The sequence below is a fragment of the Deinococcus carri genome (assembly GCF_039545055.1).
Classification (GTDB): Bacteria; Deinococcota; Deinococci; order Deinococcales; family Deinococcaceae; genus Deinococcus; species Deinococcus carri.
In genome coordinates, this window is sequence record NZ_BAABRP010000007.1 from 1 (window position 1) to 56,133 (window position 56,133).

46 protein-coding genes and 2 riboswitches (1 of these 48 only partly in view) are annotated in these 56,133 nt (G+C 71.0%); of the genes, 24 read left to right on the forward strand and 22 right to left on the reverse strand.

All coding sequences use genetic code 11. The features are described 5' to 3' along the window. The first annotated feature begins 174 nt into the window (after window positions 1-174). Window positions 175-786 (forward strand): hypothetical protein, encoded by a 612-nt coding sequence (locus ABEA67_RS10295; protein WP_345464804.1) that lies wholly within the window; start codon window positions 175-177, stop codon window positions 784-786. Between the two features lie 59 nt (window positions 787-845). On the opposite strand, the gene ABEA67_RS10300 is transcribed toward ABEA67_RS10295, so the two are convergent. Then, window positions 846-1,550 carry an aminotransferase class IV gene (locus ABEA67_RS10300; RefSeq protein ID WP_345464806.1) on the reverse strand — a complete coding sequence of 235 codons (705 nt, stop codon included), beginning with the start codon at window positions 1,548-1,550 and terminating at the stop codon, window positions 846-848. After that, window positions 1,547-3,511 carry a chorismate-binding protein gene (locus ABEA67_RS10305; RefSeq protein WP_345464808.1) on the reverse strand — a complete coding sequence of 655 codons (1,965 nt, stop codon included), beginning with the start codon at window positions 3,509-3,511 and terminating at the stop codon, window positions 1,547-1,549. The genes ABEA67_RS10300 and ABEA67_RS10305 overlap by 4 nt, the downstream gene beginning before the upstream one ends. Before the next feature lie 156 nt (window positions 3,512-3,667). Here ABEA67_RS10305 and ABEA67_RS10310 point away from each other — a divergent pair, with 156 nt between their 5' ends. The 3 genes from ABEA67_RS10310 (at window position 3,668) to ABEA67_RS10320 (ending at window position 5,528) form a co-directional block, all read left to right on the forward strand. Beyond that, on the forward strand, window positions 3,668-4,129 hold the full coding sequence (locus ABEA67_RS10310) for an RrF2 family transcriptional regulator (protein WP_345464810.1): 462 nt from the start codon (window positions 3,668-3,670) through the stop codon (window positions 4,127-4,129). Window positions 4,130-4,180: 51 nt separating this feature from the next. Further along, window positions 4,181-5,263: a quinone-dependent dihydroorotate dehydrogenase gene (locus ABEA67_RS10315; protein ID WP_345464812.1), complete on the forward strand. Its 1,083-nt coding sequence runs from the start codon at window positions 4,181-4,183 to the stop codon at window positions 5,261-5,263. A 91-nt stretch (window positions 5,264-5,354) separates the two neighbouring features. Then, a complete protein-coding gene (locus ABEA67_RS10320; RefSeq protein ID WP_345464814.1) occupies window positions 5,355-5,528 on the forward strand; it encodes a hypothetical protein in 174 nt (57 codons plus the stop codon). Window positions 5,529-5,610: 82 nt separating this feature from the next. On the opposite strand, the gene ABEA67_RS10325 is transcribed toward ABEA67_RS10320, so the two are convergent. Genes ABEA67_RS10325 through pyrR form a run of 4 tightly spaced genes read right to left on the reverse strand, consistent with a single transcriptional unit; the run spans window position 5,611 to window position 8,910 of the window. Continuing rightward, a complete protein-coding gene (locus ABEA67_RS10325) occupies window positions 5,611-6,867 on the reverse strand; it encodes a dihydroorotase (protein ID WP_345464816.1) in 1,257 nt (418 codons plus the stop codon). 16 nt (window positions 6,868-6,883) lie between these two features. Continuing rightward, window positions 6,884-7,381 (reverse strand): DUF3995 domain-containing protein, encoded by a 498-nt coding sequence (locus tag ABEA67_RS10330; protein WP_345464818.1) that lies wholly within the window; start codon window positions 7,379-7,381, stop codon window positions 6,884-6,886. A gap of 42 nt (window positions 7,382-7,423) precedes the next feature. After that, window positions 7,424-8,362, reverse strand: coding sequence for an aspartate carbamoyltransferase catalytic subunit (locus tag ABEA67_RS10335; RefSeq protein WP_345464820.1), 939 nt, complete (start codon window positions 8,360-8,362; stop codon window positions 7,424-7,426). Beyond that, window positions 8,359-8,910: a bifunctional pyr operon transcriptional regulator/uracil phosphoribosyltransferase PyrR gene (pyrR, locus tag ABEA67_RS10340; RefSeq protein WP_345464821.1), complete on the reverse strand. Its 552-nt coding sequence runs from the start codon at window positions 8,908-8,910 to the stop codon at window positions 8,359-8,361. The genes ABEA67_RS10335 and pyrR overlap by 4 nt, the downstream gene beginning before the upstream one ends. Before the next feature lie 349 nt (window positions 8,911-9,259). Here pyrR and ABEA67_RS10345 point away from each other — a divergent pair, with 349 nt between their 5' ends. Then, window positions 9,260-9,766 (forward strand): Hsp20/alpha crystallin family protein, encoded by a 507-nt coding sequence (locus tag ABEA67_RS10345; RefSeq protein ID WP_345464822.1) that lies wholly within the window; start codon window positions 9,260-9,262, stop codon window positions 9,764-9,766. A 102-nt stretch (window positions 9,767-9,868) separates the two neighbouring features. On the opposite strand, the gene trhO is transcribed toward ABEA67_RS10345, so the two are convergent. Then, entirely contained in the window at window positions 9,869-10,768 is a 900-nt protein-coding gene (gene trhO, locus ABEA67_RS10350) for an oxygen-dependent tRNA uridine(34) hydroxylase TrhO (protein ID WP_345464823.1), read from the reverse strand. Between the two features lie 87 nt (window positions 10,769-10,855). Here trhO and ABEA67_RS10355 point away from each other — a divergent pair, with 87 nt between their 5' ends. Further along, the gene (locus ABEA67_RS10355; RefSeq protein ID WP_345464824.1) at window positions 10,856-12,946 is read left to right on the forward strand and encodes an ABC-F family ATP-binding cassette domain-containing protein; all 2,091 of its coding nucleotides are present in this window, start codon (window positions 10,856-10,858) and stop codon (window positions 12,944-12,946) included. A gap of 120 nt (window positions 12,947-13,066) precedes the next feature. Then, window positions 13,067-13,519, forward strand: a complete 453-nt coding sequence (locus ABEA67_RS10360; protein ID WP_345464826.1) for a hypothetical protein — start codon at window positions 13,067-13,069, stop codon at window positions 13,517-13,519. Between the two features lie 100 nt (window positions 13,520-13,619). Here ABEA67_RS10360 and ABEA67_RS10365 read toward each other — a convergent pair whose 3' ends face one another. Beyond that, on the reverse strand, window positions 13,620-24,290 hold the full coding sequence (locus ABEA67_RS10365) for a translocation/assembly module TamB domain-containing protein (RefSeq protein ID WP_425557186.1): 10,671 nt from the start codon (window positions 24,288-24,290) through the stop codon (window positions 13,620-13,622). Between the two features lie 158 nt (window positions 24,291-24,448). Here ABEA67_RS10365 and ABEA67_RS10370 point away from each other — a divergent pair, with 158 nt between their 5' ends. Next, window positions 24,449-24,712, forward strand: a complete 264-nt coding sequence (locus tag ABEA67_RS10370) for an acylphosphatase (RefSeq protein WP_345464830.1) — start codon at window positions 24,449-24,451, stop codon at window positions 24,710-24,712. A gap of 66 nt (window positions 24,713-24,778) precedes the next feature. Here the strand turns inward: ABEA67_RS10370 and ABEA67_RS10375 are convergent, their stop codons facing one another. Beyond that, window positions 24,779-25,672, reverse strand: coding sequence for an FRG domain-containing protein (locus ABEA67_RS10375; protein WP_345464832.1), 894 nt, complete (start codon window positions 25,670-25,672; stop codon window positions 24,779-24,781). Between the two features lie 196 nt (window positions 25,673-25,868). Here ABEA67_RS10375 and ABEA67_RS10380 point away from each other — a divergent pair, with 196 nt between their 5' ends. The 5 genes from ABEA67_RS10380 (at window position 25,869) to ABEA67_RS10400 (ending at window position 30,417) form a co-directional block, all read left to right on the forward strand. Next, a complete protein-coding gene (locus ABEA67_RS10380) occupies window positions 25,869-26,678 on the forward strand; it encodes an HAD family hydrolase (RefSeq protein WP_345464834.1) in 810 nt (269 codons plus the stop codon). 4 nt (window positions 26,679-26,682) lie between these two features. Then, window positions 26,683-27,246, forward strand: a complete 564-nt coding sequence (locus ABEA67_RS10385; protein WP_345464836.1) for a hypothetical protein — start codon at window positions 26,683-26,685, stop codon at window positions 27,244-27,246. A gap of 30 nt (window positions 27,247-27,276) precedes the next feature. Then, window positions 27,277-27,684, forward strand: coding sequence for a RidA family protein (locus tag ABEA67_RS10390; protein WP_345464838.1), 408 nt, complete (start codon window positions 27,277-27,279; stop codon window positions 27,682-27,684). Window positions 27,685-27,701: 17 nt separating this feature from the next. Beyond that, window positions 27,702-27,787: riboswitch (ZMP/ZTP riboswitch) on the forward strand. 45 nt (window positions 27,788-27,832) lie between these two features. Beyond that, window positions 27,833-29,395, forward strand: a complete 1,563-nt coding sequence (gene purH / locus ABEA67_RS10395; protein ID WP_345464840.1) for a bifunctional phosphoribosylaminoimidazolecarboxamide formyltransferase/IMP cyclohydrolase — start codon at window positions 27,833-27,835, stop codon at window positions 29,393-29,395. A gap of 146 nt (window positions 29,396-29,541) precedes the next feature. After that, the gene (locus ABEA67_RS10400; RefSeq protein ID WP_345464842.1) at window positions 29,542-30,417 is read left to right on the forward strand and encodes a bifunctional 5,10-methylenetetrahydrofolate dehydrogenase/5,10-methenyltetrahydrofolate cyclohydrolase; all 876 of its coding nucleotides are present in this window, start codon (window positions 29,542-29,544) and stop codon (window positions 30,415-30,417) included. Between the two features lie 65 nt (window positions 30,418-30,482). Here ABEA67_RS10400 and ABEA67_RS10405 read toward each other — a convergent pair whose 3' ends face one another. From ABEA67_RS10405 to ABEA67_RS10420, 4 genes are all read right to left on the reverse strand, one after another. After that, window positions 30,483-31,802 (reverse strand): glycosyltransferase, encoded by a 1,320-nt coding sequence (locus ABEA67_RS10405; RefSeq protein ID WP_345464844.1) that lies wholly within the window; start codon window positions 31,800-31,802, stop codon window positions 30,483-30,485. A gap of 120 nt (window positions 31,803-31,922) precedes the next feature. Next, the gene (locus ABEA67_RS10410; RefSeq protein WP_345464846.1) at window positions 31,923-33,206 is read right to left on the reverse strand and encodes a glycosyltransferase family 2 protein; all 1,284 of its coding nucleotides are present in this window, start codon (window positions 33,204-33,206) and stop codon (window positions 31,923-31,925) included. Between the two features lie 229 nt (window positions 33,207-33,435). Beyond that, window positions 33,436-34,446, reverse strand: a complete 1,011-nt coding sequence (locus ABEA67_RS10415) for a homoserine O-acetyltransferase family protein (protein ID WP_345464848.1) — start codon at window positions 34,444-34,446, stop codon at window positions 33,436-33,438. Further along, a complete protein-coding gene (locus ABEA67_RS10420) occupies window positions 34,443-35,780 on the reverse strand; it encodes an O-acetylhomoserine aminocarboxypropyltransferase/cysteine synthase family protein (RefSeq protein ID WP_345464850.1) in 1,338 nt (445 codons plus the stop codon). The genes ABEA67_RS10415 and ABEA67_RS10420 overlap by 4 nt, the downstream gene beginning before the upstream one ends. Window positions 35,781-35,919: 139 nt before the next feature. Continuing rightward, window positions 35,920-36,022: riboswitch (SAM riboswitch) on the reverse strand. Window positions 36,023-36,388: 366 nt separating this feature from the next. Here ABEA67_RS10420 and ABEA67_RS10425 point away from each other — a divergent pair. Further along, window positions 36,389-38,473, forward strand: a complete 2,085-nt coding sequence (locus ABEA67_RS10425) for a zinc metalloprotease (protein ID WP_345464852.1) — start codon at window positions 36,389-36,391, stop codon at window positions 38,471-38,473. A gap of 246 nt (window positions 38,474-38,719) precedes the next feature. Beyond that, window positions 38,720-39,283, forward strand: a complete 564-nt coding sequence (locus ABEA67_RS10430) for a hypothetical protein (protein ID WP_345464854.1) — start codon at window positions 38,720-38,722, stop codon at window positions 39,281-39,283. On the opposite strand, the gene ABEA67_RS10435 is transcribed toward ABEA67_RS10430, so the two are convergent. The 3 genes from ABEA67_RS10435 to ABEA67_RS10445 form a co-directional block, all read right to left on the reverse strand. Continuing rightward, window positions 39,237-39,668, reverse strand: coding sequence for a Fur family transcriptional regulator (locus tag ABEA67_RS10435; RefSeq protein ID WP_345464856.1), 432 nt, complete (start codon window positions 39,666-39,668; stop codon window positions 39,237-39,239). The two genes, ABEA67_RS10430 and ABEA67_RS10435, sit on opposite strands and share 47 nt — an antisense overlap. Window positions 39,669-39,807: 139 nt before the next feature. Next, entirely contained in the window at window positions 39,808-40,728 is a 921-nt protein-coding gene (locus tag ABEA67_RS10440; protein ID WP_345464858.1) for a hypothetical protein, read from the reverse strand. Continuing rightward, complete coding sequence (locus ABEA67_RS10445; RefSeq protein WP_345464860.1) at window positions 40,728-41,609, reverse strand: phage holin family protein; 882 nt, start codon at window positions 41,607-41,609, stop codon at window positions 40,728-40,730. Before ABEA67_RS10445 ends, ABEA67_RS10440 begins: the two co-directional genes overlap by 1 nt. A gap of 70 nt (window positions 41,610-41,679) precedes the next feature. Here ABEA67_RS10445 and ABEA67_RS10450 point away from each other — a divergent pair, with 70 nt between their 5' ends. The 3 genes from ABEA67_RS10450 (at window position 41,680) to crtI (ending at window position 45,191) form a co-directional block, all read left to right on the forward strand. Next, complete coding sequence (locus ABEA67_RS10450) at window positions 41,680-42,357, forward strand: class I SAM-dependent methyltransferase (protein ID WP_345464862.1); 678 nt, start codon at window positions 41,680-41,682, stop codon at window positions 42,355-42,357. A 130-nt stretch (window positions 42,358-42,487) separates the two neighbouring features. Beyond that, on the forward strand, window positions 42,488-43,405 hold the full coding sequence (locus ABEA67_RS10455) for a phytoene/squalene synthase family protein (RefSeq protein ID WP_425557183.1): 918 nt from the start codon (window positions 42,488-42,490) through the stop codon (window positions 43,403-43,405). A 100-nt stretch (window positions 43,406-43,505) separates the two neighbouring features. After that, window positions 43,506-45,191, forward strand: a complete 1,686-nt coding sequence (gene crtI / locus ABEA67_RS10460; protein ID WP_345464864.1) for a phytoene desaturase family protein — start codon at window positions 43,506-43,508, stop codon at window positions 45,189-45,191. Here the strand turns inward: crtI and ABEA67_RS10465 are convergent. Further along, window positions 45,188-46,111 (reverse strand): alpha/beta hydrolase, encoded by a 924-nt coding sequence (locus tag ABEA67_RS10465; protein ID WP_345464866.1) that lies wholly within the window; start codon window positions 46,109-46,111, stop codon window positions 45,188-45,190. The genes crtI and ABEA67_RS10465 overlap by 4 nt on opposite strands. Before the next feature lie 76 nt (window positions 46,112-46,187). Here ABEA67_RS10465 and ABEA67_RS10470 point away from each other — a divergent pair, with 76 nt between their 5' ends. Together ABEA67_RS10470 and ABEA67_RS10475 are read left to right on the forward strand one after the other, a co-directional pair. Continuing rightward, window positions 46,188-46,625, forward strand: coding sequence for an OsmC family protein (locus ABEA67_RS10470; RefSeq protein ID WP_345464868.1), 438 nt, complete (start codon window positions 46,188-46,190; stop codon window positions 46,623-46,625). A gap of 120 nt (window positions 46,626-46,745) precedes the next feature. After that, on the forward strand, window positions 46,746-47,303 hold the full coding sequence (locus ABEA67_RS10475) for a P-loop nucleotide/nucleoside kinase family protein (RefSeq protein ID WP_345464870.1): 558 nt from the start codon (window positions 46,746-46,748) through the stop codon (window positions 47,301-47,303). Window positions 47,304-47,363: 60 nt separating this feature from the next. Here ABEA67_RS10475 and ABEA67_RS10480 read toward each other — a convergent pair whose 3' ends face one another. Further along, entirely contained in the window at window positions 47,364-47,714 is a 351-nt protein-coding gene (locus ABEA67_RS10480; RefSeq protein ID WP_345464872.1) for a winged helix-turn-helix transcriptional regulator, read from the reverse strand. A gap of 87 nt (window positions 47,715-47,801) precedes the next feature. On the opposite strand from ABEA67_RS10480, the gene ABEA67_RS10485 reads away from it, so the two are divergent. From ABEA67_RS10485 to ABEA67_RS10495, 3 genes are all read left to right on the forward strand, one after another. After that, the gene (locus tag ABEA67_RS10485) at window positions 47,802-48,422 is read left to right on the forward strand and encodes a nitroreductase family protein (RefSeq protein ID WP_345464874.1); all 621 of its coding nucleotides are present in this window, start codon (window positions 47,802-47,804) and stop codon (window positions 48,420-48,422) included. A gap of 72 nt (window positions 48,423-48,494) precedes the next feature. Further along, window positions 48,495-49,472 (forward strand): quinone oxidoreductase family protein, encoded by a 978-nt coding sequence (locus tag ABEA67_RS10490; RefSeq protein WP_345464876.1) that lies wholly within the window; start codon window positions 48,495-48,497, stop codon window positions 49,470-49,472. A gap of 50 nt (window positions 49,473-49,522) precedes the next feature. Further along, window positions 49,523-50,770 (forward strand): TCR/Tet family MFS transporter, encoded by a 1,248-nt coding sequence (locus ABEA67_RS10495; RefSeq protein ID WP_345464878.1) that lies wholly within the window; start codon window positions 49,523-49,525, stop codon window positions 50,768-50,770. 123 nt (window positions 50,771-50,893) lie between these two features. On the opposite strand, the gene ABEA67_RS10500 is transcribed toward ABEA67_RS10495, so the two are convergent. The 4 genes from ABEA67_RS10500 to mntC form a co-directional block, all read right to left on the reverse strand. Further along, window positions 50,894-52,495 carry an ABC-F family ATP-binding cassette domain-containing protein gene (locus ABEA67_RS10500; RefSeq protein WP_345464879.1) on the reverse strand — a complete coding sequence of 534 codons (1,602 nt, stop codon included), beginning with the start codon at window positions 52,493-52,495 and terminating at the stop codon, window positions 50,894-50,896. A gap of 240 nt (window positions 52,496-52,735) precedes the next feature. Beyond that, the gene (mntB, locus tag ABEA67_RS10505) at window positions 52,736-53,545 is read right to left on the reverse strand and encodes a manganese ABC transporter permease MntB (protein ID WP_345464880.1); all 810 of its coding nucleotides are present in this window, start codon (window positions 53,543-53,545) and stop codon (window positions 52,736-52,738) included. 106 nt (window positions 53,546-53,651) lie between these two features. Then, a complete protein-coding gene (gene mntA / locus ABEA67_RS10510) occupies window positions 53,652-54,374 on the reverse strand; it encodes a manganese ABC transporter ATP-binding protein MntA (protein WP_345464881.1) in 723 nt (240 codons plus the stop codon). Between the two features lie 120 nt (window positions 54,375-54,494). Continuing rightward, window positions 54,495-55,430, reverse strand: a complete 936-nt coding sequence (gene mntC / locus ABEA67_RS10515; protein WP_345464883.1) for a manganese ABC transporter substrate-binding protein MntC — start codon at window positions 55,428-55,430, stop codon at window positions 54,495-54,497. A gap of 118 nt (window positions 55,431-55,548) precedes the next feature. On the opposite strand from mntC, the gene treS reads away from it, so the two are divergent. Then, a protein-coding gene (gene treS, locus ABEA67_RS10520) for a maltose alpha-D-glucosyltransferase (protein ID WP_345464885.1) crosses the window boundary here: on the forward strand, window positions 55,549-56,133 show its start. The gene runs 1,089 nt beyond the window's last position; the window shows 585 of its 1,674 coding nt (coding positions 1-585); it begins with the start codon at window positions 55,549-55,551; its stop codon lies off the right edge, out of view.

Sequence of the window (56,133 nt, forward strand, 5' to 3'; positions counted from 1 at the left end):
CTGGTCAAACTCCATCGGCGTTAGCCCCACCAGCCGCTCAAAGGAACGCGCTCGGGACTTCAGCTTCTCCAGCCGTAACACCCCTGAACCTACCTGCTCCTACCTCTACTGCGCAACGGGTCTTGAGAACAAGGCCTGGCACCCGCTTTGTCCCTCGCCGGGAGCCTGCCGGGCATGGTAAAACCGGAGGCAATGGAAAGCGTGGTTGCCCTCTTTCGTGAAGCCCAGCAGGCCCGGGGTGCCCTGGACGCCCTCCAGGCCCGCGGCTTTGACCGTGAACACCTCGGCTTTGCCCTGACCGACGTGGTGGCCGAGGACGATCTCGCGCAGCAGACCGGCGTCAGTCCCGAGGCGGGCGCGCCCGGTGGCTCCAGCAACGTGATTCGCGGCGCGCTGGTCGGGGCGCTGGCGGGCATCGCGCTGACCTTCCCCGTCTGGGTGCTGCTCCTGCTGTTCGTGCCCGTCTATCAGGAAGGCGGGCTGCTCGCCATGCTGTTCGGTGTGCTGGGGGGTGGCGGTCTGGGCGGTCTGTTCGGCGCACTGACTGGAGGCGACCACGGCGACTACGTGAAGCTGCTGCGCCAGATGGGCGTGCCCGCCGCGCAGGCCGAGCGCTTCTATGACGGCATCAAGGCCGGCAATATCCTGGTGATCGCCCGCGACCCCGAAGGTAGCCGGACGGACGAGGCCCTGGGCCTGATGCGCCGTCACGGTGCCCTGCGGCTCGACGACGTGTCGGGTGGTGGCCGCCTCCAGAGCGAGCGCCAGGGCCAGGGCGGTCACTGAAGCGCGGCTCCTGAGCAGCTCAGAACCGGGGCGGTGGGGGAAACCTCGCCGCCCCGCCGCTATTCCGGCCACACCAGCGCCGGGTCCGTCACGTCCGGCCACGCGGCGGGCAGAGATAACCTCCAGCCCTCGCCCACGAGTTCGCTGACCGGCACCACGCCCACGCCGCTGCCGCAGATCCAGGCACGGGTGACGTGGGGCAGCTCGGCCACCGGGACGGGCCGCTCCTCGAATGCTCTTCCGGTTAGGAAGGCTGCGCGGGTGAGGCCGGGCAGCCCGCCTGCCGGGACGACCAGCCGCCCCCCCAACTCCAGCAGCGGCGAGGTGCGCCCCCCGTCCACGACCTGCCCGGCGGCGTCCGTCAGCCAGCCTTCAAAGGCCCCGGCAGCAGCCGCTGCCTGCCCGGCCAGGAGGGACGGCAGATAGTTCCCGGTCTTGTGGGCCGCGAGTTGCGGGTGAACCTGCATGCCCGTAACGCACACGCTCACGCCCCCGGACGGGCGCGGGCCGGGCTGGATGGGTCGGTGCGACCAGAACACGCCCCCGGCGGTGGCGGTCAGGCGCAGCAGGCCCCAGGGCAGGGGGTCCAGGGCGAGTGGCCCGCCCTCAGGCGTGGGCAGCCCCAGGAAGGTGCAGGTCCGGGCCAACCGTGCCAAGTGCGCTTCCCACAGCAGCGGCACGCCCCAGCGGGTGCGAACGGTCGTGAAGGCGGTGGCACCGTGCAGCCAGGCGGAGGCGTCCACCCCGGTCGGCAGCGGCCTCACCGCTTCTCCTGACGGCTCAGCCTCAGCCAGTTGCCCAGCAGCACCCGCCCCGCCGGACTCAGCACGCTCTCGGGGTGGAACTGCACGCCCCAGGCGGGCCGCCCCGGCACCTGGAGGGCCATCACCTCGCCGTCCGCGCTGCGGGCCGTGACCAGTTCGTCGGGCAGGCCGCGCACGACCAGCGAGTGGTAGCGCCCGAACGGTGCCGCGTCCGCGATGCCCGCGAACAGGCCCTCCCCGCCGTGCCGCACCCCTTCCGGCCGGCCGTGGACGGGTTCGGCCCGCTCCACCCGCCCGCCCAGCACCTCGCCCAGCGCCTGATGCCCCAGGCAGACGCCCAGCAGCGGCACCCCCCGCTCCAGGCACAGGCGCGTGAGGGCGAGCGTGGAGCCGCTGGTTCCCGGTGTCCCCGGCCCCGGCCCCACCAGCACGGCATCCGGGCGGGAGGCCAGCAGCGTCTGCGCCTCCTCGTCCTGCGTCCGCACGTCCACCACCGCGCCCAGGGCGAGGAGGTCATGCGCGAGGTTCATGGTGAACGAGTCCCGGTTGTCCAGCAGCAGCACCCGCAGTCCCGTTTGCGAGGAGGCGGGCGGCGGTGCCCAGGCCCGGCCCGGCACGGGGAGCGCCGGCTCCTGCGCGGGCCGCCCCGGTCTGCCCGACAGCACCGCCAGCAGCGCCTGCGCCTTGTGGACTGTCTCCTGCGCCTCGCGCGCCGGGTCGGCGTCGATGACGGTGCCGCCCCCGGCACGGACCTGCACGGTCCAACGGCCAGCTTCCAGCGGCCAGCCGCCAGCATTGGGAGGCGTGAGCTGGTCGCTGGTGACTGGCGACTGGCGGCGGAATCCCGCCGTGCGAATCAGGATATTCACGTCCACCCGCGCGCCGCTCACGATGCCGACGCCGCCCGTGTACCAGCCGCGCGGTGCCGGTTCCAGGTCGCGGATGGCGGTCATCACGCGGGCCTTGGGTGCCCCGGTGATGGTGCCGCCCGGAAAGGTGGCGGCCAGCAGCTCGCGCACGGTCAGGCCGGGCCGGGCCGCCGCCGTCACCTCCGAGACGAGGTGCATCACGTGGCTGTAGCGCTCCACCAGGCCCAGGTCGGGGACCGTGACCGTGCCTGCCGCCGCCACCCGCCCCAGGTCGTGCCGCACGAGGTCCACCAGCATGGTGTGTTCGCTGACCTCCTTGGGGCTGGCGCGCAGCTCCCGTTCCAGCGCCGCGTCCTCCTCCGGCGTGTCGCCGCGCCGCCGCGTGCCCGCGATGGGGCGGGCCGAGATGTGTTCGCCTTCCCACAGCACCAGCCGTTCGGGGCTGCACGACACCACCACCTCCTCCCCCAGGTCCAGAAAGGCCATGAAGGGACTGGGGTTGACCTCCCGCAGCCGCAGGTAGGCCGCCAGGGGGTCACCCGTTGCCTGCGCCCGCACCCCGCGCGAGAGGTTCACCTGATAGACCTCGCCCGCCCGGATCAGGTCCTGCACGGCCCGCACGCCCGCCGGGTAATCCACGTCGTCCGCGCCGAACTCGCCCACCGTCAGGACAGGGGTGGGAGCCGGGTGGCCTGCCAGCACCGCCGCCCAGTCCACATGTCCGGCCTCACCGACGGCCTCCAGCGTGCCCGCCGCACGGTCCCAGACCAGGCCGCTGGGGTAGAGGCCCCACCAGGCCGCCGCGCCCTCCGGCGGGTGGGTTTCCAGGCCGAATGCCTGCGCCGCCTCGTACTTCAGGCCGCCCAGCCAGGCGGGGAAGAAGGCCTCCCCGGCGGGCCGCTCGGGCACGGCTTCCTGCACCTGCATCGGCCAGGCGCTCAGGAAGCTGTACTGCCCGTGGTCCACCACCGGTCCCAGCGATTCGAGCAGCACGACGCCCGGTGCGCCCGCCGCCCGCAGCCGCAGCAGCACGTCCGCCGGGGAGAGGGTGTTCAGGAAGGGGGGCAGGGGAGGGGCAGGCCGCGCAGTCACGGGCCGGATTCTAGGGCTGGCGTTCGGGGGCAGGGGTGGTGTTGCTCCATTGTCCTGCTATTGAGACCGGAGGCGAACCAGGGGTGGAAATCACCTCCTGATTTATCGTCTCCAAATCCCTACTCCCCGCCCGGATTTGGGGGGTAGACTGGGGGCATGTGGGTGTCGACCAAAGCTCAGTACGGCCTGCGCGCCCTGATTGAGATCGGGCGGCGGGGTGGGGATGCCGTGCCGCTCAAGGACGTGTCGGAGCGCCAGGGCATCAGCCAGCATTATCTAGAGCAGATCGCCAGCAACCTGCGCCGGGCGGGCTTCATCAAGAGCGTGCGGGGCGCGCGCGGCGGCTACCGCCTGGCCCGGCCCGCTCAGGCCATCAACGCCTACGAGGTGGTCACGGCGATGGAGGGCAGCATCGCGCCGGTGTCGTGCGTGGAAGACGACCATGTGTGCGACAAGGGCAACGTCTGCGGCACCCTGGACCTGTGGCACCGGGTGGATACGGCGCTGCGCGACGTGCTGGGTGGGACCACCCTGGCCGACCTGATTCTGGAGAGCGAGCGCCAGGAACACAGCCGCCTGGTGCAACTGGAACCCGTGTTCCCGTCTCCCACGGCCTGAACGCGCGGCCCCGCCGCCCGGCATCCTGGGGGCCGGGTATCCTGGGGGCCGATGTACCGCCGCATAAAGCCTGCCCTGTTCCGCCTGGATGCGGAGGACGCCCACCACCTCACCCTGCGCGCGCTGGGGGTGGCCTCGCGCCTGCCCGCCTGGCCTGCCCTCGCCCGGACGCTGACCGCCCCGGCTGACCCGCGCCTCACGCAGACGCTGTGGGGGCGCACCTTCACGTCCCCGGTGGGCCTCGCGGCGGGGCTGGACAAGAACGCGGAGGCGGTCCCGGCCTTCGGCGCGCTGGGCTTCGGCTTCCTGGAGGTCGGCACGGTGACGCCGTTGGCGCAGGCTGGCAACGAGCGGCCCCGCCTCTTCCGCCTCCCGCCCGACGAGGCGCTGATCAACCGCATGGGCTTCAACAACGCGGGGGCGGAGGCGCTGCACGCCCGCCTCGCCGCGCTCCCCGCCCGGCCTGCGCCCGTGTGGGTCAACATCGGGAAGAACAAGGCCACGCCGAACGAGGAGGCGGTGCAGGATTACCTGGGGTGCGTCCGCGCCCTGCAAGACGTGGCCGACGCCTTCGTGGTCAATGTCAGCAGCCCCAACACGCCCGGCCTGCGCGCCCTGCAAGCGGCAGCGGACCTCGCGGCCCTGGTGCGCGCGGTGCTGGGCGAGGTGGAGGTGGGCCGCGTCCGCACCCTGAGCCGCCCGCCCGTCCTCGTCAAACTCGCCCCCGACCTGCACCCCGAAGACTTCGAGGCGAGCGTGAACGCGGTGCTGGCGGCAGGTGCGGACGGCCTCATCATCAGCAACACCACCCTGAGCCGCGAGGGGCTGACCCATCCCCGGCGGGAGGAAGCGGGCGGCCTCAGCGGGCGGCCCCTCACCCGGCGCAGCACCGACCTCGTCCGCGACGCTTACCGCCTCACGCGGGGGCGCGTGCCCATCGTGGGTGTCGGGGGCATCTTCACTGCCGGGGACGCCTACGCCAAGATTCGTGCCGGGGCCGCGCTGACCGAGGTCTACACGGCGCTGATCTATGAAGGCCCCGGCCTGCCCGCCCGCCTGAACCGGGGCCTGGCCGGGTTACTCGCGCGCGACGGCTTCCGTAACGTGGCGGAGGCGGTGGGGGTGGACGCTTGATCGGCTGTGTAGGGGATGAGACGTTCTGGGCCGCGGCCCCCTGGCAGCATGGCGGCGCAGGGCCGTTTCTTACCCCCACAGGAGGCGCAGCATGACCGACCCCGGCGATATGGCGAACACCGACGTTCACGAGCGGGACGATTTTCCCGACACCAAGCGGGTCAACCCCGGCGTGGGGGATGAAAAGCTCGAAGAGGCCCTTCAGCGCAACGACAAGGATGAGGGCAAGGCCGCCTCGCAGAATCCCGACCCGCTCGACCTGTAGCCCGGAACATATGAAAACCCCGGCCGGCCCATTCCTGGGTGGCCGGGTTCAGCTCAGGTCGCTGAAGCGGCCCGCGCCGGGATCATTCTGCCGCCCGCTGGAACGCGACCTTCCCGCCCACCACCGTGAGTAGCGGCCAGCCCCTGAGGGTCTCGCCCGCCCAGGGGCTGAATTTCGCCTTGCTCCGGAAGTCGGCTGGGTTCACCTCGCGCCCGGTGTCCAGGTCCAGCACCACCAGGTCGGCGGGGGCACCGGCCTCCAGCGTCGGCTCGGGCCAGCCCATCACGCGGGCGGGGGCCGCCGTCATCAGGTCCAGCAGCCGCTCCAGCCCCAGCCGCTCGCCAAAGCGCGTCCACATCAGCGGAAAGGCCAGCTCGATGTACGCGATGCCAAAAGGGGCGTCCAGCAGGTCGCGTTCCTTCTCGGCGCGGGTGTGCGGCGCGTGGTCGGTGGCGAGGCAGTCCACCGTGCCGTCGAGCAGACCTTCCAGCAGATGGTCGGCGTCCGCCTGCGTCCGCAGGGGCGGCGCGACCTTGTAGAGGGCGTCAAAGGACCGCAGCGCCTCGTCGGTCAGGGTGAGGTGGTGGGGGCAGACCTCGCAGGTGACGGGCAGGCCGCGCCGTTTGGCCTCGCGCACCAGGTCGAGGGCGCGCGCCGTGGAGAGGTGCTGCACGTGCAGCCGCGCCCCGGTCAGCGCAACGATGTCCATGTCACGGGCCACGCGGGCCGCCTCCGCTGCCCAGGGGTTGCCGGGCAGGCCCAGTTCCTCGGACACCGGCCCCTCGTTCATCACGCCGTCCGCGCGCAGGGAAGCGTCCTCGGCGTGAACGCTCACGACCATCCCCAGGCTCTGGGCGTATTCCAGCCCCAGCCGCAGCACGCGGGCATTCTCGTTGGTGCGCCCGTCGTCGGTGAACATGGCCGCGCCGGCGTCCTTCAGAAAGGCGAGTTCGGCGAGCTGCTCGCCCTTCTGCCCCTGCGTGAGGGCGGCGGCGGGTTTCAGCCGGGCAAAGCCTAAGCCCTCCGCCTTCTCGAGCAGCGCGCGCACGGTGGCCGGGTCGTCCACCACCGGCGTCGTGTTGGGCATCGAGACGACCGTGCCGTAGCCGCCCGCCGCCGCCGCCGCCAGACCCGAGGCCAGGTCTTCCTTTTCCGTCTGCCCCGGCTCGCGCAGGTGCGCGTGGAGTTCGATAAGCGCAGGAGCGACGGTGCCGCCCTTGCCGTCCAGCACTTCCCCGAGGTCCCCGAGGTTCCAGCCCTGGATGACGCCGTTCTCGACGGTGACGGATTCCAGCCGGTTGCTGCCGGGGCGTTTGATGTTGGTGATGGTCAGGGTCATAGCCAGCTCCTTGAGGTCAATTCTGGTCGAACAGCGAACGGGATGAAGCGTTGCCCCGCCGTGTCTGGAATAAATGCAGGGTCAGGAAGAGTCCCCAGAGGAAAAAAAGCGGGTCCCAGAGCGCGGCGTGTCCTGCCAAACTGGCCCGGTCGAAGCTCTCCGTGCGGATCACTCCGGCCAACACGGCCCACGCGGTAAGGGTATTCGCGCCTCCATAGAGGATTAAAAATATGCCCCCTACCCAGCTGATGCCGCGCCAGAGCCGGGGCCAGGGCAGGCGGCCCCGGGTGTTGAGGAGCGGAATGATGGCCGCCGCCGCCTTGAACAGGGCGATGAGCAGAAGCAGCCAGAAAGCCTGCCGGGGGGCCTGCTGGCCCAACTCGACGGCCCATTGCCCCACCGTGTTCAGCAGCCACCGCCCGCCTCCCGCCCAGTACAGGCTGAACGCCGCGTGGATCAGACCAAGCAGGCAGGCTATCCAGACAAAGGGCGTTGTGCGGACGGTTCTCGTCACTGACTTTCTCCTGCACTCGTCTGGCTCAGGGCTTCATCGCCCTCAATCCCGCCCCACCAGCAGGTGGTACAGCACACTCATCCGCACGGCCTGCCCGTTCTCGACCTGCTTCAAGATGCGGCTGCGCGGGCCGTCGGCCACTTCACTGCTGATTTCGAGGTCGCGGTTCATCGGGCCGGGGTGCAGGACAATCGCGCCGCTCTCGGCTTCGCGCATCAGGGCCTCGTTGACCTGATAGCGCCCCGCGTACTCCTGAAGGCTGGCGAGGTAGCCCGCGTTCATGCGCTCCTGCTGGAGGCGCAGGGCCATCACCGCGTGGGCACCCCGCACGGCCTCGCGCGGGTCGGTGGTGAGGGTCACGCCGGGCAGGGCAGCGAGGTCAGCCGGAAGGAGGGTGGCCGGGCCGCACAGCACGACCTCGGCCCCCAGCTTCGGCAGCAGTTCGGCGTTGCTGCGCGCCACCCGCGAGTGGCGGATGTCCCCGATGATGGCGACCTTTTTCCCTTCCAGGGAGCCGTATTCCTGCCGGATGGTGTAGGCGTCGAGCAGCGCCTGGGTGGGGTGTGCCCGCCGCCCGTCGCCCGCGTTGATGACGGGCTTGCCGCTGTAGCGCGCGACCAGGTGCGCCGCGCCGCTGGCCGGGTGCCGCACCACGAAGGCGTCCACCTTGTAGGCGGTCAGCACCTCCACGGTGTCGCGCAGGCTCTCACCCTTGCTGAGGCTGCTGGCCCCCGCCGCAAAGCTCACCACATCGGCACTCATGCGCCGGGCGGCCAGTTCGAAAGAGATGCGGGTGCGGGTGCTGTTCTCGAAAAAGGCCGTGCAGACCGTCAGCCCCTGCAATGCCGGAACCTTCTTCACCGGGCGGTCGAGCACCTGGTTCATGGTGTCGGCGTTGTTCAGCAGGGCGTTCAGGCGTTCGGGCGTCCAGCCCTGGAAGTCCAGCAGGCTGCGGGGGCGGGGCGGGGTGGGGGCCGTCATTGCGCCGCCTCCGGCAGGTCATGCAGTTCCACCAGGTCCACGCCGTCCGTCTCCTGCAATTTCACCTTCACCATCTCCGCGCGGGCCGTGGGCAGGTTCTTGCCGACGTAATCCGCGCGGATGGGCAGCTCACGGTGGCCGCGGTCCACCAGCACCGCGAGCTGGATGCTGGCCGGGCGGCCCAGGTCGATCAGGGCGTCGAGCGCGGCGCGCACGGTGCGCCCCGTAAACAGCACGTCGTCCACCAGCACGACCCGGCGGCGGGCCAGGTCGAAGGGCACCTGCGTCTCGCGGATGATCGGCTGGTGCGCCACTTCCGACAGATCGTCGCGGTAGAGGGTGATATCGAGCATCCCGGTGGGCACCTCCACGCCTTCCAGCTCGCCCAGTTTCTGCGCCAGCCGGTGCGCCAGCGGAATGCCGCGCGTATGAATGCCGATCAGCGCGAGATTCTCCGCGCCCCTGTTCCGCTCGATGATCTCGTGCGCGATGCGCGTCAGGGCGCGGCGCACCTCGTCGGCGGTGAGGATGGTGGCCTTGGGGGTCATAGGCGTGCCGCCTTCTGCCCATAAAAAACGCCGTCCAGCACGTGCTGTCGGCCTGTCAAAACATGTCGCATCTTCGCTCCTTCTCCTGCCTCACGGGGCGGGCGCGGCCTCACGGGACCGCCAAGAAAAGGCCGGGGCATCTGCCCCATACCTGGGGGAGTCTACACGCTCCGGCAGGGCAGGGGAAGGGCTGGGCGATGACCCTGTGCCCTCCAGGCCACCGCCCGCATACCGCACTTAACGCTCAATGAACTTGACACGATTACACTCAAGGAATACACTCTGGACAGTTGAGTGCGGGGCATACCAAGCTGGTTGCGCGGCGCTTCCATCTTCAGGAGGTTTCCCCATGATGCGATTTGATCCTTTTCGTGAAATCGAGGAACTGACCCAGCGCATGGACCGCGCCTTTGGCAGCGCGGTGAACAACCAGACGGCCCGCCTCGCGCCCCCTGTGGACGTGCATGAGGACGAGCAGGGCCTGGAGCTGACGCTGGACCTCCCCGGCGTGCAGCCTGACGACATCCAGATCGAGGCCGAGAACCAGACGCTGACCGTGCAGGCGCAGCGGAAGTACAGCCGCCAGGAGGGCCGCACCGCCCACCGCGTGGAGCGCGCCTACGGCACCTTCAGCCGGACCTTCAGCGTTCCGGCCAAGTACGACCTGACCAAGGTCGAGGCCGACTTCGACCACGGCACCCTGACCATCCGCGTGCCCCGCAGCGAGGCCGCCCAGAAGCGCACCGTGAATGTCCGCAGCGGCGGGCAGCTCAGCGCCCCGAAGACGGTGGACGCCGGGCAGGGCCAGCCCAGCGGCTCCCAGACCCAGGCGGAGACCCAGGACCAGCAGGGCTAAACTTCACTTCTCCTTTCCTCCGCACAGACGCCCCGGACATGGATTGCCGGGGCGTCTGTGTATTCGTCTGGGCGTATTTGTGTGGGCGTTCCGTCTGTGCGTTCAGTCTTCCGCCGCTGCGTCGTACAGGCGCTGGCGGTCGCGGAAGCTGGCCTTTTGCCGCTCGGTGGTGTGGGCGTGGCAATGCTCGCAGCTCACGCCGCGCTCGAAGTGGGGGTGCCGCGTTTCTTCCGGCGTCAGCGGCCAGCCGCAGCTCTGGCACATCTCGCTCTCGCCCGGCTCCAGGCCATGCCCGACCGTCACCCGGCCGTCGAACACGAAGCATTCGCCCTCCCAGCGGCTCTGCTGGGGCGGAATGTCCTCCAGATAGCGCAGGATGCCGCCGCGCAGGTGGTACACGTCCTGAAACCCCATCTGGCGCAGCAGGCTGGTGGACTTCTCGCAGCGGATGCCGCCCGTGCAGAACATGGCGACCCGGCGTTCCCGCTGGCCCCCCAGATGCTCCTCCACCCAGGCCGGGAACTCGCGGAAGCTGTCCAGTTCGGGATTCACCGCGCCCTGGAAGGTGCCCGCCCTCACCTCGTAGCGGTTGCGGGTGTCGATCACCAGCACGTCGGGGTCCGAGAGCAGGGCGTTCCACTCCTGCGGGTCGAGGTAGTGGCCCACCTGCGCGAGCGGCTTGACCGGCACGCCCAGCGTCACGATTTCCTTTTTCAGCCGCACCTTCAGCCGTTTGAAGGGCTGCTCTGGGCTGAGCGATTCCTTGTATTCCAGCCCGCCGAAGCCCGCCGCCCGCAGAAAGGCGTGCAGTTCGCTGACGGCCTCCCGCGACCCTGCCACCGTGCCGTTGATGCCCTCCGGCGCGACGATGAGTGTGCCGCACAGGCCCAGGCGCGTGGCGAGGGCCAGCAGTTCCTCCCGCAGCGCGGCGGGGTCGGGCAGCGGGAGGAACTGGTAGAGGGCGGCGACGACCCAGGCGGGGGAAGGGGGAGAGCCGGACATCACCGGGGGATGATAGCGGCCCGGTCGCGGCTGAAGTCTGGCCGGAGCCTCCCTTTGCCCCGCCCGTGCCTGCTACCCTCGCCCCTGATGCCCACCCTCCTCGCCGCCGAGTCCCTGTCCGTCACCTTCGGGGAGCGGCCCGTGCTGCGCGGCGTGTCGCTGTCGGTGGCGACGGGCGAGCGGGTGGCGCTGCTGGGGCGCAACGGGGCGGGCAAGACCACGCTGCTGCGGGTGCTGACCGGCGAACTCGTGCCTGAGGAGGGGACCGTCTGGCGGATGCCGGGCCTGCGGATGGCGGTGCTGGAGCAGCATCACGCCCACCCCCCCGGCCTTACCGTGCGCGAGCTGGTGGACGCCGCCCACCCCTACCGCGGGCTGGAAACCGAACTGCTGACGCTGGAGGCGAACCTGGGCGACCCGGACATGCTGGCCGCGTGGACGGCGCTGCACGCCCGCCTGGAGGACGCCGGAGCCTACACCTGGCCCGCCCGCGCCGCACGGGTGCTGGGCATGCTCGACCTCACGCGATTCCTGAACCGCGAGGCGGCCACCCTCAGCGGCGGTGAGCGCACCCGGCTCGCGCTGGCCCTGGCGCTGGCCCGCGAACCCGACCTCCTGATTCTGGACGAACCGACCAACCACCTCGACATCCGGATGCGCGAGTGGCTGGAGGAGCATCTGCGGGACTTCCGGGGCGGCGTGCTGCTGACCAGCCACGACCGCGATTTTCTGGACGCTGCGGCGACCCGCAGCGTGTGGCTGGAACAGGGGGAGGGGACGGAGTACGCGGGGGGCTACTCGCGGGCGCGGGCGCAACGCGACCTCGAACGCCGGACGCGGGAGCGCGCGGCCCGGCTGGGAGAACGGGAGGCCGCCCGCCTGGCCGGAAGCGTGGAACAACTGGACCGCTGGGGCCGCCGTTCCCGCGCGCTGAAAACCCGTGTGGAACGCCTGCCCGTCACCGAGGCCCCCCTCCCCGAGCGGCAGCTCCGGATGCGCCTGCTGGCGGGCACGGCGCGGGCGCGGCTGGTCGCCTGGGGGGAACACCTCTCCAAGACTTACGGCGAGCGGGAGGTGCTGCACGACGTGGCCTTCAAGCTGCGGCAGGGCGACCGCGTGGCGTTGATGGGCGCGAACGGCACCGGCAAGACCACGCTGATGCGGTTGCTGGCCGGAGAACTCCAGCCCGACCCTGTCCCCCCTGAGGCTGGCCCGCCGGAACCTGTCCTGCGCGTGGCGAACGGCGTCACCGTCGCCAGCCTGGACCAGACCTGGCACGGCCTGACACCCGGCGAGGGGCTGAGGGCGCAGTTCGAGCGGAGGTTCGGCGCGCGGGCGAACGCTCTGCTGGGCCGCGCCGGGTTCGTGGAGGCCGACTGGCCCAAGACCCCTTCAACGCTCTCGGGCGGCGAGCGGGCGCGGGCGGGCCTCGCGCTGGTGAGCGCCCTGCGTGCCGACCTGCTGCTGCTCGACGAGCCGACCAACCACCTCGACGTGGAGGCGCTGCTGGCCCTGGAGGCGGCGGTCCACGCCTACGGCGGCGCAGTCGTCATCGTCACGCACGACCGCCGCTTTGCCCGCGAGGTCGCCAACCGGCTGTGGGTCATCGAGGATGCCCGGCTGCGCGAGGTGGCCGGGTGGGGCAGCCGCGAGTACGGCGACCCCGCGCGGACCCTGACCGGCGACCCGCCGCCACCCCCGCCACCCCCCACGCCCCGCCAGCGCCTCGTGCCGGTGGAGACGCAACTGGCGGACCTCCGCCGCGAACTCGACGCCCCGCCCGGCACCCTGACCGGCCGCGAGGAGGCCCGCTTGCGGGCGCAGTCGCACCAGCTTCAGGCGCACCTGTATGACCTGTACGCGCAAGCCTACGCCGCCCCCCAGTACGACGCCGAGGTGCGCGAGCCGCCGCTGACCGTCCGCGCGCAGCGCCTGGGCGAGCGGGGCGGCATGTTCTGGGCCGCCCGCGACGAGGAGGCCTGCCCCCACCTCGCCTGGGACGGCGAGACGTTGCGCTTTTCCGCCCCGCCCCCAGCCTGGTACGGCGCGGCGCTGCTGGGTGGGGCACTGCGCGTCCTCTTTGAAGGGTGGAAGGTGGGCCGGGTGCGGCTGGGGGAGGGGGGGCCGGTGCTGCGGCGGCGGGTGTATTTCGAGCGGATTGGGGTGGTCAGTGGTTAGTGGTGCGTGGTAAGTGGTGAGTGGAAGGAGAATGGCTGAAGCAGAAGCTCCCGCGCTTTTTCCACTTCCCACTGACCACTTCCCACTCCCCGCGCGCAGCGCCCCGCTATACTCCCCACCATGAGTGAAGACCTCATCAAGGGCCGTCTCGGCGGCGCGGACGGCTACAGCGTCCGCTGCGCCATCGACGGCGACCGCATCTCGGGCCGCGCGGGCGGGCGGCTGCACGGCAAGGACATCGACCTCGAAATCACCGAGCGGGGCGTGGAGGGCACGGTCGGCAGCGAGCCGGTCCGCATCGAGTTGGAGGAAGGCGAACTGCGCGGCAACGTGGGCGGCCAGAAGCTGGTGCTGCGCGGCGTGGACCGCGTGACCGGGTTCCTGGGCGAACCCATCGTGGGCTGGAACGTCGTCGCCCAGCAGCAGGGCGAGCAGCTCGTGGGCCAGCTCGGCAGCACGGTGCTGGGCCGCCCCTTCGAACTCGCCCTCGGCTCGGCCCCCGGCTGGGTCGGCGCGCTCGTCGCGGTGGTCGCCTTCTATGCGCTGGAACCCCGCGCGAGCGCAAGCCGGTAAGAGCTTCCAGCGGCCAGCTTCCAGCAACCAGCAAGAGAAAGCCCCAGCGCAAGCCGGGGCATTTCTTTTTGGCTGGCCGCTGGCGGCTGGAAGCTGACCGCTACCGCGTGAACAGCCGGTACGTCACCCCGAAGCGCACCTTCGTGCTGTCCTCGTCGTTCTGCACGCCCAGGCTGACGCTCACGCGGCGGTTGAAGTTGTAGGCGGCGCTGAAGCTGGGGCGGACCGACTGGAGATTCAGGCCGTTGAGCGGCGTGCTGACCTTGAAGGTCACGCGGCCGTCGGGCGTGCTGTAGGTGGCGTCCAGCAGGCCCCTGCCGTTCAGGTCCACCTGGTATTGCAGGTAGAGGTCGCGCGTGAGGTACGACCCCAGCGTCAGGGTCGCGCCCAGCGAGCCGTCTGCCGTGGCGAGGTTGGGCGTGAGGCGGAACACGTCCAGGCCCAGGGCGCGGGCCACGTTGCGCTCCAGTTCGCCCAGCACGAACACGTTCAGCGCGGTTTGCAGGGCGCTGGTGCCCAGGGCGGCCAGGTTCGCGGGCAGGGCTTGCAGGTCCGGCACGCCGGTGGCGACCAGCGCGTACAGCTGCGCTTCCGTGTAGGGGTTGCCGGTGGTGGGGTCGGTGCAGACCGTGCCCGCCGTGGCCGTGCAGCCCAGGTTGGTGCGCAGGACCAGCACGTCCTGGCCGTTCGTCGCGGGCCGGAACTCGCCGCTCACATCCAGCGTGACGGGCACCCGCTGCCCGGTCGTGGCCGAGGGCACGGTGCCGCTGGCGACGACCGCGAAGGTCGGGAGAATCCCCTCGCCGCTGAAGCTGACCCGCCCGCTGCGCAACGTGAACTCGTTCTCGCGCAGGAACAGCGTGCCGCGCTGCGCCAGGACATTGCCCTGAAGCTGGGGCCGTGCGCCCGTGCCCGACAGCACCAGGTTGCCGCTGAACTCCGCGCGGGCCAGCGCCTCATCCACCCGGATACCGTTGGGGGCCTGAATCGGGATGTCCTCGAAGACGATGCGCTCCAGGAAGGGCCGCGCGGGCCGGGCCTCTGTCTCGGAGGGCGGCTTCGGGAAGGTCGTGTACTCCTCGGGCAGGGGGCTGGGGTAGTCGTCGGTGGTGCGGCCCCCGGCCTGAGCGGAGCCGCCCACGCTGCTCTGGCCCGGCGCGGGAATGGTCGCCGGAGCGTTCGTGCGCCCCAGCGTGAGCCGCAGGAAGTGCGCCGCGCCGCTCACGTGGACGAGCTGCCCGTCGTCCACCGCGCGCAGGTCGGCGTTCAACACGCTCTCGCGGGCATAGATGGCCGCCAGCGGCAGGTTGTAGCCGCGCGCCGTCAGGGTGAGGTCGGGGCGGGGGGCCACCGTGCCCGTCACGCTCAGGGTCCCCGCCGGGGTGGCCGCCGTGGCGGCGCTGCGGCTCTGGGCGTCCAGCGTCCAGCGGTTTTCCGCCCCCTGCGTCAGCGTGACAGTGGTATTGGGCAGCGCGCCGAGGGCCTGTGGGGCCAGCAGACCCGTGAAGGTGGCCCGCGTCCCCGACAGCCGCCCGAGCGTGAGCTGACCCTTGAGGTCCACGGTCCCGTCGCTGCCGACCGTGCCGCCGGTCAGGATGCGCCCGCCCGCCGTGAAGGCCCCGGAATCCGGCAGGTCACCCGCGAAGCTGGGAATCTGGAGGCTCAGGCCTGCCACGCTGCCGACGAGGTTCTGGGCGCGCAGCAGCCCGCGCGGGCGGTCGTAGGTGCCCGCCGCCGTGAGCGTGACACTGCCCTTGAGGCTGGGCGTGAGTTCGGCCAGGCCCGGAATCAGCCGCAGCACGGGCGTGAAGGTCGTGTCCCGGAACTGCGCGCTGAGGTCCACCCGCTGCCGCGTGTACCCGCCGCGCACGTCCCAGGTGCCCGCGCCCGCGAGCTGGATGTCCACGTTCCGCAGTTCCCGCGCCGCGTAGTCCAGCGTACCGGTGCCGGTCAGCGTCTCGGTCACGGCGTCCGCGCCCGTGCCGCTGGTGGCCGTGACCCGGATGCGCTCCGCGACCACGGTGGCGCTGCCCGCGAGGGGGTCGGCCAGCGGCAGCGAGAAGCGGGCCACGCCCGTCACCACGCCCTCGCCCACCGGGGTGTCGGTGAAGGCGGCCACCACCGCGCCCAGCGGCAGCGCCTGCAACGTCGCCCGCCCACTCAGCGTGCCGCCGGTGAGTGAGGCGAAGAAGTCCGTCTCGCCCAGGAAGCCGCGAATGCGCCAGTCGCCGCCGACCAGGGTGCCCTCCACGCGCGCGCCGAGCTGCTTTTGCCCGATTTGCAGCGCGCGGCTGCTGACCACCACGGTGCCGCCGCCGTCCTGAATGTTCGCCTCGCCGTTCACGCGGCCCGCGAGGCCCGGCGCGATGTTCAGTTTGGCGACTTCCACATTGTTCAGCAGGGCGCGCAGGCGGTAGCCCTCCTCGGTGGGGCGCACGTTGCCGAGGCCGCCCAGGGCCGGGAGCAGGTCCGCCAGGCCGCCGCCCCCGGTCAGTTCCGCCTCGCCCATGTCATTCCCCGCCGTCAGGTTCGCCTGGAAGGTCTGCCCGCCCAGCGTGACCGTTCCTGCCAGCCGCACGTCCTGCCCCAGCGCGCTCAGGGGATAGCGCGCCGCCGTGACCGAACCGGTCAGGCCCCCCGGCCCGGAGATGACGTTCGCCGTAAGGGTCCCGCCCCCGCGCGCCAGCGTGCCGGCCAGGTTGCCCGTCCAGCCGGCCGCGCCCTGGGAGGCGTTCACCTTCACCATGCCGGAGGGCAGCGCCGCGCTCGCCTGCACCTGCGGTTTGCCGCCGGTGAGGGTCACGTCCGCCGTCAGGTCGCCCGCCAGCGTGACGCCCAGGTAGGGCACTTCATAGTCCGTCGTGACGTCCGTGACGCGCACGCTCACGCGCCCGTCCTGCGTGTCGGTGCTGACCGCGCCGTTGGCCGTCAGCCGGCCGGTCAGGCGCGGCACGTCCAGCCGCGCGAGGTCCAGGCCGGGCAGGTTCGCCCGCAGCGTCTCCCCGTTCCAGGTCACGCGCCCCGTGGTGAGGCCGTCCGTCACGTCCAGGTCCGCCTCGCGCAGACTGGCGGTGCCCGCCGCGCGCCACTGGCCCCGCCGCACACTCAGGGTGAGGTTCGGGTCGGCCAGCGGCCCAGTCGGCGTGAGGCTGAAGCTGAGTTCCGGGCGGGTCAGGGCCACGGTGCCCAGCCAGCGCCACCCGCCGCCCCCGTGCTGGCCCTGCTCGCCCTGGCGCAGCTCCAGCACGCCGTTCGCGGTGGCCTCCGGGCCGTCCACCAGCCGCAGGTGAACGCCGTCCGCATTCGCCACCAGCCGCGCGCCCGCGCCCAGCACGCCGGCCTCGCCGGTGACCAGGGGGTGCTCGAAGGAGCCGGAGAACTTCAGGTTCGCCGCCTCGGTCAGCACGCCGGCCGGCCCGCCGGTCACGCGGGCCGTGCCATGCCAGCCGGTGAAGGGGTCGGCGTTCACGTCCAGCGCGGCCCGCAGCCCTTGCCCGCTCAGCGTCCCGTCCAGGGCCAGCGCGCGGGCATGGTACGTGGCGCGCACGTTGCCGTCCAGCAGGCCGCTCGCCGTGAGGGTGAGATCCGCCGTGCCGTTCAGCCCCGCCGTGCCGCTCGCGCGCAGGGTGCTGCCCGCCGCGTTCGCCGTCAGCCCGTTCAGCGTGAGCGTCTGCCCCTCCAGGGTGGCGACGGTCGTTCCGGCCTGCGTGAGGGTGCCGCGCAGGGCGTTCAGCGTGCCGGTGAAGGCCCCGGTGGTGTCGGTCAGCCGCACGCCCGAGACTTCCGCCCCGCGCGTGGTCAGGGTTCCGGCGAGGCGCGGGGCAGCCAGCGTGCCGGTCAGCGTCACGTCCGCCGTCGCCGTCCCAGTCCCGTTGACCAGTGCCAGCGGCGTGAGGTGCAGTTGCCCGGCCAGCGCGGGAATGAAGCCCTGGCCGGGGGTCAGCGTCAGGCGGCCCGTGCCGAGCGTGCCGCCATTCAGCGCATAGCCACCCTGGCCGTCGCCCGTCAGCGTGACGGGGTTCGGCAGACCGGTCAGCGTCGCGGTCGCCGTGCCCGTCAGACGGGGCCACGCGCCGTTCAGGTCCAGCCGCACGGTGTTGCCGCCCTGCCGCGCCGTGCCGTACACCCGCGCCCGGACTGTGCCCGCCGCGAGGTCGAGGTCCGTGGCGTCGGCGTACAGGATGCCTGCCTGCCCCTGGCCCTTCAGGGTCACGCGGGCGTTCGCACGGGCGTCCCGCAGCGGGCCGGAGAGGGCGACCTGGGCGTTAAAGTCGTCGGTGACGGAGGAGGCCTTCCCGGCCAGCAGCACGTCTTCCAGCGGGCCGCTGAGGGTGAGGTCGGCATTGATCAGGCCCGCGCCGAAGCCCCGCGCATCCACGTTCCGCGCCGTCACGCGCACGCCCACCGGAAGCGCTCCGTTCGCCTTCAGCACGCCGCCGCGCAGGCTGCCGGACAGGTCGGCCTCCAGCATGTCGGGCTGACTGCCCCGGCGGAGGTAGGAGGCGCGGCCATACAGGCTGAACGGCCCCGCCGTGCCCTGCTCGCCGCGCAGCGCCAGGTTCTGCGCCTCCACCTGTGAAGGCCCGCCCGCCAGCGTCCCCGAAGCGCGCACGGTCCCGGCAAAGGTCAGCGCGTCCACGTCCCAGGCGGGGGGCAACAGCCGGGCGAGGCGGAGGGGTTCGGCCTTCAGCGTCGCCTCGTAGCGTCCGCCGCTCAGCGTCGCGCCGCCCGCCAGCCGCTCGCCCGCGAGGCGCACCGCCACGTCCCCGGCGCGGTACGTCGCGCCCAGGTCGCCGGTCAGGTCGCCGCCCACGTCGGCCAGGCGGCCCGCGAAGGCCGCTTCCGGCCTGCTCCAGCTCGCGCCCGCCAGCGTCGCGCGGCCCGTGGCACGAAGCTCTCCCGCACGGCCCCACAGCGCCCCCACATCCAGCGCGGTGAGGTCCAGCGTGCCGCCCGGCTTCAGCGGGAGGTCGGCGGGGAAGGCTCCAGCCACGCTCGCCGGGCCGATGCTGCCCGCCAGCGCGAGTGCCCCGGCCCCCTTCAGGGTCGCGTCCAGCGCCCCGCCCGGAACATTCCCCGTGGCGCGCAACGACCCCAGCCACCCACCCCGCGCGTTCCAGCCGGTCACGCCGTCCAGCCGCACGCGGGTCTCCCCGCTGACGAAGGGCGCGTGGACGTTCAGGCGGCTGTCCTGCAAGCCTGCCAGCGCCCCCGACCCCAATTGTCCGCGGGCAAACCCGGCCAGCGCCTCGCCGCTGAAGTTCACCTTCCAGTCCTGGCCCAGCAGCCGCGCCGTCAGCCCGGTGCCGCTCGCCTGGAGGCCGCCCGCCGCGCCGGTCAGGGTGCCCTGTGCCCGCACGTCCGGCTTGCCCAGGGAGCCGCGCGCCTGCGCGGTGTATGTTCCCGGCAGGTAGTCGGTCAGCGTCGCCTTCGCGCTCAGGTTCAGGGTGGGGAAGACCGGGCCGCTCGCCCGGAGTGAGGCGTAGGGCAGCTTCGCCGTCGCCTCCTGCACCCGCAGCACGCCGCCCGTGTAGCTGGCCGGGGCGTGGAATACGGCCCCCGCCACCTCCCCGTCCGCGTTCACGCGCAGGTCGCGCAGGGTGCCGGTGACGGTGCCGCTGACGTTCCCCGCCGTGCCCGCCAACTTCTGGAGGTCCGGGGCGTCGAAGTTGCCTGCCACGCGCCAGTCGGTTTCCGCCCGGTTCAGCTTCAGATTCACGCTCGCGCCCGCGACGAGGGCATTCAGCGTGGCCGCCCCGTTCGGCCCGGTGAGGGCCTGCCCGGTGGCGGTCAGGTCGAGGGCGCGACCCTGGTACATCCCGGCAGCCCGCAGGGTGAGGGTGTCCGCCGCGTTCCCACTCAGCGTGCCGCGCACGTCGCCCACGTTCAGCACGGCATTTGCGCGCGGATAGAGGGGACCGCGCACCTGCACGCTCAGGCCCGCGAGGTCGCTGGTGAGGTCGGCGCTGAGCTGCCCCCGCGCCAGCGTCACGTTGCCCACGGCCCGCTGCCCCGTGGCTGTCAGGTTCACCCGTGCCTGCCCGTTCGCCCGGTCGAAGTCCAGGTTCGGGACTGTCAGGTTCGCCGTGACGCTGCCGGTCGCCTCTACCAGGGGGCGCAGGGCACGCGCGTCCAGCACGGCCCCCTGAACCGTGAGGGTCCGCCCGTCATAGCGCAGCGGAAGGTGGGTGCCGGGGTGGGTGAGTTCCGCCGCCGCCGTCACCCGCCCGCGCCAGTTCACCCGCCCGTCCAGGTTCAGCGGGTCGCCCAGGTAGCGCGTGCCCCGCGCGGTCAGCACCGCCCCGTCCGCGCTGACCTGCGCGACCAGTTGCCCCGGCACCGTCTGTGCCCGCACGTCCGCGGGCAGCGAGGCCAGGAAGGGGGCGAGGTCAGCGGTCAGTGTTCCGCCCAGACCGGGGAGCAGCGTCACCCGGCCAGCCAGCGGGCCGGAGGGGACGGCGGCCAGGCCCGCGCCGGTCCCGACGACGCCCAGCGTGCCCGGACGGCTGCCCAGCGCGTACCGCAGGTTCACGTTTCCGCTCCAGCGTCCGCCCGCGTACGTCAGGCCACCCACCTGGACCCGCCCGCCCGTCAGCGAGGCGGTCAGTGGCAGGGTCTGGGAAGGCAGGTCCACTCCCGCGCTGCCCGCGCCGAGGGTCTGCCCCTTCAGGCGCAGCGAGCCGCGCAGGTCGGCAAGGTCTCCCGCCGCGCTCGCCGTGACATACGGCCCGCTGACGTTCACCCGTAGGTTCTCCAGCGCGGTGAGCCGGGTCAGCCGCCCGCTGGCGGTGAGGGTATGGCCCGTGAGTTCCCCGGTGGCGTTGACCTGACCGTTCCGGGCGGTCAGGCGCAGCGGCCCCGCCCGCAGGTCGGCCCCCAGTTGGCCTTCCGTCAGGCTGACCGTTCCGCTGGCCCGCTGGCCCCCCGCCGTCACGTTCACCCGCGCCTGTCCGCTCGCCCGGCCGAAGTCCAGCCCCGGCACCGTGAGGCTGGCCGTGACGGTGCCGCTCGCCGCCGTGAGCGGCCGCAACACCCGCGCGTCCAGCCGCGCGCCACGCACGGTAAGGTCGCGCCCGTCGTAGCGCAGCGGGATGCGGGTGCCGGGGTGCGTCAGCGTGCCTGCCGCCCGGAAGCCGCGCGCCCAGTTCAGGCGGGCATCCAGGCTCAGCGGGTCGCCCAGGTAACGGGTGCCCTGGGTGGCGAGCGCCGCGCCGTTCGCGCCCACCTGCGCCACGAGTTGCCCCGGCACGACCTCCGCGCGCACCGCTTCCGGCAGCAGCGGCAGGAAGGGGGAGAGGTCGGCGGTCAGCCTGCCCTCCAGCCGGGGGAGCAGGGTCACGCGGCCCGCGACGGGGCCGGACGGCACGGCGGTCAGCCTCGTTCCGTCCCCCGCCAATCGCAGGGTGCCGCCCTGCCCCGCCAGCAGGTAGCGGAGGTTCACGCCGCCGCTCCACCCGCCGCCCAGGTACGTCAGGCCGCCCACGTTCGCCCGCGCCCCCGTCAGGGAAGCGCTGAGCGGGAACACCTGCGCCGGGAGGACGACGCGCGTGGCCCCCTCCCCGAAGGTCTGCTCCTTCACCCGCAGCGTGCCGCGCAGGTTCGCCACGCCGCCCGTCGCCTGCGCCGTGACATACGGCCCGGTCACGTTCACGCGCAGGTCTTCCAGCGTGGCGGGGAGGGTCAGTCGCCCGGTGGCCGTCACCGTGTGGCCTGCGACCTCGCCCACCGTGTTCACGCGCCCCCCGCCCGCGGTGAGCCGCAGTGGCCCGGCGGTCAGGTCGCCGGTCAGCACGCCGTTCCGGGCAGTCAGGTCGCCGCCCACGCGCTGCCCGGCCAGCGTCAGGCCACGCGAGCGCAGGTCGAAGTCGTCGAAGCCACGCAGGGTGACCCGCGCGCTGCCGCCCGAGCCGTCGAATACGTTCACGGTGCCGCGCGGTTCCAGCCCGGTGCCGGTCACCCGCCCGTCCACGTACAGGCCCGCGACGGGGCCGCGCACGTTCAGGTCGTAGTGGCCCGCTGGAAGCGCCGCCGTGCCGGTCGCGCGCAGGCCCTCGCGGTCGGTCAGCCGCACGTTCAGGTTCTGCCAGGGGCCGCGCAGGACGACGGTGTACTGGTCCAGCACGCCGCTCGCGTTCACGTTGCCCCGGAAGCCGGGTGCCCAGGTCGCCTGTCCCTGCACCCGGCCCGCCTGCCCGAACGCCGTCAGCGCCTGCTGTCCCGCCACGCCCAGCAGCCCGGTCCGCGCATCGTAAGCCACCCGCAGGTCGCCCCAGGTGCCGTTGGCCGTCAGCGTGGGGGTGAGGGTGCCCGTGACATTCACCGCCTGCCCCGGCAGGGTGACGCCCGAGAAGGACAGTTCACCCGTGCGCCCCGTCAGCCGCGCCCGCAGATTGCCGTACTCGCCGCTCAGGGCCGCATTCAACGTCTGTCCCTGCCAGAAGGCGGTGCCGCTCGCCTGCACGCTGGGATACACCTGCCCGGCGAGGTGGGCCGCCACGTCCGCGAAGGCGGCGTTCAGGTTCGCCCGCACGGTTCCGTCCGTGCGCGTCAGCGTGCCGCGCACCTTCGCCCCCGCCGCCGTGGCCTCCACGCGGGCCGTTCCCCCTTGCCCCGCCAGCGCGAGGTCCAGCGTGCCGCCCAGGTCGTCCACCCCGACCAGCGGGCGCAGCGCGGCGAGGTTCACCCGTCCGGTCGCGTCCCAGTCCTGGCCGTTCAGCACCCCGCGCGCTGTCTCTCCGGCCGTGGTCAGCGTGAAGCGCACGCCGTCATCCAGGCTCAGCACGCCCTGGATGTCCGCGCCCTGGACCCGCGCGGTCGTCCGGAAGCCCTGCGCGAGCTGGGTGTCGGCCAGCACGGTCACGCCGCCCGCCGTGCCCCGCAGCCGTGCCACATCGCCCAGCCCGGTCGCGGTGAGGTCGAAGCCGTTCCCGGTGGCGGTCAGGGTGCCCACCGCCCGCAGCCGGTTGGTGACCGTCGCCGTGCCGTTCACGCGCACGCCGCCCGCCACCTCCAGGTTCCGCGCCTCCAGCGTGAAGGCGTCGCCGCGCCAGGTCAGGCGCTGGTCACCCGGCGTGAAGGTGCCCTGCTGCGCCACGTAGTTCACGTTCAACGGCCCGCGCAGGGTGCCCGGCACGCCCGGCACGTTCGCCGCCAGGGTGCCCACCACGTCCCCGCCCGTCAGGTCCAGGCGGCCCTGCCCGCTCAGCGTGACGCCCGCCCCGGTCAGGTTCCGCGCCGTCCAGCCCCCCCGGAAGTTGTGGTCGAGGTCGAGGGTCAGGTTGCCCAGGTCGGCCTTCAGCCCCTCCCGGTTCAGCCGTGCCGTTCCGGCCAGCGCGAAGGGACCGGCCTGCCCGTTCGTCACCACGGCCCGCAGGTCCTGCGGCTTCCCGCTCAGGGCCACCTGTGCCCGCGCCGCGCCGTAGGTGGGGTGGAGGGTGGCGTTCAGGGCCAGGGTTTTCAGGCTCAGCGTCCCCGCCAGAGGCCCGCCCAGGCCCCGGCCCGCCAGCGTCAGCACGTTGTGGGCGTCGATGTCCGCCGTCACGTCCAGCGGCTTCTGGGCGAACGTCCCGGCCCAGTGCGCCTCGCCCGCACGGCCAAAGGCCCAGCGCCCATCCAGGGTCTGCTGGCCCGCCAGCGCCGTCCTCGCGCTGAAGGCCAGGTCGTTCGTCTGGCCCGCCGAGCCGCCCGCCCCGTCGCGGTTGAGGAAGGTGTACTCGGCGTTCAGGTCGCGGAAGGGAATGCCCGCCAGGGTTCCGGCCCCCTTCCCGTAGGCCTTCACGCGTACGGTGCTCCAGCCGCCCGCCGTGACCCGCAGGCTCAGTTCGCCGCGTCCGGTCGTGCCCAGCGCGTGCGCCAGGCCCCGCACCGTCGGCGCGGCTTCCGCCGTGACCGTCCAGTTCCTCGCCTTCAGGTCCACGCCGCCCCGCGCGGTGACCGGGCCGTCCCAGCCCTGCCCCGTCAGGTTGAGGGTGATGTCGTTGCCCTGGTGGATGGCCCGTCCCGAGATGTCGCGGACCGTCACGAAGCGCGCCTCGGGTACGCGGATGCTGGCGTCCGTCACCTTCAGGTCGCCGCGCACCGGCTCGCCGCCCCCCAGCACGTAGCGCCCGGTGATACGCCCGCCCGTCACGCCGTGCCAGTAGTGGTTCAGCACCCGTGCGTCGGCGTTCAGGTCCAGCACGAAGACGTTCCCCGCTTTCACGGTCACGTCGGCGTTCAGTTCCCCGTCGGGGGTCTGGCCGCGTACCGCCAGCACGCCGTTCTGACCCCGCGTCACGCGGAAGCGGCCATCCGGGATGTTCACGCCCGCGCCGTCCACATTGACCCGGCTGCGCTGCACGTCCAGGTCGTTCAGGATGACCTTCCAGCCGCCGCCCTTGCCGCCCCCGCCTTTCTCGCCCGCCAGCAGCTCTTTCAGCCGCAGGTTCACGGTGGCGTCCGAAACGGCCACGTTCAGGCGCACGGTCCGGGTTCGCGGGTCCACGCCTGCCACGCTCACGCCCGCCTGGCCCGCCGCCGCGTCCACACCGGGCAGCTTCACCTGTGCGTCTTGCAGCTTCGGCGACCACAGCGGCCCGCCCACGCCCTGCGCCGTGACCTGCATGTTCCCGCCGCTCACCTGCTTCAGCGCCCACTGGCCCAGCAGCGCGGGCGCGAACCATGCCGCCAGACCCAGCAGGGCGGCGACCAGCAGCAGCACCCAGGGCCAGCGCCGCCGGGCGGGACGGTGCGGGGTCACGGGGGGCAGGTCGGGGTGCGGCGTTTCCGTCACACGCACACCGCTGGAGGGTCAAAAAAGGCGCTGGGCACGGGGTGGGCGGGCATCCTCCCCAGTGTACCGTTCTGCGGGTGAGCGGCCAGCCGCAGACCCTCACCCGACCGTCAGAAACGCACGCTCCTGCCCCGGCCGGACCGGGTACCATGCGCCGCATGCGTCTGACCGCTCTTGTCTCCGGTACTGTCCAGGGTGTCGGGTACCGCCGTTACGTCCAGCGCCACGCCCGCGACCTGGGCCTGTCGGGCAGCGCCGAGAACCTGCTCGACGGCCGGGTGGAGGTCGTCGCGGAAGGGTCCCAGGCTGACCTCGACCGCCTGCTGCACTGGCTGCGCCGTGGCCCGCCCCATTCCCGCGTGGACGACGTGCAGACCCAGTACAGCGAGGCGACCGGCTTGCGGGACTTTCACGTGTACTGAGGGGGCAGCAGAAGGCAGAAGGGCCGTGAAGCCTTTCACTAACGCCTAACCCCTAATGCCTCTCCCTCAGGTCTGCCGCTCCACCTCCTCCTTCTGCCCCTCCGGCGTGCCCTCAGGTGGGGGCGGGTCGCGGCGCACGCGGTAGTAGCGCCGGAGCGACTGGCTGAGGCCGCCCAGTCCCGGAAAGAGCGTGCGTTCGGTGATGTTGGACTGGTCGAGCTTGTCGCGGACCTCCCACTTCACCTCGGCGGGCAGGATGACCTTGCGGTAGGCGGCCGGGTGCTCCACCAGCCAGTCGTCCAGGGGTTCTTCCGGGTCCGAGAGCAGCGAGAAGAGGGCGGCCTGCTGCACGATGCGCTCGTCGATGGAGGGCGGCTCCAGAAACAGCAGGAAGGGATGTTCGGCCTCCCGCTCCAGGTCTTCGAGCCAGTCCAGGTCGAAGGTGGGCCGCTGCCCCGGCTCGCGCGTCTGGTGCTGTCTGGAAAAGGCGGTGAGCATGTCCACCGTGAACACGCCTGCGCCTTCCTGGTCCAGCAGGCCCTTGAGGGGAAGGGGCAGTTCCTCGTTGGTCCGGATGAAGTTGACCATCCAGATGACGCCGTCTTCGTCGTAGAGGTCCTCGTCGCCGGTGGCGAAGTGCAGGGCGACCAGGGGCGAGGTGGTCCAGTCCAGCAGCCGGGTCGGGAGGCCATGGTGCTGCCCCACGGCCAGCCAGTACCACGACAGGTCGCGGTCCACGCCGCTGCTGTAGGCGTACTTGCGAAAGTTGCGCAGCAGGTGCCGCTCGACCTCCCGCGTTTCGCCCGCGAGCCGTTGCAGCGTGGTCGTGAGCTGGGCGTCCGCCTGCCCCTGCCCCCGGAACACGAAGGGCGAGCGGAAGCGCCCCAGGCGAGCGTTCCACGACTCCCCGTACAGCACCTCGTGGAGTTCCGGCCACGACGACACCCGGATTTCATTCATGCCGTCAGGGTAAGCGCGGGCCAGCGCCGCGGCGGGAACGGTGAAAGAAAGCTGATGCTTGAGCTTGCGTCCTCCTCCGGCAACTTCGGCTGCCCTGACAAAAGCGCGTGGCCGGCTACTACCCATCCGTAGGGCGGCGCTCCGTTCGTCCCAGATAAGGTGGCCGAGCCTTTCTAGGTACCGCATACTGAATCTGATGCGCCTGCTCGCCTTTGACCTGGACGATACGTTGCTGGACCCACACGGTCAGGTGCCTGAGGCGACGGTGACAGTGCTGGAGGAACTGCGCCGGGCGGGGTGGCTCGTCGCTGTCATCACGGCTCGCTGGCACTTCCCCGCAGTCCTGGAGGCACGACTGCGGCCAGAAGCTGTCGCCACCAGCAATGGGGCCGCCATCGAGGTGCGTGGGCAGAGGCTGGTGCGGCATACCCTCCCCCGGACTGCTGCACAGGCCATTTTGGACGCTTGCCCGGCCGAAGCGAACATCAAGGCCTTCAGTGCGGAGAAGCGCTTCGGGGACGTGAGCTACAGCACTCCCGAGCGGCCGGTGTTTTCACTGACCGAGGCGCGGGAGGCGGAACTGGTCAAGCTGCGCGTGGCCCACGAGGCCGCACCGAGCTTGCGGGCACAGTTCCAGAACACGCCCGGCCTGTCCATCTCCGGCGGCGAGGGCCAGCGGTATGCGGGGAAGGTGTCGTTTACGCCGGAAGCCGCCCACAAGGGGGAAGCCCTCCGAACGATTGCGCAAGCTCTGGGCATCCCCCTGGGAGACTGCGTCGCCTTCGGGGACAGCGACAGTGACCTGCCCATGCTGCGCCTGGCCGGTCTGGGTGTGCAGGTGGGTGACGAGGCCTGCCTGCGGGACGTGCGGGGGCATCAGGTGTGCTGCGCGGTCCGGGGCATGCCGCAATTTCTAAGGGCGTTGGCCCTGGGCGGCCTGCCCTTGCGCCCTCCTCCCCGTGAAGGCTCCCGCAAGGCAGCGCCCTGCCCCCGCCCCTTAAGGTGACCGCATGAGCGTCAAGGACAGCTTTACCCCCGAAGAGTGGTTCAAGGTGATGAACGGTCCCGGCCGGGCGGGCGCGGCGGTGGTGGCCGCCAGCCCCAGCGGCATCACCGGTGTGCTGGCCGAGGCGCAGGCCATCGGGGCGGCGATTCGTGAGCAGGTCAGCGCGCAGGGCCGCACGCCGCTGCTGGAGGCGATGGCCGCCGACCTGGTGGGCACGCCGCCCGACCCCCGCGCCTTTCCCCAGGAGGAGCGCGCCCGCAACATGGACGAGGCCCGCGCGCAGAGCGTGGAGGGCGTGCGCCAGGCCGTGTGGCTGGTGAGCAGCAAGGCCAGCCCGGCGGACCTCGCCGCCTACCGCCGCCTGCTGTGGACCGTAGCCGAACGGGCGGCGGGGGCGGCCAAGGAAGGCGGCTTCCTGGGCCTGGGCGGCGAGCAGGTCAGCGAGCCGGAACGCGCGGTACTGGCCGAACTGCGCGAGGTCATCGGCGTGGATGCCGGGGCGGGCACCCCCATCATCACCCACGAGACGCCGCCTGCCGGGTCGGACGGTTCGGGGAACGGCGATTGAGGGCCTGCCCTGCCCGGTAGGTTGCCTCCCATGAGCGACACGCCGCCCCACGTCCGCTTCATCAATGTTCCCGCCCTGGGGCACGCGCCCGGCTATTCGCATCTGGCCGAGGTCAGGGGTGGGCGCACCGTCTATATCTCCGGCCAGATTGCGGTGGACGAGCGGGGCGTTGTGGTCGGCGCGGGCGACTTCACGGCGCAGGCCCGCAAGGTGTTCGGGAATATTGAGCTGGCGCTGGCCGGGGTGGGGCTGACCTTTGACGCGGTCGTCAAACTGACCTTCTTCCTGACGGACTTTGCCCACCTGCCCCAGATGCGCGCGGTGAGGGACGAGTTCGTGAACCTGGCGGCCCCACCCGCCAGCAGCGCCGTGCAGGTCGCGGCCCTGGTACGCCCCGAACTGCTGATCGAGGTCGAGGCGATTGCGGCCGCCCCGTGAACCTGTATCCTGCCCTTACAGCCGGTGGCAACTGGCGCTGAACGTGGGGCCAACCACGGGGAAGCCATCCGGACAGACTTGATCGCGCGCCTGGGTCGGACGCACCGCTTGCAGAGGCGGGGGCGTCCGCGACGTTTTGGAGGAAGGCATGACGAGACGGGCACTGATTTCGGTCAGCGACAAGACGGGCGTGGGGGAGTTCGCGCAGGCACTCGCGGCGCAGGGCTGGGAGATTCTCAGCACGGGGGGCACGCTCGCGGCCCTGCGGGCGGCGGGGATTCCCGCCACGGCGGTCAGCGACGTGACCGGCTTCCCCGAGATTCTGGACGGGCGCGTCAAGACCCTGCACCCGGTCATTCACGGTGGCATCCTCGCGCGGCGCGAGGAGGGGCACCTGGCGCAACTCGCCGTGCAGGGCATCGGCACCATCGACCTGGTGTGCGTGAACCTCTACCCCTTCCGCGAGACGGTGGCGCGCGGGGCCGATTTCGCGGAGGCGGTGGAGAACATCGACATCGGCGGCCCCGCCATGATCCGCGCCGCCGCCAAGAACCACGTGGGCGTGCTAGTGCTGGTGGACCCCGCCGACTACCCGCTGGCCCTACAGGGTGAGGTGTCTGACGCCGACCGCCGCCGCCTCGCCGCGAAGGCGTTCCGCCACACCAGCGACTACGACGCGGCCATCAGCGCCTACCTGGAGGGCGCACCAGGCCTGGGCACAGCCGGGGCGGGGGAGACGGCGCTGCCCGAACACCTCACCCTGGACCTCTCCCGCGTGGCCCAGGTGCGCTACGGCGAGAACCCCCACCAGCCCGGCGCGGTCTACCGCCTCGGGGCGGAGCGCGGCCCGGTGCTGGACGCCCGCGTGGTGGCCGGAAAGCCGATGAGCTTCAACAACTACGCCGATGCGGACGCGGCCTGGGCACTCGCGCGGGAACTGGCCGCCCAGGAGGACCAGCCCGCCGGCACCCGCGCCGTCTGCGTCGCCGTCAAGCACGCCAACCCCTGCGGCGTGGCGGTCGCGGACGATGTGCGGGCCGCCTGGGAACAGGCCCGCGACGCCGATACCCTCAGCGTGTTCGGCGGCGTGGTGGCGGTCAGCCGCCCGGTGGACCTCGCGGCCGCGCAGAGCATGCGGGGTACCTTTCTGGAGGTGCTGATCGCGCCAGAGGTGACGCCTGAGGCGGTGGAGTGGTTCGCCGCGAAGAAACCCGACCTGCGCGTGCTGGTGGCCGATGCGGCGGCCCAGCCCGGCACCCTGGACGTGCGGCCCCTCGCCGGGGGCTTCGCCGTGCAGCGCCGCGACACCCGCCCCTGGGATGCCCTCTGCCCCGAGGTGGTCACGGCCCGTCAGCCCACCGAGCAGGAATGGCTCGACCTGCGTTTCGCCTGGGCGGTCGTGAAGCACGCGCGCAGCAACGCGGTGGTCCTGGCGAAGGACGGCGTGACGGTCGGCCTGGGCGCGGGGGCCGTGAGCCGCATCTGGGCCGCCGAGCGGGCCGTGGCGAACGCGAGAGAGCGTGCACGCGGCGCGGTCCTCGCCTCCGAGGCCTTCTTCCCCTTCGACGACGTGGTGCGTCTGGCGGCGGGGGCGGGCGTGACGGCGATTCTCCAGCCGGGCGGCGCGAAACGCGACCCCGAGGTGATCGCGGCGGCAAACGAACTCGGCCTCAGCATGGTGTTCACGGGGTCGCGGCACTTCCGGCATTGAGGAAGCTTTCAGCCGTCAGCGATCAGCTTTCAGCGGCTATGAGCTATGAGCCGTGAGCTATGAAAAAGACGGCGAGTGCAAAAGCTGAAGTTGCCGGGGGCTGGTTCATAGCTCATAGCTCACGGCTCACCGCTGCAAGGAGATCCGTGTCAGAAACTCAATCCCAATCCCTCCCCGGCAAGCCCCTGGCCGCCGACGTGACGCGCGGGGTCCGGGCCGACCTTCGGGCGTGGGCCGAATCGGAACCGGGCTTCCGGCCGCATCTGGTGAGCGTGCTGGCCTCGGACGACGAGGCGTCGCGCGTGTACGTCCACAGCAAGGAGCGGCAGGCGGACCGCCTGGGCGTACGCTTCACGGTGCGCGACCTGGGCGCGGCGGCTACCCAGGACGAGCTGCACGCCGCCCTGCGCGAACTTTCCCTTGAGGCGGGCGTTCACGGCATCGTGCTGGAGCTGCCGCTGGCCGGGGGCCTGGACGCCGACGCCGCGCTGCTGCACATCGCCCCCCGCAAGGACGTGGAGGGCCTGACGCCCGCCAACCTCGCCCTGATTGCCGCCGGGCGTGAGGCGGAGGCGCTGCTGCCGCCCACACCCCGCAGCGTGCGTTTCCTGCTGCGCGAGGTGCTGGGCGACGACCTGCGCGGGCGGCGCGTGGCGGTGGTCGGGCCGGGCCGCACGGTGGGTCGCCCCCTCACCTTCATGCTGAACAACCGCGGCGTGACCGTCACGCTGTGCAACGAACATACCCGCGACCTGGCCGCCGTGCTGGCCCCCCAGGACGCGGTGGTGGTCGCGGTGGGGCACGCGGGCCTGCTGCGCCCCGAACACGTCCGGCCGGGACACGTCGTGATCGACGCGGGCATCAACGTCACGCCGGAAGGGGTGGTGGGTGACGCGGTGCCCGATCTGCCCGTGCGTGCCCAGACACCCGTGCCCGGCGGCGTCGGGCCGCTGACCAGCGCGCTGATGTACCAGAACCTGGTGCGCGCGGTGAAGTTGCAGCGCGGCGAGCCGGTGGAGTAGGGCGACCGGCAGGAGGCGAGGGGGACGCGGCCGGCTTTGCGTCCCCCTCGCCTTTCTGTAGGCCGTCAGTCGCCGGACGGTGCGGCGGTCACGCCCTGGCCGCCTGCGGGTCCCTCAGGTTCGGCGTGGCGGGCACTCTTGTCCCAGGTGCGGCGGCCCGTGAAGTGGTTCTTGAAGGCCAGCGGCAGGCTCAGGAACAGCGCGAACCCATAGACCGGGAAGCTGGCCGCCGTGAACAGCAGGCGGCCGGGGGATAGCCGGTTTTCGAGCTGGTAGCGCACCAGCCAGTTCAGTTGCAGCGCGAGGTTCAGCAGGCTGATCGTGAGGCCCACCGCGGGGTTCAGGATCAGGCCGTGGGTGCCGGTCAGGGCGCGCAGCGGCTGCGTCAGCAGCGTCAGCACGATGATCACGTTCAGCCAGGGGCCGAGGATGAAGTACGTGAAGTCCAGCCGCGCGAGCAGCGGCACCGGCGCAGTCCACAGCCGCCGCAGGTACGGCAGGCATTGCAGCGTGCCCTGGGTCCAGCGCGCCCGCTGCCGCGAGAAGCGCCACAGGTGCGGCAGGCCCTGTTGGGTCACGGGGTGTTCCAGAAAGGCGAGGCGGTGGCCGGGCTGCGCGAGCCGGATCTCCAGGGCGCTGGCGAAGTCCTCGAGCAGCACGTCCGGCCAGGGGTCGCGGCCGCGCGCAAGCTGCGCCGCCAGGTACGAGGCGCGCATGAACTGCCCGTTGCCGCACAGCGCGACTGTGTGCCAGTACGACCGCAGGACCTGGAGGTGCCGGGTGATGAAAAATTCCACGTCCTGCTGCTGCTCCAGCATCTGCCCGACGATGTTGTGCGGACGCAGGCGCTGGCCCGACTGGCGAATCCGCACGCGGGCCTGCGCGCCCATCACCTGCGGGTCGCCCAGCACCTGCCGCGCCTCCCCCAGCAGTTCCGGCCCGATACGCCCGTCGGCATCGACCACGGCAAAGACCTCGCGGGACAGGTCTGCTCCCTCGGCCCGCAGGCGGTGCAGGAGCTGCGTGACGGCCCAGTTCAGCGCCCTGCCCTTGCCCTGGCGGGCCTCGGGGGCCACGCGGCGCAGCAGCAGCACGTCCGGGTCGGAGGCCGCCAGCGCCGCGACCAGCACGCTGGTGGCGTCGTCGCTGCCGTCGTCAATTACGGCCACCCGGTCGCCGGGGGCCACCCGGCGCAGGTTGCGGACGGTCGCCTCGATCACCTGCGCCTCGTTCAGCGCCGGAATCAGGAAGGTAAAACGCAGGTGCGGGTCGGCGGGCGAGGATCGCCGGGGTTTGGGCAGCAGCGCCGCGCACAACACTTGCAGGGTGTAAAACGACAGCAGGACCAGCCCGATTACGTCCAGCACCGTGAAAAAGTTCGTCAAGATTCACCTCTCGGACCCAGCGGACCCGTTTTACCCCCTTACTATGCACGGGAGATGATAGAGAAGGCCACCAACTCCTGGCCCCGGAAGGTCGGGTCCGGGGGCGTTTCCTCCCAGTCTTCAGGTTTCGGCATGCCGGGCGGTCTTGGCCCAGCCGTGCTGTCCCCGGAAGAAGTTGCGAAAGGCCAGCGGCACACTCAGCATCATGATCAGCATGTAGAGGGGCATCCCCAGGGCAGCGAAGGCCGCGCGCCGGGGGGTCAGACGGTTCTCGCGGCTGTAGAGCAGCACCCACGCGAGCGGAATGCTCAGGTTCAGGGCCAGCAGCGCGAGGGTGAGCGGCCAGTTCACCTCGCCCGTTAGAAGGCGCTGCACGGCGCGGGCGGGGTAGTAGACCAGCAGGCCCAGCGTGAGCAGGTTCAGCCAGGGTTGCGCCAGAAAATAGGTCAGGTCCAGCCGCGCGCCGAGGGGCATGGGCGCGCGCCAGACCCGGCCCAGCCGGGGGAAGCACTGAAGGTTGCCGTGGGTCCAGCGGGCACGCTGGCGCAGAAAGCGCCGGACATCGGTGACCCCCTGCTGCGTCACGCCCGACTCCAGAAAGACCAGGCGGTAGCGCGGGCTGGCGAGCCGCACTTCCAGGCCGCTGGCGAAATCTTCCAGCAGGACCGGCGGCCAGGGAGAATGCCCGGCGCGAAGCTGTGCGGCCAGGTAGGACAGGCGCATGAATTGCCCGTTCCCCCCCAGTCCCACGGTCTGGACCCGCTGGCGCAGAAGCTGGATATGCCGCACGATGTAAAACTCCAGGTCCTGTTGCAGCAGCAGCAGCCGGGCGAGCCACCCGCGCCACCCCGCCGCCTGTGCCCCAGTTTGTGCCCCGCTCTGCCGCACCCGGATGCGGGCCTGCGCGGCCATCACGTCCGGGTCGGCAAACGCGGCGCGGGCCTCGGCCAGCAGGCGGTCGTCCAGCCGGCCGTCCGCATCGAACACCACCAGCACCTGCTCGTCCAATGGGGCGGGCGGCAGCAGATTCTGACGCAGCAACTGCCCCACGCCCCAGTTGAGCGCCTCGCCCTTGCCCGTCTGCGCGTGGGGAGGGCGGCGGGACAGCAGCGCCACCCGCGGGTCCTGCTCCGCCAGGGCCAGCACCTGCTGCGCGGTCGTGTCGTCGCTGCCGTCGTCGATCACCACCACGCGCGCTTCCGGTGCCGTCGCCCGCAGGTTGCGGAGGGTCGCGCCTATCACCGCCTCCTCGTTGAGAGCCGGGATCAGGAAGGTGAAGTGCAGGGGCCGCGCGGGCGGGGCGGCCGCCGAGGGGCGTGCCAGCAGGGCGAACAGCGAATAACTCAGGTAGAGGACCAGCAGCAGCGCCCCGATCCCCTCCACGATCTCAAAGCAGGTGAGCATTCGTTCTGCCCCCCAGAACAGGAAGTTTTTTCAACAGGATGAGGAAAACGGCCACTGCCGCTCATCCTGTGGGGGGGGTGGCCCGCTGTCAAGGGGGATGTCGCCTTTAGGGCGGTGCTCAGAAAGGTTGTCGAACCTTTCTGGACCGAACGAAGTGAGAAACCGTGATAAGGGCGGCGTGAAGTGGAGTTGCTGCCCAGCACACGCGGCAACGCAACGGAGCGCCGCCCTAGGGCCGGTGCAAAAAGGCCGCGGCCCACCCCGGCAGGTTCTGGGGGTCCATCAGGAAGGCGTCGTGGCCGTGGGGACTGACCAGTTCGCGGTACTGGCCCTGCGGCAACAGGTCCGCGTGGGCGCGCACCTCGTCCGGGGGGTACAGCACGTCGCTGGAGATGCCGACCGCCAGCACCGGCACCCGGATGCTCCGCAATTCGGCGTCGGACGGCTGGAAACGGTCCATCGCGCCGGTCAGGGCCAGGTAGCTGCGTTCGCAGAAGCGCGCCGCCAGCTTCTCGCCCTGGTATTCCAGGTAGGTGGTGATGGCGGGGGTGCCGGGCCGCCGCGTTCCGCAACCCGCCTGGGTCAGCGCGAAGCTCGCGGGGCTGCGGTAGCTCAGCATGGCAATCTGCCGGGCCACCTTCAGCCCCTCGCCGCCGGGGGCCGCGCGGATGGCGCTGCGGGCGGCGGTGTTCAGCCCGATGGCCCAGGGCGAGTGCCGCGCCGGGGCACCGATGATCACCGCCCGGTCCACCAGATCGGGGCATTCGAGCAGCCAGGCGTAGGCCAGCATTCCGCCCATGCTCGCGCCGATCACCGACACGCGGCGCACACCCAGCTCCTCCAGCAGTGCCCGCCCCACCCGCGCCATGTCGCGCAGCGTGATGGGCGCGTCCTCGCCCTGCACGCGCGGCAGTTCCGCCGGGCCGGTCGTGCCCGCGCAGCCGCCCAGCACGTTCGCGCAGACAATGTAATCGCGGGTGGGGTCCAGCGGCCGCCCCTCGCCCAGAAACTCCGGCCACCACTCATGCACGGCGCTGCTCCCGGTCAGGGCGTGCAGCACCAGCACGGCGTGGTCCGACGGCGTGCCGTAGGTGTGATAGGCCACCCGCACGTCACTCACCGGCTGCCCGCAGTCCAGCAGCAGCGGCGCTTCCCGGAACAGCCGCGCCGTCTGCTGCCGGAAACATCGCTCCGGCACGGGTGGCGGTGGAAGGTCCGGCGCGTAGGTCACGGCGGTCATGCTCCCTCCGCGTCCACCAGCGCCGTCGCTAGCGCCTGCGCGAAGTCCTCGCGGATGTCGTCGATATGTTCGATGCCCACCGACACGCGCACCAGCCCTGGCGTCACGCCCGCCGCCGCCTGCGTCACCTCGTCGAGCTGCGAGTGGGTGGTGCTGGCGGGGTGAATGACCAGCGTGCGGGTGTCGCCCACGTTGGCGACGTGCTGGGCGAGCTGCACTGAGTTGATAAAAGCCTCGCCCGCCGCCCGGCCCCCCCGCAGCTCGAAGGTCAGCACCGCGCCCGCGCCGCGCGGCAGGTAGGTCTGCGCCCGGTCAAAGTGCGGGTGATTGCTCAGGCCGGGGTAGGTCACGCGCGACACGTCCGGGTGGGCGCTCAGCCACGAGGCCAGCGCGAGGGCATTCTGGGCGTGCCGCTCGGCGCGCAGGCTGAGCGTCTCCACCCCTTGCAGGAACTGCCAGGCCTGTTGCGGGGCCAGCGTCGGCCCCAGGTCGCGCAGCCCCTCGGTGCGCGCGCGGGTGATAAAGGCCACGTTGGGCAGCCCCAGCGCGTTGCCCTCGCCAAAGGCCTCCCAGAAGTTCAGGCCGTGGTAGCTGGGGCTGGGGTCGGTCAGCAGGGGATAGCGCCCGTTGCCCCAGTCGAAGGTTCCGCCGTCCACGATGACGCCGCCGATGCCGTTGCCGTGCCCGCCGATCCACTTGCTGGCCGAGTGCAGCACCACGTCCGCCCCGTGTTTCAGCGGCTGGCAGTAGTACCCCCCGGCCCCGAAGGTGTTGTCCACGAACACCGCCACCCCCCGCGCGTGGGCAACCGCCGCGATGCCCTCGAAGTCGGGGATGTTCAGCGCCGGGTTCCCGATGGTTTCGAGGTACACCGCCCGCGTCCGGTCGTCGATCAGGGCGGCGAACTCCTCCGGGCGCTCGTCCTTGCCGGTAAAGCGGACCTCGATCCCCAGCCGCCGCAGCGTCACGCGGAACTGGTTCACCGTGCCGCCGTACAGGTTGGGCGAGCTGACGATGTTGTCCCCGGCCTGCGCGACGTTGGTGATCGCCAGGAACTGCGCCGCGTGTCCGCTCGCCACCGCCAGCGCGCCCACGCCGCCCTCCAGTGCCGCGATACGCTCCTCCAGCACGGCGTTCGTGGGGTTCATGATGCGGCTGTAGATGTTCCCGAAGGCGCGCAGGCCGAACAGGTTCGCGGCGTGTTCCGGCGACTCGAACACGTAGGAGTTGGTGGCGTAGATGGGCACTGCCTGCGCCCCCGTGGCCGGGTCGGGGTGCTGTCCGGCGTGAACCTGAAGCGTCTCGAAGTGCAGATGATTGGGGTTGGAAGCCATGAAGCGGCCCTCCTCACAGGAAAAAGAAGCGTGTGGCCTGTGGGGGAGCGGGCCAAAGCGCGCGCCCCCTCTCGGGATGTCGAGAAGGGGCGGGGCAAGTGTTCATCCGCGTGACCTTCCCTGATCGGTCCCACACACGCGGTCATCGTTGACGCGGGGGTGGGCTGGCCTTGGCACCGTGACGCGATGAGGTCCGGTTGCCGCGCCGTCGACGAGCCAGGTCTCTCGGGCGCTCTGGATAGGGTCGCTCCACGCGGGAGCTAGCCAAGAGGGTAGCAGGGCAGGTGCGGGGGGTCAACCGGGGCCGCCGGCCCCTGGCCTGCCGGCCCGGACGCGGCCCCTTGAAGCAGCCCCCTGAAAAAGATGAATATTTCAGGAGGGCGGCGGCTCCCGCATCTGCGCTGGCATTCGGCAGGTCGCCTGCCCACTTTGCCCTGCCGGGAATGCTGTGCATGTGAAGAGCATCTGTGTTCTTATCTGACAGCGCAGGCAGGAGGAACCGCACCGGGCCAGGGGTTGCCGGATGCTGGTTTCCACCGTCTCTGCCGCGGCGGTTCCTCAGCTTCTCACCCCTTCACTTCCGGTCCGGTGCCGGACCCAGGAGGCCTATGAAACTTCGCATTGCTGCCGCCACCCTCATCAGCGCCTCGCTGCTCGCCGCCTGCGGGCCGAACAATCCCCAGCCGCCCACCGGGACGCAGACGGACTTCGGACGCCTGAGCACCCTCAAGCCCGGCGAGCAGGACTCCATCCGCACGGCCCTGAAGGTCAACGTGGTATTCGTGGGCTACCGCGAGACGCTGCCCGGCCAGGTCGCCACGGCCCGCGACGTGAACCCCCGCGATTTCCAGAACATCCTGCCCGGCAGCTATGACACGATTGCCCGCAGCCCCAGCGCCTACGGCTCGACCGAGTACACCGGCAACGCCTTCGACTACCAGTACAACTACGTCTTCGCGGATCAGAAGTTCGAGGACGACTTCTTCGGCTTCCTGAAGCAGAGTGGCAGCGAGCAGTCGCTGACGGCGCAGCAGGCCTTTTACAACTGCCAGGTCACCGACGTCAAGAAGCTGACGAAGCTGCCCGCACCCCTGAACCCGGCCACGCTGGCCTCGGCCTACGCCTGCCCCACCGTGTCCCCCAACATCAACCGCGAGATCACCGGGAACCTGGAAATCGACGCCGCCAAGACCGAGAACTGGCTGGCCGACAACGTGGCGCGCGTGGGTGTGAAGCCTGGCGAGTACACGGTCTACCTGGTCAACTGGTACGACCGCCCCGACTTCAAGTTCCACTCGTACACCCGCGCCGATGTGCCCGACAGCGACACCGGCTACCGGGCGGGCACCAGCGGCAGCCGCCGCCTGATTGCCTGGGGCGGCAGCACCCGCGAGGGCCAGGCGGCGCAGCGCGTGTGGTTCTATGACCTCTCGGCCAACCCCGACCCGTGGACCAAGGCCTACGACGTGACGAATGCCAACGTGAACGGCGACAAGGAAGCGGATTACCGCCTCCCGCCCATCTGGGAATACGGCACCCGCAAGGCCAGCATCGGCTATGGCCGCAAGGTTAGCCCTGATCTGGCGCGCGTGGTGCGGTACACGGCGCTGAACCTCCTGTTCACGCCCAGCCCGATCTACCGCGTGTCGCTGACGCCCCCGCGCATGCCCGAGGACATCCAGCTCGACCTGCATGTCGAGCAGGGCGAGGGAGCCATCGACCCGCAGAAGCTGCTGAACGCCGGGCTGGTGCAGAGCCGCGTGTCGGTGCTCCAGCCCTTCGCCAAGTTCTCGAACGTGGTCAAGCAGACGCCGCTGGACGGCGACCTGGCCGATGTCTACAAGTGCTTCTTCCCGGTGGAGGCCGAGGACATCTGCTCGCCGGAATACGCCGACTTCAGCGGCGAGAAGCTCTTCCAGTTCGGCGTGAAGGAGCTGCGCCAGAGCTACCAGAACGCCCCCGAGGGCCGCTACCTGCTGCCGGTGTACGCCTTCAACGACAACGACGACAGCCAGGAAGGCCTGCTGGGCATCGCCTACGACGACGGCGAGACCGGCACCCAGAGCTTCGTGTACTCGTTCCTGACGCCCAGCCTGGTGGATGCCGGCTACGGCTTTACCGACACCACGGTCCACGAGGTCGGCCACCACCTCAGCCTGTCGCACCCCCACGACGGCTACGACAGCGAGCAGGACCTGTCCTACGGCCCCTCCGGCGACTTCTACTTCACCAACGTGGGTGACGAGAGCGCCAGCATCATGTCGTACAACGACCTCGCCAAGACGTTCGGGCAGTTCAACCTCGACGCCCAGTACCGCTACCTGACGGCGGCCTACCTGAACAACACCAACGCCGTCCTGGAACTGGTGCGCCGCGCCGGCCAGGCCGGCAAGGTGAGCGCCGCCGCCCAGAGCGCCGACAGCCTGTTCGCGCAGGCTGAGGGCAAATACGACGGCCTGGCCTACCTGGACGCCGCCCAGCTCGCCCACCAGGGCTACCGCGCCGTGCTGGACGCCGCGCTGGCCGCCGGGGTGAACGTGCAGCCCTACAAGTGGTACGAGCACCTCAGCGGCCTGTCCACCCAGTCGGTGAGCCGCAAGCCGCGCGTCGTCCGCACCTTCGCGCCGCAGCACGGGGCCGTCATCTTCCCGGAGGAAACGCGCGAGCAGCGCGACCTGCGCCTCGCGCCCTGAGAGCAGACCGGGCCACAGGGGAGGGGGCAGCGCATCAAACGCTGCCCCCTCCCGCCTGTTGGCGCGCCCGGTATCATACGGATTCCGTCCAATTCCTGAACAGTCGGGAGGGCACCGCCTGTTCATCCATTTTCCGAAATCCGCCCTTGTTCCTTCTCCCTCTGGTCGGATTTCCGGGTGTTTTCAACACCCTTCAATCGGAAGCAGTATCAGCCCGTCATCATGTGTGACCGCTACGATCGGGGCATGAAGCGTGTCCTGCTCCTCGCCTGCCTGTCGCTGGGTGCGGCGGCGGCCACTCCCCCCCGCATGATGCCCCTGCCCCCCCATTCCGCCGCTGCCGCCGACCCCTCGCCCGATCTGGCGCGGGTGCAGCCGGTGCTGGAGCTGCTGGTCACGGTGCGCCTGCTGGCCGACCTGACCGCCGGAGACGATTTCCTCCTGGACGCCCCGGCCCGGTCGGCGCTGTCCGCCATCCTCCGCGAGCAGGTGACCCGGCCCACGCTCGGCCCCCAGGACGCGCAGCGGACCCTGGACCGCCTGCGGGGGGTCCTCACGGCCGCGCAGCGGGAGAGGCTGGACCAGGCCCGCGCGGAGCTGGAACGCCGGGCAGCCCTGCTGCTGGCCCGCTCCCGCTTCGCGGCTCCTGATGGTCCGGTGAACCTCACCCTGTACCGCTACGGGTTCATGCTGCCGGGGGGCGCGGCCCTGGTCCGCCGGGTGGCCGCCTCGCCGGGGCTGAATCCCTACCGCGAGGCGGGCGTCAGTGCGGCGACCCTCCAGCGCCTGCTGGGGCAGCTGGCCCGCTGAGGCCGGCCCTGGCACATTGCGGGCACTTCCCGTACAGCGTGACCTCGTGCGCCTCGACGATGAAGCCGCCGGGGTACACGGTGCCGCTGGGCAGGGCCACCGGGCAGGTATGCAGCGTATAGACCCGCCCGCAACTGTTGCAGGAGAAGTGGTGGTGGTGCCCACGCCCCGCGCGCTCATAGCGGGCTTCGCCGTCAAGGGTGACGGGATGGATGTGGCCCTGCTCGGTCAGCAGCTTGAGGGTGCGGTACACGGTGGCGACCCCCAGGCCCGGCAGGTCGGCCTGCGCGCGCGTCAGCACGTCGGCCACGGCCAGGGGGCCTTCCGCCTCGGTGAGGACGCGGGCAATCACGTCGCGCTGGCGGGTGCTGCGGGTGGCCGTCATGTGCCCAGGCTAGCAGACATGATTCTGGTCTATCAAAAAGTGGCGCACAAAGTCCGCTGCCTCCCGGCAGAGCTGCCGCCAGCAGAAAAACCCCGGCCCAGCCGCGTGGGCTGGCCGGGGCCGGGGAGGGGAATAGGCCTCAGCGGATATTGGGGTTGGCCTTTTCCTCGGGGTCGATCGGGCTGCCCTTGGCCTTGGCCTCGACCGTGCTGACGGGCACAGGGATACTGCTGCCGGTACCGGGGATGCTGGGACCACCGGGCACACCCAGGCGGGCGGCGTCGCTGGCCTCCGCGCCCTCGTCGCGTTTGAGGAAGCTGGCCGTGGCGCTGGTGCTGGTGGAGACAGGTGCGTGGCGCTGGCCTCCGAGTGTCCAGGAGGCGCTATGGGCCTGCCCCCCGGTCGGGCGTGCGGCAGACTCGGTTGCGGCAGACTGCGCGGAGCGCGGGGCCGTCGGCTTTTGCCCGCCCTGTCCGGCACGGTCGAGCAGGTTGTTCGCCACTTCTTCCAGCCGGGGGGTCAGGACCTTGTCGTTGAGGAGCTTGAAGCCCAGCGTGGCGATGGTCGCCACCAGCGCGCCGCCCACGTTCTGGCCGCCCTTTTCCTTCTTCTGCGCGCGGATCAGGGCCTTCTGGTCCCGGTCGGGGCTGTCGGCGTCCACGTAGATTTTCTTGGTCCGCCGGAACTGCCGCCCGAGCACGAGGCCCAGCAGCGCCCCCGCCGTCGCCCCGACCGCCGAGGCACCGCCCAGCATCTTGAGCGGCTCTTTCTGCATCTGCACCTGGAGGTTGGTGCGCTCGGCCAGGGCATCCACGCTGGCCTTGAGCCGGGCGCGGGCCTCCTCACGTTCGTCGCGGTAGCTCACCTCGCGGTGCGTGTCCATGGCCGCCCGTTCCATAGGCCGGTCAGAGTTCATCGCCCGGTCGGCCGTCGCTGGCCGTTCCGCCTGCACAGGCCGGTCCACCGTCACCCGCTCCTCGATGGGGGAGGCCACCGTGATGCGCTCCACGATCACCGGTTCTGACCCCCGGTCCGCCGTCCGGTCTGCTCGGTCGGTCATCAGTAGCCCTCCTTTTTCATGTCCTCACGGAAGGTGGGGTTGGTGCTCACGTCGATCCCCGGCGCGTCCTTCAACACGACCGGTTCCTGAAGATTGGGGTCGTGGCGCTTGCCGTGGTTGCCGTGTGCCCCGTGACCGTCGCGTTCGTGTTCCTCGCGGGTCGGCTCCACGCCGAAGTCGGTCACGCTGCCGCCGTGCGCGGGCTGGCTGCCATCGGGATTGGTGCCGTAGACCGGAATCGTCTCCGTGCGGCTGTCACTGCGCGGCATGGGCACCGTCACGGTCCCCTCTATCCGGTCCGCCGCGCCGGCGGGCACATGGTAGTCCACACCCGGGCGCATGTCTCCCGCAGCCCCGCTCGCCACGGCGCTCCCTGCCGCCGCGCTGCCCGCCGCAACGGTCACCCGCTCGCCCCGGTCGCTGCCGGTGTGGGTGCTGGTGGTGGCCGTCGTGGAGGCGCGGGCCTTGGCCGCCTGCTCGGCCTGGTACTGGGCCTCCAGGCGCTCGTCCTCGGTCATCTGGTCGTGGGAGCGGTGCGGGCGGTCATGCTCGTCGCTGGGCACCTCGGCGCTCAGGCGCTTGAGGCCCATCATGATCAGCACGCCGGTCAGCACGAACGCCACGATGGCAATCAGGAGCGCGGCGGCCCAGGCCCCCAGGCCCAGCCGCATCAGGCCGTAGAACACGGCCAGGATCAGGAAGATCAGGCCCATCAGCAGCGGCCCGACCGACCCCAGCAGCAGCACCACCCCGATGCCCTTGGCCTTGACGACGTTCGTCACCTGCCGCAGCAGCGCGCGAATCTCGGTCTTGACGAGCGTGACGCCTGCGTCGAACACATCGACCAGCGCACCCCCCATGCTCTTGCGTTCTTCTTGCATGCTTGCCTCCACAGACCCTCCCCGGCAGGTGCGCGGGGCAGGGCCAGTCACGCCCAGCATAATGAACCTCATGGGGGACCCGCGCCAGAGCCAAGGAACGCTGAACCTCCCCTTCGCCGGGCCGGCCCTCACGCTGGCGCAGCGCACCAACCGCTGGCCCCTCACGGCCTGGGGCTACGCGGGGTGGCGTCGGCGGTCCCTCACGCTGCTGACGGGCGAGGCTTTCCCCCTGGCGCGCGAGGCGGCGCTGTTCCGGGCGCTATGCCGTCCGCGGCCCGGTGAGGGCTGGCTGGACGCGGGCACCAGCACCGGCTTCTATGCGGGCGTGCTGGCCGGGGCGGGCTGCCGGGTGCTGGCCGCCGACCTGAGCGCGCCCATGCTGGCGGCGGCCCGGCGGCAGACCCCGCACCCCCACATCGACTGGTTCCTCACGAATCTGGAGGCCAGCGGCCTGCCCGACGCCGCCTTTGACGGTGTGACCGTCGGCGCGACCCTGAACGAGACGCGGGAGCCGGCGCGCCTGCTGGCCGAACTCGCCCGCCTGACCCGGCCCGGCGGGCAGCTCTGGCTGATGTACGTGGGGCGTACGGGTCATCCCCTCCAGCCGCTTCTGACCCTCCCGGCCCTGGGCGGCCTGACCTTTCCCGATCCGGCCTGGGTGGCGCGGCACCTGCCCGGCTGTGCCCGCACGGACGCTGTGCAGGTGGGGGCCGTGGTCTTCGAGCGGTACGTGAAGGCGCAGGGTTGAGGGTGGGGACGGCGGGCGGGGGCGCTCCTCCCCGGCCCCTCCGCGCGGTGTCTGTCAGGCGGCGTCTGTAAGAAAGCGTGACGTTCCCCCGGCCGCTCCCCCTTACACTCGCAGGCGGAGGACTCTGACCTTGCCCCATGCCGCTCCCCCGCCCGCTGCACCGCCGCTCGCCCCGGAGGCGGCCCTGCACTGCCGGGACGTGACGCGCAGGCACAGCCAGACCTTTTACCTGGGGTCGCGCTTTTTTCCGCCCCGCGAGCGCGAGGCCGTGTGGGCGGTCTACGCCGCCTGCCGCGCCGGGGACGACATCGTGGACGAGGGGCCGCAGGCGGAGGCCGGGGCGCAACTGGGGCAGTGGTGGGCGCGGGTGCAGGCGGCCTTCGCCGGGAACCCCACGCCCCATCCCGCCGACACGGCGTTGGCCTGGGCCGCCGCCCGCTGGCCGATTCCCCTGGCCGCCTTCGCGGAACTGCACGAGGGCCTGCGGATGGACCTGCACGGGCACCCCTACCGCGACCTGGACGACCTTACCCTGTACTGCCGCCGTGTGGCGGGCGTGGTGGGCTTCATGATCGCGCCGATCTGCGGGTACAGCGGGGGCGAGCGGACCCTGGCCTGCGCGCTACGGCTGGGTCAGGCGATGCAGCTCACCAACATCTTGCGCGACGTGGGCGAGGACCTGGAGCGCGGCCGGGTGTACCTCCCCGAGACGCTGCTGGCCGAGTACGGCGTGACCCGCGCGATGCTGGAGGCCGGGGTGGTGACGCCGCAGTACCGCGCCCTGATGGAACACCTCTCGGCCCTGGCCCGCGCGTGGTACGCCGAGGGCCGCGCCGGGATTCCCTGCCTGCACGGCCGCGCCCGCCTCGCCGTGCAGACCGCCGCCCGCTCCTACGAGGGCATCCTCGACGACCTCGCCCGCGCCGACTTCGACAACTTCCGCCGCCGCGCCCATGTCAGCGGTCCGCGTAAGCTGCTGATGCTGCCGCAGGCGTGGTGGGAATTGCGGGGGGCGGCGGTGGTGGGGGAGAAGGGCTATGAGCTTTGAGCTTTGAGCCGTGAACAACAGGGCTGACGCCAGAAGCTGAAGCCCCTCTGCGGCTCGTTCATAGCTCATAGCCCCTCACCTGCCCCCCCAAAGGACCCCCATGCCCCAACCCCCACCACACAAACGCAAACAGGCCCTGATCATCGGCTCGGGTTTCGGCGGCCTGAGCCTGGGCATCCGCCTCCAGAGCCTGGGCTTCGACACGACCATTCTCGAACGGCTGGACGGGCCGGGCGGGCGGGCCTACCAGAAGCGCACGCCGGACGGCTACGTCTTCGACATGGGGCCGACCGTGATCACGGTGCCGCACTTCATCGAGGAACTGTTCGCGCTGGAGCGCGATGCCGGGCAGCTCGACCAGCCCGACTACCCGCCCCACGTGCTGACCGGCGAGCGGGTGCGGGAGGGCGAGAGCGGCGGCCCCCGCACCCGCGACTACGTGCGGCTGGTGCCGGTGCTGCCCTTTTACCGCATCGTGTTCGACGACGGCACCTTCTTCGACTACGACGGCGACCCGGACAGCACCCGCCGCCAGATCGCCGAACTCGCGCCGGAGGACCTGGCGGGCTACGAACGCTTCCACGCGGACGCGGCCGCCATCTTCCAGCGCGGCTTTCTGGAGCTGGGCTACACGCATTTCGGGGACGTGGGCACCATGCTGCGCGTCGTGCCCGACCTGCTGAAGCTGGACGCCGTGCGGACGCTCTTTTCCTTTACCAGCCGGTACTTCCAGTCTCCCAAGCTGCGGCAGGTCTTTTCCTTCGAGACGCTGCTGATCGGCGGCAATCCCCTCAGCGTGCCCGCCATCTACGCGATGATTCACTTCGTCGAGAAGACCTGGGGCATCCACTACGCGCTGGGCGGCACGGGGGCGCTGGTGCGGGCGCTGGCGCAGAAGTTCGGGGAACTCGGCGGGCGCATCGAGTACGGCGCGGAGGTGGAGGAGATTCTGGTGACGGACGACCGGGGGCGGCCCGTGCAGCACCCCCTCGGCACGCGGGTGGCGCGCGGCGTGCGCCTCCGGGGCGGCGAGGAGCGCCCCGCCGACCTGGTGGTCAGCAACGGCGACTGGGCGAACACCTACCTCAAGCGGGTCCCCCGGCAGGCCCGGCTGGTCAACAGCGACCTGCGTGTGAAGGCAGCCCGCCAAAGCATGAGCCTGCTGGTGATCTACTTCGGCTTCCGCGACGACGGTACGGCGCTGAGCCTGCGGCACCACAACATCATCCTGGGGCCGCGTTACGAGGAGCTGCTGCGGGAAATCTTCGGGCAGAAGGTGCTGGGGGCCGACTTCAGCCAGTACCTGCACGTTCCCACCCTCACCGACCCCGGCCTCGCGCCGCCCGGACACCACGCCGCCTACACGCTGGTGCCCGTGCCCCACAACGGCAGCGGGATCGACTGGGAGGCCGAGGGGCCGCGGCTGGTCGAACGTGTCCTGGCGCTGCTGGAGGAACGGGGGCACCTCCCGGACTTGCGCGCGCGCCTGACGCATCTGGACTACATCACGCCCGACTACTTCGAGGGGACGCTGGACAGTTACCTGGGCAACGCCTTCGGTCCGGAACCCGTCCTGGCCCAGAGCGCGTACCTGCGCCCCCACAACCGCTCGGAGGACGTGCGGAACCTCTACCTCGTCGGCGCGGGGGTGCAGCCCGGCGCGGGCACCCCCAGCGTGATGATGAGCGCCAAGATGACGGCCCGCCTGATCGCGGAGGACTTCGGGATTCATCCCGAGGTGCGGGGCGGCGGGGTCCGGGAAGACGGACGGGAGGCGCGGGGCTAGGGCTGGTCTGCGCTGGGGGAATCGGTCGCCTGCTGTGCCTGGCCCGTCCGCTGGCCCAGCCACTCCAGAATCCAGCCCCGCACCTCGTCCCGGGGTTCGTCGTTCAGGAGTTCGTGGTAGCCGCCCTCCACCAGTCGCAGGGTCTTGTCGGGCGCAGGTATGGCCTCCACGAAGCGGCGCGAGCCGTTCACGTCCGTCAGGCGGTCGGCGGTGCCGTGGATGACTAGTGTGGGGAGCGTCCAGCGCGCGTACTGCCCCCACAGTTCGCCGCTCAGGCGCAGCATCGAGGCCGCGGTCAGGGCGGGCACCTTGCCCTGGTACACGTTGGGGTCGGCCCGGTACGCCTCGACCTCCTCCGCCAGCCGCGAGAGGCCCCCGCTGCCCAGCTCGGTCACCTGCGCGGCGGGCGCGACCCTCGCCAGCACGGGGGCCAGTGCCTTCAGCCACGCGGGTTCGTCCTCACCGATCAGGAGGGCGGGGCTGGAGAGAATCACGCCGCTCAGCCCGCGCGGGTCCCGTGCCGCGCTCGCCGCCGTGACCAGCCCGCCCAGCGAGTGTCCGAAGGCGTAGACCGGGAGCGGCTGGCCCCGCAGCCGCTCGCGTGCACGTAGGTGGTCTTCCACCAGCTCGCGGGTGTCCACGACCGCCCGCCGCCCCTGCGACTGGCCGTGCCCGCGCAGGTCGGTGGCGTACACGCTGTAGCCGGCCTCCACCAGCGTGGGAATCAGGCGGTGGTAGCGTTCCACGTAGCGCCCCGCGTACTCCCCGAATCCATGCGCGAGCAGCACGGCGGCGCGGGGATGCTGGGCGTGCCACACGTAGCCCTGGAGAGGCGCGCCGCCCTTTCCGGTCAGCGGCGTTCCGGCGGACAGGTCCCAGGCGGACGGTTCCCAGCTGTTATGCGGCCTCGCGTTCGACATGGGGCAGTCTAGCTTTTACTCCACGTTAAGCGAGACTGAACACGCGCCCTGTCCCTTCCGGCGCAGACTGTGGGGCATGGCAGATATCGCACGCAAGGCCAGCGCCCATTGGAAGGGCGACCTCAGGAGCGGGCAGGGCACCGTCAGCACCGGCAGCGGTGTGCTGCAAGACGCCCAGTACTCCTTCAAGACCCGGTTCGAGAACGGCGCGGGCACCAACCCGGAAGAACTGCTCGCCGCCGCACACGCGGGCTGCTTCACCATGCAGCTCTCGGCCCTCCTGGCGGGCGATGGCCACGACCCGCAGGACCTGCGCACCGAGGCCACCTGCGAGATGGTCAAGGACGGCCCCGGCTTCCGTATCAGCACCATGCGCCTCACCATTCGCGGCAAGGTGGGCAGCATCGACCAGGCCGAGTTCGAGCGGCACGTGGCGCAGGCCGCCGAGATGTGCCCGCTCAGCCGCGTGATGGCGGGCAACGTGGAGATTGTGCATGAGGCGGTGCTGGAGTAAGCGGTCAGCTTCGAGCCGTCAGCAATCAGCGCCCTGGCTCTGGCTGGGGCGTTTTTTGCTGTTCTCCCCTCAGTATTTCGGCCCATGCTGCCCCTCCTGCTCTCCCGCTAGCCTGCGGGTATGGCACCCACCGTCTATTCCCTCGTCGGGCCACCGGGCAGCGGCAAACGCACGATTGGCAAGCACCTCGCGCGGCTGACGGGGGCGGCGCTGCTGGACAATCACCTCAGCAATGACCCCGTGTTCAGCGCGTTTGGGCTGGATGGCGTGAAGCCTGTTCCCGCCGAGGCGTGGCCTTTTGTTCGTCGGATACGGCGAGTTTTGTACGAGGCGGCCCAGGCGGCCCCCTGGCACGTGTCCCACATCTTTACGAGCTACCTTGCCGACCTTCCGGGAGAGGCGCAAGCGGTGCAGCACCTGCGCGACCTCGCCTCCGTTCGTGGGGCCGCCTTCGTCCCCGTCTGGCTGACCTGCGATACCGGCGAACTCGCCCGCCGGATGACCCTTCCCGAACGGGCCGAACGCCTGAAACTGCGCGACCCGGAGCAACTCCGCACTTTGCTGCGGGAATCAGGCAACCTCCCCCCACCTCCCGACGCCATCCGCATCGACACCTCCGCCCTCGCCCCGGCAGACGCGGCGCTGCTGATCGCGGCCCATGCGGGAGCGCTGTTCTAGCTCCTTCTCAACGATAAAGCCCCTGCCGCAGCAGAGGCTTCTAAGATTGGTGACGGCCCCTCAGGGCGCAGGTACGGCCTCGGCCCGGTCCTCTTCCAGATGCTCGCGCGCCCAGTTGCCGATGGCATCGATCACGCCCTGGAGTTCGCGGCCAGCGGGGGTGAGGCTGTAGACGCTGCGGGCGAGTTTGCCCTGGGTGTCCTCGGTGCGCTTGGAGATGATGGCGAGAGTTTCGAGGTGTTCCAGGCGTTGCGTGAGGGTGGCGCTGTTGCAGCCGCCCACGGCGCGGGCGAGTTCGTTGAAGCCTTTCTCGCCGTCCAGCAGCGCGCGGACGATATGCAGCACCCATTTCTCCTGCAACACGCCGATAGCCCGGTAGACCGGGCAAAAAGCGGGGGGTGCGGGATTCATGACCCAACTCTACACCTTCGGCGCAGATAAAGTGCGGCGCAAATCACACCGCTTGACTTTTCAAAGCAGTGGAGATAGCCTTCCGTCATGACCGCGACTGCCACCCGTTCCCTGACCGTCACCGAAGCCATCCAGACCCGCCGCAGCATCCGCAAGTTCGTGCAGGAGCCGATGAACCAGGATGACCTGCGCGAGATCCTGCGCCTGGCGAGCCTCGCGCCCACGGCCAACAACGTCCAGCCGACCCGCTTTGCCGTGATTCAGAACCCCGAGCTTCAGGAAAAACTCCAGGCGGCGGCCTACAACCAGAGCCAGGTGACCAGCGCCCCCGCCGTCATTGTCGTGTACAGCGACATGGAAGACGTGCTGCAAAACGCCGAGGAAACCGTCCACCCCGGCATGGGCGAGGAACAGATCACGGCGCGTGCGGCGGGCCTGCGCAAGAACTTCGAGGGTCAGGACGTGGCCCAGCGCGGCCAGTGGGGCCTGACCCAGGCCAACATCGCCTTCGGCTTTGTGATGCTGGCCGCCCGCGGCCTGGGCTACGACACGGTGCCCATGCTCGGCTTCGACCCCGAAAAGGTCAGGGAACTCCTGGGCCTGCCCGCGCACGTGCAGTTCGCCGGAATGCTGCCGGTCGGCAAGCGCGCCGAGGAAGGCTTCCCCCACCACCGCCACAGCGTGGAGCGCATCACCACCTTCTACTGAGCCTGCGCTGACCCTCCGCCGGGAACATGGCCGCCCCTTCACGGGGGCGGTTTTTCGTGCTGTGCTGACCGCATGTCCCATGCCATCCTTGCTGAGCGTCACGGCGGTCCCGAAGTCCTCACCTGGCGGGAGCGGCCCCTGCCGGTGCCCGGAGCGGAGCAGGTGCGCGTGCGAGTCCGCGCAACGGGGGTGAACTACGCGGATATTCAGGCGCGGCGCGGTGGGCAGGGCGCGGGAGGGAAGCTGCCCTTCATCCCCGGCCTGGACGCCTGCGGCACGGTGGACGCCCTGGGTGCGGGGGCGACTGGGCTGCGGGTGGGCGAACGGGTGGCCTGCTTTCCGGTCGGCGGCAGCTATGCCACCCACGTGCTGGCCCCGGCCCACCTCACCTTCCCGCTGGGCGAGGGCGTGCCGAACGCGGCCGCTGCCAGCCTGACCGCGCTGGTCACGGCATACAACGTGGTGACGCACGCGGGCCGCCTCGAACCCGGCGAGACGGTGCTGATTCACGCAGCGGCCGGTGGCGTGGGGCATCTGGCCGTGCAGATGGCGCGTGCGCGGGGCGCAGGACAGATCATCGGCGTGGTGGGCAGTGACGCCCGCGCGGACTTCCTGTGCGGCCTGGGGGTGGACGAGGTCGTGAACCGGCACCGGGAGGACTTCACGCAGCGCGTGAACGTCCTGACCCAGGGGCGAGGCGCGGACCTGATTCTGGATTCCATCGGCGGCACGACCACCGAACGCGGCCTGACGTGCCTGGCCCCCTTCGGGCGGCTGGTGATCTACGGACACGCGGGGGGTCAGCCGGCCCACCTCCCCACGCCGCCCCTACATCGCCAGAGCCGCGCCGTCATCGGCTACAGCAGCGGCCACCACCGGCAGGCCAGGCCGCAGGTCATCCGGGACGCGGCCGCCGCGGCCTTTGCGCTGGCAGCGAGCGGTGGAGTGCGGGTTCACGCTGCGGCGGAACTCCCCTTGCCGGAGGCCGCGCGGGCACAGGCCCTGGTGGAGGGCGGGGAGATCAGCGGGCGGGTGCTGCTGACCCGTTAGGCCAGTCGCGCTATCCCGCCCCTGATATGCAGCGCGTAGAGTGAGCCGTTATGCGTCAACGTCCTGCGGCCCTCATCTTTATTCTGGCGACCGCCCTGATTGACGTGATGGGCATTGGCCTGATCATTCCCGTGCTGCCGGGGCTGGTCAAGGAACTGGCGGGGTCGGAGGCGGCAGGGGCGCGCTTCATCGGCTGGCTGACGTCGGCCTACGCGGTGATGCAGTTTCTGTGCGCGCCGATTCTGGGCACGCTCTCGGACCGCTACGGGCGGCGGCCCGTGCTGCTGCTGAGCCTGCTGGGCATGGCCTTCGACTACGTGCTGCTGTACTTCGCGCCCAGCCTGGGGTGGTTGCTGCTGGGCCGCCTCGTGGCCGGGGTGACGGGCGCGAGCCTGACGGTGGCGAACGCCTACATCGCGGACGTGTCGCCGCCCGAGGACCGCGCGAAGAACTTCGGGCTGCTGGGGGCCACCTTCGGGCTGGGCTTCATCCTGGGACCGGCGCTGGGCGGGTTGCTGGGCGACTTCGGGCTGCGGCTGCCGTTCCTGGCGGCGGCGGGCCTCACGGGGCTGAACTTTCTGTACGGCCTCCTGGTGCTGCCCGAATCGCTGCCCGCCTCGGCGCGGGGCCGGCGGCTCAGCCGCAGCGCGCTCAATCCCTTCACGCCGCTCAAGGCCCTGGGCGAGTACCCCATCACGCGTAACCTCGCGGGCACCTTCGTGCTGCTGGGGCTGGCGGGACAGACCATCTTCAGCACCTGGGTGCTGTACACCGAGGGGGTGCTGAACTGGTCCCCGGCCCAGAACGGCGTGGCCCTCGCGTTCTTCGGCCTGCTGACGGCGGGTGTGCAGGCGGGACTGATTGGCCGGGCGATGGCGGTGCTGGGCGAGCGGCGCACCATCTTGCTGGGTCTGGTCATGTCGGTCGGGGAGTTCCTGGTGCTGAGCTTCGCGCGCACCTCCTTCCTGCTGTACCTCTCGCTGATCTTCGGCGCGCTGGGCGGCCTCGCCAACCCGGCCATCCAGGGCCTGATCAGCCGCCAGGTCAGCGAGACCGAGCAGGGCCGGGTGCAGGGGGCCATCACCAGTCTCAACAGCCTGGTGGGTGTGGTGGGGCCGATTCTCGCCACGGCCGTGTTCGCGTACTTCAACGGGGGCGGCGCGGGGGTGCGCCTCCCCGGTGCGGCGTTCCTGATGGGCGCGGCCTTTGCCGTCCTCGGCACGCTGCTGGTGTGGGCGGTGCTGCGGCGGATGCCTGGGCAGAGGGCGGGGGTACCAGGCGAGGTGAATGGGGATTAGGGCGGGGCGCAGAAAGGTTGCCGCCTTTTGGCGACCTTTCCGAGCGAAGCGAGAAGCGCCAAAAGGGCGGCGCGCAGTGGAGTGGACGCCCAGAACGCGCGGCAACGCAACGGAGCGCCGCTCCTAGTCCTCGGCCACCCCGCCCCTGCCCACCTCCCACACCCGTGTCGCCACCCGGCCCACCAGCGTGCGGTCGTGGCTGGCGAGCAGCACCGTGCCGGGGAAGGTGAGGAGGAGGCCTTCCAGCGCCTCAATCGCGGGGAGGTCCAGATGGTTGGTGGGTTCGTCCAGCACCAGCACCTGCGCCCGCGTCACGTTCAGGCGCGCGAGGCTCAGGCGGGTGCGTTGCCCGCCCGACAGGCCCGCGAGGGGAACAGCGGGACCCGGAAGCTGCACCTGCGCGGCGACCTCGTGGAGCTGGTGCGGCGTGAGGGCGGGATTCGCGTTCAGCAGCGCCTCCCCGACCGTCCCCAGGCCCGCGAGTTCCTCGCCGTGCTGGCCCGCCGCGTAGAGGCACAGGCCCTGGCCCCAGTGGACCTCGCCCATGTGGGGCATCTGGCCCAGCAGGGCCGCCAGCAGCGTGCTTTTGCCGCCGCCGTTGGGTCCGGTCAGGGCGATACGGTCGCCCCGGCGCACGTCCAGGCGGACGCCCGACAGCACCGCCTGCCCGCCGCGCGTCGCGCTCAGGTCGCGGACGGTCAGCACCTCGGCGGGGCCGGGTGGGGCGTCCGGGAGGTCGAGGCGGACGGTGCGGCGGTCCTGGTAGGGCTTTTCGGCGGCGTGGGTGTCCAGGCGTTCGATCTGGGTTGCCAGTGCCCTGGCGCGGGCGGCGTGGACCTTCTGGCCCCACTCGGCCTTGCGGCCCGCCAGCATCTTGTCCCCGTCGGACGCGCGGTTGCGGTTGAAACCCGCCGCTGCCTTGCTGGCCCGCCGCCGCTGTTCCTCGTCCAGCGCCTCCCGCCGGCGTTTGTAGGCCGCGTGATCGCGCGCCTGCGCCTCCCGCAGCGCGGCCTTCAACTCCATCGCGGCCGTGTACGCGCCGGGGTAGACCGTCAGCCGCCCGCGTTCCAGTTCCGCCGTGCGGGTCGCTGCGGCGTCCAGAAAGGCGCGGTCGTGGCTGGCGAGGACAAAGGCCGCGTCACTGGCGCGAATCCAGCCTTCCAGCCACGCCGCGCCGCCCGCGTCCAGGTGGTTGGTCGGTTCGTCCAGCAGGTACAGGTCGGCGGGGGAGAGGAGCAGCCGGGCCAGCATCACCCGCCGGGTCTGCCCGCCGGAGAGCCGCGCCGCCTGCGCCTGCGGATCCAGCCCCAGACCGTGCAGCACGCCCGCCGCCCGCACCCCGAAGTCATAGCCCCCTGCCAGGCGGTACGCTTCCTCGGCTTCCGCGAAGGCATTCAGCGCCTCGTCGGTGCCCTCGGGGAGTCGGGCCGATGCCCCGTCGAACGCTTTCTGTGCCGAGCGCAGGTCTTCTGGCGTCACCGCGTCCAGCACGGTGCCTGTTCCGCCGTCGGCGTGCTGGGTCAGCAGGGCCACGCGGCCCACTCGCATCACCGTGCCCGCGTCGGGCGCATCTGTCCCCGCCATCAGGCGCAGCAGGGTGCTTTTGCCGCTCCCGTTCTCCCCGATCAGCGCGAGCCGCTCGCCCACGCCGACCTCCAGGTCCACATCCTCGAAAATCGTCTGGTCGCCATACACGCGGGCGACCCCCTTCAAACGCAACAACAAGACCAACCCCCTGCGGGTGAGGCCGTCCCACACGCGGCGGGACGAGGCTTCAGGCCGAAAGTCAGAGCAGGGGGAGGTGGCGCAAGATTGGAGAACTCCGTGGAATGAAGGAAAGCGGGACGCCGGGGAACCCGGACCGTCGGGGTCAGGCTAAGGCAGGGGCCACGCGGGCGGGATGCGCCAGATGACGTATCGAACGGCCTCCGGCCACTGCATGAGCCTTCGGCGCTTTCCCGAGGCTCACTCCCGCCGCCGCAGCACCAGCGCCAGCAGAAAAATCGCCGTGTTGACCAGCACGATGGTCGCGCCCGGCGCGGTGTTCAGGAAATAGCTGAGGTACAGCCCCGCCACGCCGCCGACCGTGCCCAGCAGGGCGGCGAGCAGAATCATCTTCTTCAGGCTGCGGGCCAGCAACCGGGCGGCGGCGCTGGAGGTGATCAGCAGGCTCACGCTGAGGGTGGTGCCCACGAGTTGCACGGTCAGCACCACCACCAGGCCAATCAGGATCAGCAGCAGGTTGTTCAGCCCACGCACCGGCAGGCCGATGGCGCGCGCCTCGGTGGGGTCGAAGGAGGCCAGCAGCAGTTCCTTTTGCACCGCCGTCAGCAGCACGCCGACGACCACCGTGACCCCCAGCGCCGCCCACAGGTCGCCGGGCGTGACCCCCAGCGGATTGCCAATCAGGAAGTTGCTCAGGTCGGTGGTGAAGGTGGAGGCACGCGAGAGCATCACCACGCCCAGCGCGAACATCCCCACGAACACGATGCCGATGGCGCTGTCCTGCTTCAGCCCGCTGCGCTGGCCGACCGCGCCGATGCCCAGCGCCGTCAACACGGCCGCTGCCAGCGCCCCCACGAGCAGGTTCCCCCCCGTCAGAAACGCCCCCACGATGCCGGGCAGCACCGCGTGGCTCATCGCGTCCCCGATGTAGCTCAGCCCGCGCAGCACCACCCATGCCCCCACCAGCGCACACAGCACACTGACCAGCACCACGGCCGCGATGGCCCGCAGGAAGAAGTCGAATTGCAGGGGGTCGGTCAGCCAGTGCATCAGGCGGCACCTCCGGTGGCAGGTCGAGGTGTCCAGGCGTCGAGGCGTCGAGCAGGCCAGCCTCGACCGCTCGATCCCTCGACTTCTAGACACAGTTCAGGCCGCATCACGCCTCCGCATGGGTATGCCCCAGGTGGCTGGAGCTGAACGTCGCCTCGATGTTGCGCGGCGTGTAGACCTCTTCCGGCGTGCCGTCCGCGATGATGCGGCGGTTGACCAGCACGAGGTGGTCGCACCAGCGCCGGGCCTGTTCGAGGTCGTGGGTGACCATGACCACGGCACGGCCTTCGCCTGCCTGGGCGCGCAGCAGGGCCATCAGTTGCTCCTGGGTGCCAGCGTCCACCCCGGTCAGCGGTTCGTCGAGCAGGAGCACCCGCGCGTCCCGCGCCAGCATCCGCGCGAGCAGCACCCGTTGCCGCTGCCCGCCGCTCAGCGCCCCGATATGCCGCCCGCGCAGGTCGTACACGCCGGTCTGCCGCAGCGCCTCCGCGACCTGTTCGCGGTCGGCGCGGCCCGGCCAGCGCAGCCAGCCTACCCGCCCGGTGCGGCCCATCATCGCCACGTCCCAGACGGTGACGGGAAAGGCCCAGTCCAGCGTCTGCTGCTGCGGCACGTAGGCCACGTCGTCCTGCACGCTCCCGCCGTCAGTAAAGACGACCTCGCCCGTGGTCGGGGTGGTCAGACCCACCAGCGTTTTCAGCAGCGTGCTTTTGCCCGCCCCGTTCGGCCCGATGATGGCGCTGAAGGTCCCCGGCACGAAGCGCACGCTCGCGTCTTCCAGCGCCGGCTGTGCGCCGTACCGCACCGTCAGGTTCTCCACGCCCAGCATTCGGCCAGGATAGCGCGGGGAGTGTTGATATTGCGAGGGCGGAATCAAGAAGGGGCGTGGGTCGCAGGACGCGGTGCGCGGTAAAAGAGCTTTTCCTGCGTACTGCATCCCGCGCACCGCTTACTTCAGTGCCCTGACAATCGTGTCCACATTCGCCCGGAACGCCTTCAGGTACGTATCCCCCGCGCTGCCCTGCGGACCGAGGGCGTCGGTGTAGAGGGGCGGGGCGACCTTCGCTCCGGTTTCGCGGGCGAGGGTCTGGGCGAGGCGGGCGTTGACGGTGTTCTCGGTGAAGATGACGCGCGTGCCGCTTTTCTTGACGGTCTGCACCAGTTCGGCCAGTTCGCGGGCGCTGGGTTCGCGCTCGGTACTCAGGCCCGGCAGCACGGTCCCGACGACCTTCAGGCCGTAGCGGGCCGCCAGGGAATGCAGGCTGTCGTGGTTGGTGACGAGCTGCCGCCGGGCGGCAGGCAGGCGGGCGAACTGCCCTTTCGCGTAGGCGTCCGCCGCCGCGAGTTGCTTGAGGTAGGCGGCGGCGTTGTTCGCGTAGGTGGCCTTGCCCGCCGGGTCAAGCCGGGTCAGGGCCGTCTGCACGTTGCGGACATACCCAGCGGCGAGGGTGGGGTCCCACCAGGCATGGGGGTCAAGTGTGGCGTGCCCGTGGCTGTCCGGTCCGAGCGGGTGCAGCCTCAGCCCCGCGGTGAGTTCCCTGACCGGCACGCGGGGAGCCGCCGCCTTCAGCTTCGGCAGCCAGGGTTCCAGGCCCGCGCCGTTGGCGAACAGCACCCGGCTCCCCGCCAGGCCGCGAATGGCGGCGGTGGTCGGCTGAAAACTGTGCGTGTCGCCGCCGGGGGGCACAATCACGTTCACCTGCACGCGCTGGCCCCCCACCACCTTCACGAAGTCCCCGAGGATGCTGGTCGTCGCGCTGACGGGGAGGGCCGCCGCCTGGGCTGATGGGGAGGCGCAAGCCGCGAGACTAACGGCTAGAAGAAGCGATGCTGAGAAGCGTCCTCTTTGGGACGGTTGGGGAAGCGTGGGAAGACAGGGGCACATAATGATTTATCTTTATCAAAAAGAGGTGGCTTCTGGATGAAATCCTCCTCATCCCCGCGGCCCTGTCCCGGCGCTCCCCCCTGGCAGCGATTCCACGGGGCGGCTTACACTGCGCCCCATGACGCAGGCTGCCCCCCTCCCCGAGTGGTACAAGAGCGCCGTCTTCTACGAACTCTCGGTCCGCACCTATGCCGACGGCAACGGCGACGGCAAGGGCGACTTTCCCGGCCTGACCGGAAAGCTCGACTATCTCAAGAATCTGGGCGTGGACTGCCTGTGGCTGCTGCCGTGGTACCCCAGCCCCCTGCGCGACGACGGCTACGACGTGGCCGACTACGTGGGCATTCACCCCGACCTGGGCACGCTGGACGACTTCAAGGTCTTCCTGCGCGAGGCGCACGCCCGCGGCCTGCGCGTGATCGGCGACCTGGTGACCAACCACACCTCCTCCGACCACCCGTGGTTCCAGGCGGCGCGGCGCGGCCCCACCCTGCCCGACGGCAGCCCCAACGAGTACTTCGACTACTACGTCTGGAGCGATACCGGCACCGAATACGCCGACGCCCGCATCATCTTCACCGACACCGAGACGAGCAACTGGACCTACGACGAGCAGGCCGGCAAGTACTACTGGCACCGCTTCTTCTCGTCGCAGCCCGACCTCAATTACGACAACCCCAAGGTGCAGGAGGAACTGCTCACG

Excerpts from the sequence above, each read along its gene's own strand:
- ABEA67_RS10370 (WP_345464830.1), top strand. The coding sequence starts at position 24,449 with ATGCGTCTGACCGCTCTTGTCTCCGGTACTGTCCAGGGTGTCGGGTAC.
- ABEA67_RS10475 (WP_345464870.1), top strand. The coding sequence starts at position 46,746 with ATGGCACCCACCGTCTATTCCCTCGTCGGGCCACCGGGCAGCGGCAAA.
- crtI (WP_345464864.1), top strand. The coding sequence starts at position 43,506 with ATGCCCCAACCCCCACCACACAAACGCAAACAGGCCCTGATCATCGGC.
- ABEA67_RS10310 (WP_345464810.1), top strand. The coding sequence starts at position 3,668 with ATGTGGGTGTCGACCAAAGCTCAGTACGGCCTGCGCGCCCTGATTGAG.
- ABEA67_RS10435 (WP_345464856.1), bottom strand. The coding sequence starts at position 39,668 with ATGACGGCCACCCGCAGCACCCGCCAGCGCGACGTGATTGCCCGCGTC.
- ABEA67_RS10465 (WP_345464866.1), bottom strand. The coding sequence starts at position 46,111 with ATGTCGAACGCGAGGCCGCATAACAGCTGGGAACCGTCCGCCTGGGAC.
- ABEA67_RS10495 (WP_345464878.1), top strand. The coding sequence starts at position 49,523 with ATGCGTCAACGTCCTGCGGCCCTCATCTTTATTCTGGCGACCGCCCTG.
- ABEA67_RS10410 (WP_345464846.1), bottom strand. The coding sequence starts at position 33,206 with ATGCTCACCTGCTTTGAGATCGTGGAGGGGATCGGGGCGCTGCTGCTG.
- ABEA67_RS10420 (WP_345464850.1), bottom strand. The coding sequence starts at position 35,780 with ATGGCTTCCAACCCCAATCATCTGCACTTCGAGACGCTTCAGGTTCAC.
- ABEA67_RS10320 (WP_345464814.1), top strand. The coding sequence starts at position 5,355 with ATGACCGACCCCGGCGATATGGCGAACACCGACGTTCACGAGCGGGAC.
- ABEA67_RS10490 (WP_345464876.1), top strand. The coding sequence starts at position 48,495 with ATGTCCCATGCCATCCTTGCTGAGCGTCACGGCGGTCCCGAAGTCCTC.
- ABEA67_RS10380 (WP_345464834.1), top strand. The coding sequence starts at position 25,869 with ATGCGCCTGCTCGCCTTTGACCTGGACGATACGTTGCTGGACCCACAC.
- mntB (WP_345464880.1), bottom strand. The coding sequence starts at position 53,545 with ATGCACTGGCTGACCGACCCCCTGCAATTCGACTTCTTCCTGCGGGCC.
- ABEA67_RS10425 (WP_345464852.1), top strand. The coding sequence starts at position 36,389 with ATGAAACTTCGCATTGCTGCCGCCACCCTCATCAGCGCCTCGCTGCTC.
- ABEA67_RS10430 (WP_345464854.1), top strand. The coding sequence starts at position 38,720 with ATGAAGCGTGTCCTGCTCCTCGCCTGCCTGTCGCTGGGTGCGGCGGCG.
- ABEA67_RS10360 (WP_345464826.1), top strand. The coding sequence starts at position 13,067 with ATGAGTGAAGACCTCATCAAGGGCCGTCTCGGCGGCGCGGACGGCTAC.
- ABEA67_RS10345 (WP_345464822.1), top strand. The coding sequence starts at position 9,260 with ATGATGCGATTTGATCCTTTTCGTGAAATCGAGGAACTGACCCAGCGC.
- trhO (WP_345464823.1), bottom strand. The coding sequence starts at position 10,768 with ATGTCCGGCTCTCCCCCTTCCCCCGCCTGGGTCGTCGCCGCCCTCTAC.
- ABEA67_RS10485 (WP_345464874.1), top strand. The coding sequence starts at position 47,802 with ATGACCGCGACTGCCACCCGTTCCCTGACCGTCACCGAAGCCATCCAG.
- ABEA67_RS10325 (WP_345464816.1), bottom strand. The coding sequence starts at position 6,867 with ATGACCCTGACCATCACCAACATCAAACGCCCCGGCAGCAACCGGCTG.
- ABEA67_RS10385 (WP_345464836.1), top strand. The coding sequence starts at position 26,683 with ATGAGCGTCAAGGACAGCTTTACCCCCGAAGAGTGGTTCAAGGTGATG.
- pyrR (WP_345464821.1), bottom strand. The coding sequence starts at position 8,910 with ATGACCCCCAAGGCCACCATCCTCACCGCCGACGAGGTGCGCCGCGCC.
- ABEA67_RS10390 (WP_345464838.1), top strand. The coding sequence starts at position 27,277 with ATGAGCGACACGCCGCCCCACGTCCGCTTCATCAATGTTCCCGCCCTG.
- ABEA67_RS10335 (WP_345464820.1), bottom strand. The coding sequence starts at position 8,362 with ATGACGGCCCCCACCCCGCCCCGCCCCCGCAGCCTGCTGGACTTCCAG.
- mntA (WP_345464881.1), bottom strand. The coding sequence starts at position 54,374 with ATGCTGGGCGTGGAGAACCTGACGGTGCGGTACGGCGCACAGCCGGCG.
- ABEA67_RS10295 (WP_345464804.1), top strand. The coding sequence starts at position 175 with ATGGTAAAACCGGAGGCAATGGAAAGCGTGGTTGCCCTCTTTCGTGAA.
- ABEA67_RS10470 (WP_345464868.1), top strand. The coding sequence starts at position 46,188 with ATGGCAGATATCGCACGCAAGGCCAGCGCCCATTGGAAGGGCGACCTC.
- mntC (WP_345464883.1), bottom strand. The coding sequence starts at position 55,430 with ATGTGCCCCTGTCTTCCCACGCTTCCCCAACCGTCCCAAAGAGGACGC.
- ABEA67_RS10445 (WP_345464860.1), bottom strand. The coding sequence starts at position 41,609 with ATGCAAGAAGAACGCAAGAGCATGGGGGGTGCGCTGGTCGATGTGTTC.
- ABEA67_RS10415 (WP_345464848.1), bottom strand. The coding sequence starts at position 34,446 with ATGACCGCCGTGACCTACGCGCCGGACCTTCCACCGCCACCCGTGCCG.
- purH (WP_345464840.1), top strand. The coding sequence starts at position 27,833 with ATGACGAGACGGGCACTGATTTCGGTCAGCGACAAGACGGGCGTGGGG.
- ABEA67_RS10450 (WP_345464862.1), top strand. The coding sequence starts at position 41,680 with ATGGGGGACCCGCGCCAGAGCCAAGGAACGCTGAACCTCCCCTTCGCC.
- ABEA67_RS10480 (WP_345464872.1), bottom strand. The coding sequence starts at position 47,714 with ATGAATCCCGCACCCCCCGCTTTTTGCCCGGTCTACCGGGCTATCGGC.
- ABEA67_RS10375 (WP_345464832.1), bottom strand. The coding sequence starts at position 25,672 with ATGAATGAAATCCGGGTGTCGTCGTGGCCGGAACTCCACGAGGTGCTG.
- ABEA67_RS10355 (WP_345464824.1), top strand. The coding sequence starts at position 10,856 with ATGCCCACCCTCCTCGCCGCCGAGTCCCTGTCCGTCACCTTCGGGGAG.
- ABEA67_RS10315 (WP_345464812.1), top strand. The coding sequence starts at position 4,181 with ATGTACCGCCGCATAAAGCCTGCCCTGTTCCGCCTGGATGCGGAGGAC.
- ABEA67_RS10440 (WP_345464858.1), bottom strand. The coding sequence starts at position 40,728 with ATGACCGACCGAGCAGACCGGACGGCGGACCGGGGGTCAGAACCGGTG.